This window comes from Proteus vulgaris (genome assembly GCF_016239305.1).
Classification (GTDB): Bacteria; Pseudomonadota; Gammaproteobacteria; order Enterobacterales; family Enterobacteriaceae; genus Proteus; species Proteus vulgaris_C.
The window spans coordinates 57,672-115,342 of the sequence record NZ_JAEHOQ010000013.1 but is presented as its reverse complement, the minus strand read 5'-3'; the positions used below and the strand labels follow the sequence as shown (position 1 = coordinate 115,342).

Genomic DNA, 57,671 nt, shown 5'->3' with positions numbered 1-57,671 from the left:
ACACGTTGAAGATGCAATAAACGGCTTTCAACAATTTGCTGATGCAATAAAAAATAATCAAATTGATGATGAACAATTTATAAGTGAACACAGTAAAATATGGTGGCAACAATTTTTTGCTATTGATTTGCTTAAAACAATTAAAAGTAATCAACACACCCCTGTATTAATTATTCAAACACTCAATGACACAAATGTAAACGTGGATACCTTCCATCAACTAAGCCAAGATATTAACCAACCTAATGTGAAGTTTATTAAATACGATAAATTAGATCATGGATTTTATAATGAACAAGGTGAACGTTTAACAAGCGAAATAATCAGAGATATACAGCAATGGTATACGCTATTTGTGAAATAGCTTAATAACTGATTTAAAGCAGGATTTTTATATCACTATTTCTGTATAATGATAACTATTCTCTCTTCTATAATTAGGATAAGAATGGAAAGTACAACTGCACTTTTACGGCTTGATAAAATAGGCTATCGAATTGACAACAAAACTATCCTCGATAACATAAATTTTGAACTTCAATCTTCTGAATTTAAACTTATTACAGGCCCGTCGGGATGTGGTAAGAGTACCTTGCTTAAGCTTATTTCCTCTCTACTATCACCCACGAGTGGTAACATTTTCTTTGAAAATAAAAATTATTTGACCCTCTCACCAGAAGCGTATCGTCAGCAAGTTTCTTACTGTACACAAACTCCGATGTTATTTGGTGAAACTGTTTACGATAACCTTAAGTTTCCTTATTTTTTACGAAAACTCACTGTAGATGATAAGAAACTGGCACATGATTTAGATTATTTTTGCTTGCCCGTATCTATTATGAAAAAAGGGATCAACGAACTTTCTGGGGGCGAAAAACAACGTGTTTCATTGATAAGAAATCTGCAATTTATGCCTAAAATCTTATTACTTGATGAAATAACAAGTGCATTAGATGAAGATAATAAAACAAAAGTGAATGATATTATTCACCACTACGTTAAAGATCAAAATCTCGCTGTGTTATGGGTCACTCACGATCAAAATGAAATAAAACATGCTGATGATGTGATTTTATTACCTTCTCACAATGATGCCTGATCTTTTAATTCTTTATCAGTCACCCTTTTGTTATGAGCGAACATAATATTATGAACGAACATACGATTAGCAATGAGTCTCTTATTTTCTCGCTTTTACTCGTTCTCGTGGCTATTTTTATTAGCCGTAAAGAAAAATTATCATTAGAAAAAGATATTATTTGGAGTACCGCAAGAGCCATTATCCAACTCTTAATCGTTGGCTATGTATTGACCTATATATTCCACGTTGACCATTTTATTCTCACCTTTTTAATGGTGCTGTTTATCTGTTATAACGCAGCACACAACGCAAAAAAACGCAGTAAATATGTTAAAGATATTTTTCTTATTTCTTTTACTGCTATTACCACAGGGGCATTATTAACCCTGACTATTTTATTACTCACCAGTTCGATTGCTTTTACTCCTATCCAAATTATCCCTATTACCGGAATGATTGCAGGTAATGCAATGATAGCAACTGGCCTTTGTTATAATAATTTAGGGCAACGTTTTCAAAATCAGCAACAGCAACTACAAGAGATGTTAAGTCTTGGAGCTACCCCTAAATTAGCCTCGATGAGTATTATCAGAGACAGTATTAAATCTTCATTAATCCCTACGGTTGATGCCGCAAAAACGGTCGGCATTGTGAGTTTGCCAGGTATGATGTCAGGACTTATTTTTGCAGGTGTGGATCCATTACAAGCCGTGAAATATCAAATTATGGTGACGTTTATGTTGATGGCAACAGCCAGTATTTCGACCATAATTGCATGTTACTTAACCTATAAGAAATTCTTTAATCAACGTCATCAGTTAATTAATTTTGATACCTATTAGAGTGCATAGCACCTTAGTTCAAATCTGTTTTTTGTGACGTAATATTAGACAGATAATTCAATATATTCCAACCTGAAAGAACGACTAATGATGCCAATGGAACCTAATGACCACGGTCAACTTTTAAGGTTGCATTGGCATTTTTGTAATCAACAGGTGATAGCGTTTTATGAAGAGAGAAAATTATTTATATCACCGTTTTCTTGTTGTTCTTGAAGTATTGATACTTCTAATAAGTGAGAAGTTCCTAGAGCTTTATTTTTTCGGATGTATTATTATTCGAAAACTGATAGAAAGGAACTATCATCATTTTTTACTATACAAAACACAAACTTACCAATAATTAACTACATTAAACTCTATATAAAAGATTTAAATTAAATTGGGTTATAACACGAGAAATACAGATGCAAAACAAAACCCCCTTCCCCATTGAGAACGAAATCAAGGTACACCTTGTAAACGCATTTACCCGAAATAATTCTGGGGGTAATCCGGCAGGCGTAGTGCTTAATCCCCCCAATCTAAGTGATACGCAAAAAATAGAAATTGCACGCCTAGTCGGCTTTTCTGAAACAGCGTTTGTCTATGCAGGTAAAGAGACTAATTTTAAGGTTGATTTTTTTACTCCAGAAGGTGAAGTTGATTTTTGTGGACACGCGACATTAGCTGTTTTCTTTACAATGGCTTCACTCAATATCATTGGCTCTGGTCATTACACACAAAAAACGAAGGCCGGTATTTTAAGTGTCACAGTAAACCCACAAAGTATTGTTATGGAACAAACACTCCCTGTTATGCGACAAGGCCCTGATATTGATGATGTTGCCACAGCACTTGGTGTGCACAGTGATGTTATTAGAAAAACAGGTTTACCTATTACGATTATTTCAACAGGTTTACACGATATCATTGTACCTGTGCAATCAGGATCACTAGATACTTTACAACCCAACTTTGACACAATTGCAAACCTAAGTCGTGAATTTGATACCATCGGTTTTCACGTATTTGAATTAAGTAGCAATGCAACTATTACAGCCCACTGCCGAAATTTTGCACCGTTATATGGCATAAATGAAGAATCCGCAACAGGTAGTTCTAGTGGCGCATTAGGTTGCTATTTTGTCAATTACGTTTTTCCTAATGAAACTCATTTTCTACTAGAGCAAGGTCGTGCAATGGGATGCTCATCGTTGCTTGAGGTGACTATTGATTCACACGCACAAGAAATTAGTCGTGTTAGTGTTGGTGGACAGGCAGCTATATTCGGGGAAAAAATAATCAAACTTTAAATAGTAAAAAAGCCCCAAAAAGGGCTTTTAATGATCGATATCCGGAACGTTATTTGAGTTTAATTAACCTCGTCCTTTCGGGCGATTAAGAATATGATCTTCCCAATCTTCAACTTCCGTTTCTGGCACCGCAATATACCTTACAGATATATTACCTTGGTGCATTTTTGCTTTATTACCTGCAATAAGTGGATGCCAATTTTGTAATGTTTTGCCTTCAGCAAGAAGACGATACGCACATGTCATTGGTAACCACTCAAATGTCGGTAAATTATACCGTGTAAGCTTGATACAATCTGGTTCATAACGGAAACGATCTTCATAATTACTGCATTGGCAGGTTTTAATATTAAGTTGATTACAAGCGACATTGGTAAAATATATTTCGTCGGTATCATCATCCATTAACTTGTGTAAACAACATTGTCCACACCCGTCACAAAGTGACTCCCACTCATCATCACTCATTTCATCTAATGTTTTAGTCTGCCAAAAAGCCTGTGTCATCTCTACGTTATTACCTTATTGCTCATCTGATACGAATTAAATAACCCGCGTTGTCAGCTGATGTTCGTTAACACTTAATACCAACATATCACCCGATTCTAGAGGGCCGACACCTTCAGGTGTTCCCGTTAAAATCACATCACCAGGACGTAGGGTAAAAAAGCGAGACATATAGCTGATAAGGGGTAAAACAGGGGTAAGCATATCACGACTGTTACCCTGCTGACGAATCTCGTCATTAACACGTAACATTAAATCAGCATTTTGTGGATCACCAAAAGAATTAACTGGAATAAAGCCTGATAGTGGTGCAGAGCCATCAAACGCTTTACTTTTTTCCCATGGTTGTCCTGCTTTTTTCAATTTACCTTGTAAATCACGTAACGTGAGATCAAGACCAATACCGAAACCCGCAATTGCGCGATCAACTCGATCTTCATTGGCTTGCTTCAGTGGTTGGCCGATAAGTACGGCTAATTCGATTTCGTGATGAACGGCTCCCATATCTTTAGGAATTGCAATAGGTTGACGAAGATCACACATTGCGGTTTCTGGCTTGATAAAAATCACTGGCTCTTCTGAACGAACTGAACCCATCTCTTTAATATGATTTGCATAGTTACTGCCAACACAAATTACTTTATTGACAGGGAAATCAAGTAGCGCACCTTCCCAATCGCGATGTTGATACATAATGTGTTCCTTTTAGGTAAATTGCTGTGTTTTATTTCACTGCAAATATAACTAACCCGCGTTAGGCAGTGAGTTTATTTTATTAGCAACGCCATCAGCCATTGTGACAATGCTAAGGGCAAAGAAGTAAGAACTATTCCAATGCATAATTGTACGGAAGTTTTGTGTCACTAAATAACTTCTGTGCAAATCATCATCAGGAATTATTAACCATACCTGCATATCGTCACTTAATTGGCTATTAGCAGGTAATTGAACGCCTAATGCTTTCCATTGAGCAACCGTTTTTTGTTGCTCGGCCTTAATGCCTTCAAGTTGCTGGTTAAAATCTACAGATAAAGTAACCTGTTCCCCCCAAGGAAGTCCACTTTTCCAGCCTTCAGTCGCTAAATAATTAGCAGCCGAAGCAAATGCATCTTCACGCGTATTCCAGATATCGATTTTTCCGTCACCATTGCCATCTGCGGCATAAGTAAGGAAAGAAGTTGGCATAAACTGAGTTTGTCCCATTGCTCCGGCCCAAGAGCCTCTCAAACGCTGTCCTTGCGGTAAGTGCCCTTCCTCGATAATTTCAAGCGCGGCCATAAGTTGGCGTGTAAACAGCTCTTCTCGACGACCTTCAAATGCTAATGTAGCCAGCGCAGAAACAACATCTTCTCTGCCTTGCACTTTACCAAAACCACTTTCAAGCCCCCATAACGCAACAATATAGTTTGCAGGCACTCCATATTTCTTGCTGATTAGCTCTAAGGTTTCTTGATTTTCTTGATAGTGATTAGCACCTTGGTTTAGACGACCATTGGTGACAATGCGAGGTAGATAAACATCGAGTGTAATTTTCTTTTCCGGTTGATTTCGATCAGATTTAATCACTCGTTCAATAAAATGTGCCTCTGAAAAAGCAAAATCTATTGTTTCTTGTTTATATCCCAATTGAGCCGCTTTCAATTTTAATGCTTCAACATAAGCAGGAAATTGTGCGACTGTGCGAGCATCTTTAGGAAAGGCCTGTTCTAATGATGCAACATCCACTTGTTTCCATCGGGCTACATTTTGTGTTTCAAGCGTTGTTGGCTCTGAAACTTTAATTTGCCTTTCTGCCAATTTTTGTTGGCTATTTGTACACGCTGATAACATTAAACCAGAAACAATCACAGCGATGAACGAATATTTGAACATTTATGCTCCTTTTATCTCGATGATTTATTCAGTTTTTTCTGATTTTTTTAATTCATCTAAATAGGCATTTAACATACTTTCGACAGGTGGTGGAACTTGTAAATAAAAACCTTGATCAACTAACGCTTTTTTGACTTTTTCAATGTCAGCATGCGCTAAACGCTGTCTATCCGCGAGATTAAGCAACATTGCAAACTGAGGCTCACCAAAACTTTGCAATAATTCGTCCGGAATTCGAGAAAAATCATCCTTTTTTTCGATGTATAAATAAGTTTGATCACGTTTGGTACTACGGTAAATTGCACAAATCATTTTCATTAAACTCTAATTATTAAAATAAGCGACTTGCCTGAATATTTTAGTAAATATAACATGCTTATATACTTTCGTAATATCGTCTCTGGTTTTTTGTGCCAGATTATAAAAAATTTACTGAGTCAGATAGATGTCAAACACGCCCATTGAGTTAAAAGGCAGTAATTTTACCCTTTCGGTACTTCATTTAAATGATGGAACACCGAAAGTTATTCGTCAGGCAATTTCAGAAAAAATTGCACAAGCGCCTCAATTTCTGAAAAATGCGCCTGTGGTTATCAATGTCTCTGCATTAGCAGGTGACAATATTGATTTTAAAAAACTGAGGCGAATTGTAGAAGATGCTGGCTTACGTGTTGTGGGAATTAGTGGTAGTTCAGACGCTCAACAGAAAGAAGCGATAATTGCCGCACAGTTACCTATCTTAAATGAGGGTAAAATAGCTAAGCCAACAACTCAGGCAAATAACGATAAAACGAATGAAGCACTGTCAGTTGTGCGTCAAAAAACAAAAATCATCCATACCCCTGTACGTTCAGGGCAGCGCATTTATGCTCAAAATAGCGATTTAGTGGTTATTAGCAATGTGAGTGCTGGCGCTGAATTAATTGCTGATGGTAATGTTCACGTTTACGGTATATTGCGTGGACGTGTACTGGCCGGAGCATCGGGTGATCAAGAGAGTCATATTTTTTGTACACATCTGTCTGCTGAACTTGTTTCCATTGCTGGCCAATATTGGCTAAGCGACCAAATTCCTACAGACTTTGTTGGTAAATCAGTACAACTGAGTTTGCAAGAGAATGAATTAACAATCGAGAACTTAATTTAGAGCATCGACAAGGAATCACTCCATGGCACGCATTATTGTTGTTACGTCAGGTAAAGGTGGGGTTGGTAAAACAACTTCCAGCGCGGCCATTTCTACCGGCCTCGCTCAAAAAGGTCATAAGACGGTTGTTATCGACTTTGATATTGGGTTACGTAATTTAGACCTTATCATGGGTTGTGAACGTAGAGTTGTTTATGATTTTGTTAACGTTATTCAGGGTGATGCCTCTTTAAATCAAGCTTTGATTAAAGATAAGCGTACAGAAAACCTATTTATTCTCCCTGCTTCACAAACAAGAGATAAAGACGCGCTCACCCGTGATGGTGTAGAACAAGTATTAGATGAACTCGATGAAATGGGTTTTGATTTTATTATTTGTGATTCTCCTGCAGGTATTGAAAGTGGCGCATTAATGGCTCTTTATTTTGCAGATGAAGCAGTTATCACAACAAACCCAGAAGTTTCATCTGTACGTGACTCCGACCGTATTTTAGGCATTCTCGCCTCTAAATCACGTCGTGCTGAGCGCGGTGAAGATCCAATTAAAGAACATCTGCTATTAACACGTTATAATCCAGGCCGAGTAAGCCGTGGCGATATGTTAAGTATGGAAGATGTTCTTGAAATTCTATGCATTCCACTTTTGGGTGTTATTCCCGAAGATCAATCTGTTTTACGTTCATCTAACCAAGGTGAACCAGTTATTTTAGATAGCGAGTCTGATGCGGGTAAAGCCTATTCAGATACAGTAAATCGTTTGTTAGGTGAAGAACATCCATTCCGTTTTATTGAAGAAGAGAAAAAAGGCTTTCTGAAACGCCTTTTTGGGGGGTAAAAGATGGCTTTACTAGATTTTTTCCTGTCGCGTAAGAAGTCGACAGCTAATATTGCCAAGGAGCGTTTGCAAATTATCGTCGCCGAACGTCGCCGTGGTGATAGCGAGCCAGCTTATTTACCTGATATGAAAAGAGATTTATTAGGTGTTATCTGTAAATATGTGCAGATAGATCCAGAGATGCTTTCTGTTCAATTTGAACAGAAAGGTGATGATATCTCTGTATTAGAGCTAAATGTGACCTTACCTGAAAGCGAAGAACCAACAAAGTAAATCATATTTTACGCTTTATATAATCCATTATTCACAGAGCCAACCATGAACTATAATTAATTTGATTGGCTCTGTGTTTAATTATATACAATTTGAGTTCACCTGAATGCGCAAATAGCGCTATATCTCGTTGCTATTTTAATCATTGGTGATAAGTCACAGGAGCCTTTTTATTCCACAATAACGTTAACTTTTACTGATCCTATATTTAATGCATTTTATTACTATCACCTATTTTTATAGGCGTTTATTTGCGTACAAAAAATAAGAGTCTCTAAAGAGACTCCCATTATTCTTTGCTGTTTACTTTGACTATTTCATCTACTTATTGCGCTACACATATCTGTTTCATGCTAGATATCAATTAATAGAAAATAAACACTCAATAAAATTTAAGGATATAGCGCCAAAATTTCAGACACTTTTTCTTCAAGTAATGCTTTACGCCAACGTGAAATAAGTTCCGGTTGCCCTTCTTTTATTTTCCAGTGAATACTCAATAACTGGTTAATTTGTCTTCTTGATGCCAATAGTTCAGGGTTATATCGTTCTCCCTCACTAATTTCTTGAATAACCGCCTTAATGGCTTTAAATGCTTTTTTGTAGTTTGGTTGTTCAATAATATTGCTAATAGGTTCAGGACAATCTTCATCTTTAATTTCTTTCGCTTTAGCAACAAAATCTAATAAGCGACGACCATGGCAACGGATCTCTTGTCCAGATAGCGACAATGCATCTAATTCTGCTAATGAGGAAGGAAGATAACGAGCAACAGACCATAGATGCTCTTCTCTCACAACAAAGTTTAATGCCATATCGCGAGCTTTAGCTTGATTTAAGCGCCATTGAGCAAGCATCTGTAAGCAGGCTAACTGTTGGCCTTTTAATTGACATGCATTGCTAATATCACGGTAGGCAAGCTCAGGTACTACAGCTTCTTGGCGACGCTCTGCTATCATTTCACATTCATCAGTTATTGCGTCCATATAGCCGACGTCTTGTGCTTCTGCAATGAGTTTTTTAGCAAGAGGAAGTAAATAGAAAACATCACCACTGGCATATTGACACTGCTTTTCCGTTAAAGGACGAGCCAACCAATCAGTGCGAGATTCGCTTTTATCTAATGCGATATCTTCGTATTTCTCAACTAATGTTGCAAAGCCACAAGAAATCGGATAGCCCAAAAATGCAGCAACCACTTGAGTATCAATCATCGGAGTGGGAACACAACCAAACTGATGAGTAAATACTTCGAGATCTTCGCTCCCTGCATGGAGATATTTCATTATGTTTGGATCAGTTAATAATTCAACGAAGGGAGCCCAATTTGTTATTGCTAGAGGATCAATAAGAGAGATCTGTTTACCATCATACATCTGGATCAAACCAAGATGTGGGTAGTAGGTACGTATGCGGACAAACTCTGTATCTAATGCGATTTGAGAAGCTTGTGATGCAGCTTTACAAGCGGTTTCTAATGCAGTGTCTGTCGTAATCAATTGATAATTCAAAACAGGTTTCTCTTGTTTTTATGTCTAAAGACTTTTTATGTAATGACAAAAACGCCGGTATAAACCGGCGAAATTGAAAAAGGTTATTGAATGTTGTATCAAGATTCAGTTGAGGTTTTCAACTGTTTTTCTTCATTTCTTAACTCTCTGCGTAAAATTTTACCAACATTGGATTTTGGTAATTCATCACGAAACTCAATAATTTTAGGTACTTTATAACCTGTTAAGTAACGACGACAGTGTGTTTTTACCTCATCTTCTGTCAATGTAGGGTCTTTTTTCACGATAAAAATCTTAACTGTCTCACCTGAGTTTTTACTCAGTACACCAATTGCTGCTGATTCCAATACTTTAGGGTGAGCCGTAACCACTTCTTCAACTTCATTAGGGTAAACGTTAAACCCTGAGACTAAGATCATATCTTTTTTACGGTCAATAATGCGAATAAAACCTTCGTCGTCCATTGTCGCGATATCACCCGTTGCAACCCAGCCATCGTGTAAAACCTCGTCAGTGGCATCAGGACGATTCCAATATCCTTTCATGACCTGAGGCCCACGAACCCACATTTCACCGCCTACAGTGCGGTCAACTTCGTTACCTTCATCATCCATAAACTTAACGTCAGTTGAAGGTACGGGTAATCCAATACTACCACTGTATTTTTTCAGATTATAAGGATTACCAGTGACCAATGGAGAACATTCCGTCAGACCATAACCCTCTAAAAGATGTTTACCTGTTAACTCTTCCCACTCTTTGGCGACACTGCTTTGTACTGGCATACCACCACCAACAGAAAGATTTAGTTTGGAGAAATCGAGTTGACGAAATTCAGGATTTTGCAACCAAGCGTTAAATAACGTATTTACACCTGTAATCGCCGTGACAGGGTAACGTCCTAACTCTTTAATTGTCCCTTTAACGTCTCGTGGATTGGTGATCAGTAAGTTTTTACCACCAACCTCAATAAACAACAGACAGTTAACCGTTAAAGCAAAGACGTGATACAGCGGTAATGCCGTTACCACCAGTTCTTTACCTACATGTAATGCAGGTACATAAGCGGCTTTGGCCTGTTCAAGATTTGCCAACATATTGCGATGCGTTAACATGGCGCCTTTAGCAATGCCGGTTGTTCCACCTGTATATTGTAAGAATGCTAAATCACCGCCTGTAATTTCAGGTTTGATATATTGCATTCGATAACCAAAATGCATTGCTCTGCGAAATGAAATGGCATCAGGCAAATTATATTTAGGCACTAATCGTTTGATGTACTTAACAACAAAATCAACGAGTGTTGCTTTAGGACGGGATAGCTGATCGCCCATTCGGGTTAAAATAACGTGCTTAATGCTGGTATTAAACACAATTTTTTCGAGTGTATGCGCAAAGTTAGAGACAATAACAATAGCACTTGCACCACTGTCATTTAACTGATGTTCAAGTTCTCTTGGTGTGTAAAGTGGATTTACGTTTACGACAACCATACCTGCACGAAGAATACCGAAAAGCGCGATAGGATATTGCAATAAATTAGGCATCATTAAGGCAACACGATCACCTTTTTTTAGTCCTAAGCCGTTTTGCAGGTATGCTGCAAAAGCACGGCTACGCTCTTCAAGTTTGCGATAAGTCATGACCTCGCCCATATTGATAAAGGCGGGTTGATCTGCGTAATTTGCGACAGCGTTTTCAAGCATCTCAGCAAGGGATGCGAAACGGTCCGGGTCAATTTCAGCCGGGACATCTGCCGGATAACGTTTAAGCCAGACTTTTTCCAAAGTAGTACTCCTGATTAATCGCACTTCTTGGGTTAATATTATGTTTCATTTTTAACAAAGTATTAACTCATCCTACCAGCACAAACAATTTTCTGTTGTGAAGATGCGAAGTGTGTCACTAAATATTTTATTTTTTAGATTAACAAAAAAGAAGGCGGTCAAAACCGCCCTCTCTTTTATTTTTATTCAACTTTAATAACGCTATTAGATAGTTACCTAATATATTATAGATATCAATTATACACCGTTTCACCCAAATGGAGATGAAATATTATATCGTCATGCAATCATAAACCCAGTTTTTATTCTAAAACGGGTACGACCTGACCAGTTCCATATGGATATCCACCATAACCACCATATCCATGATGATAACCCCAATATGGGCCATCACCATAATAACCCCATGTCATAACAGGCGCTGGCATAATCACTTGCTGTGTCAGTGTCCAACGTTTCATTCCTGTTACATCCATGCGTAAAAATGGATAGCTCGCTTCTCCGACTTTTCCTGTTTCAACGCCTTTAATCGTTCCAACTACCGTTACATATTGGTTTTTATAATCTGTAGGATCTAAGAAATGCATGACATTTGCATAGAGGCGTCCAATAGATGGTTGTTGTAATTCAGGTGCAGCATCATATTGAGAAAGTGGCATAACGGCAATTTCTAGCTGTGTGGATGATTGAAGATTTTTAACATCAACTACACGTCCGCCAAAACGACCTTCTTGACCTACATAAAGTTCAGGCGCTACAAAAATACCATTTAAATCAGTGACAGGCGTTGCTGATGTTCCTTTTATTGATTCAGGTATTGAGACGCATCCCGCTAGCAACAAAGCACCAGACAAAAATAGCGCTTTGCTTACCAAACGGTAGTTTAATTGTCTTTTCATAAACCACCTCGTTGCAAGTCATTATTAACGTCACTCTATAATACTATTATAGCTTTACTCTCTAATTTCTAATAGATACTCATAGTCTATTCACGACCGGGTAATTTTTTCCACGTAACTTCATTACGCAAATAAACAGGTTCAGCCTCTTCCACTTTTGTGGCTTTTCCTTCATGCCAAGCGACAACTGCAAGTGGTAGCATATCTTGTGCCGCTGGCAATGTAATGTCAGTTTCAACTGCAGTAAAAGGCAATGTCTCTTTTAATTCAGGATAGGTTTGCCAACCCGTACCCGCCATTGCCCAAGTACCCGTGGTTGATTGTAAGGCTTCAACAAAGTGTTCGGGTTTCATCACTGCTTCTGTTCCTTCACCTAACCAAATCCCGTCGTCATTACGTTGATATTGAGCACAATAAATTTCGCCCATACGTGCATCTATTGCGACTAAAACCTGTTTGATCCCCGTTGTTCTAAATACACCTTCTGCCATGGTGGCAAGTGATGAAATACCAATCATAGGTAATTCAGCACCCAATGCGATACCTTGTGCAACACCGACGCCAATACGAACTCCGGTAAAACTGCCTGGGCCTCGCCCAAAAGCGAGGGCATCTAATGATTGCAATGTTAAATTTGCTTCTTCTAAGGCGCTTTTGACCATAGGTAAAATCTTTTGTGTATGTTCACGAGGTGAGATTTCAAAACGTGAAGCAACAACGCCTTCATTCCAAACTGCAACTGAACAGGATTCTGTTGCAGTATCAATTGCTAAAATTCGCAGTGACACGCCATAACTCCGGCAAATTCGATAATTAAAAGAGGAAGAATAATATCATAATAGTGTTCAACAGAATAAACACACATTCTATGCGATCGCTATTATGAACCCGATATTTCTTGTATTTCATCATGCTGTGCGCGTTGGCTCAAAAATTCCATCGTTTTTTCGAGTGAGCGTGTGCGTGGTGATGGAGGCAAACTGCTTAAAAAAACCTCACCATATGCACGAGAAACTAATCTATCATCACACACTATAATTGCGCCATAATCGTGTACATCGCGAATTAATCGTCCAACACCTTGTTTTAAACTAATTACAGCATCTGGTATTTGCACATCCCGAAATGCATCACCACCTCGTAATTCACAATCTTCAATACGTGCTCTTAATAGAGGATCGTCTGGCGCTGTAAAAGGTAATTTATCAATAATCACACAAGAAAGTGTATCCCCACGAACATCCACACCTTCCCAAAAACTTTGCGTTGCGACCAAAAGCGCATTTCCTGATGAAACAAATTTTTGCAGTAATTGTGTTTTACTCATTTCCCCTTGCATCAATACAGGTAATGGCAAACTGGCTTTAAACTCTTCAGCTAGTCCACGCATCATTGCATGTGAAGTACAAAGGAAAAAACAACGGCCTTGATTCTTTAAAATAACAGGCGTTAGCATGGCCGCTAAACGCTTCGCCGTATAAGGCTGATTTAAAGGTGGCAAATAACGCGGTACACACAATAATGTTTGATGTTGATAATCAAAGGGGCTGTTTAAAATCAATGTTGTTGCGTTTTCTAAACCTAGCCTATCTGTGTAATAAGACATTTGTTCATTTACAGAAAGCGTTGCCGAAGTGAATACCCAACTACTTTTATGTGATTTAATTAATTCACGAAATTTATCTGCAACAGAAAGTGGCGTAATAGCCAATAAGAAATGGCGACCGTAACTTTCAAACCAGTAACTATAACCAGGAATTGTGGTATCAATCAGACGTTTTAAGCGATTGCGATAAACAGTAGCTCGTTCAAAAGCACTATCAAGTAATTGGCTTCGCCCTAATGAGAGTTTCATAACGTCATAACTTAGTTCTAACGCATCATCCAGTAACGTAAGAAAACGTTTAGTTTCACCACCTTGTAGTAGCTCACGCAAATTCCCTCGATAGCCTGTTTCACCTAATACTAAGCGAAAATCCATTACCATTTGAGTTAATCGGTCGGCACTTTTTTGTAATTGAACTTGATCACGCACTTCAGTACGGTAAGCAACGGTCATATCTCTAGCGAGATCAAAAAGCTGTCTACTGGTAAGTTGTTGACCAAAATAGTGGCTGGCAATATCTGGAATTTGATGGGCTTCATCAAAGATCATAATTTCAGCTTCCGGAATTAATTCACCAAAACCAGTATCTTTAACGACAGTATCCGCCATAAATAAATGGTGATTAACGACGACAATATCTGCATCCATTGCTTTTTTACGTGCACTTAAAACATAACACTCTTTATAGCGAGGGCAATCACTTCCTAAACAATTATCGTTAGTGCTCGTGACTAAAGGCCAAACTCGGCTATCTTCAGCAACACTATGACAACGGCTAACATCGCCATCATCTGTCTGTGTTGACCATTGGCGTACATACATTACGTCTGATAATACTTCGGCTTCTAGATCACCACCACTAAGCATTTGTTGATCCAGTCGCTCTAAACACAAATAATTTGAACGCCCTTTTAATAAAGCAGTGTTGCCATCATAATTAATTGCTTCAATGATTGTCGGTAAATCTCGACTATAGAGTTGATCTTGTAGGGCTTTAGAGCCTGTTGAAATAATGGTCTTTTTACCTGAACGCAAAGCAGGTACAAGGTAAGCATAGGTTTTCCCTGTTCCCGTACCAGCCTCCGCAATAAGTACACCTTGCTTATCAATAATATCTGTTATTGATTTCGCCATTTGTCTTTGAGCTTCACGGGGATGAAATCCAGGAATAGTTCGGGTTAAAATCCCGTTTTCTGCAAAATCGTCTGACACAGGCATACTCTTTTTATAAAATAAGACGTAAATTATGCCAGTGGATAATCAAAAGTACCACCTATGCCGTTAATACAAAGGAGAACTCAATGACAATTAAACGTATCGACCCTGAAGATCGCTGGTCTGAAGCTGTTATTCATAATGACACTATTTATTACACCGCTGTACCAGAGAATTTATCGGGCGATATTATTGAACAAACAGCAGATACATTAGCGGCAATCGATGTTTTATTACAACGTGTAGGTTCTGATAAAACTCAAATTCTTGATGCGACAATCTTTTTAGCTGATAAAGCCGATTTTGAAGGTATGAATAAAGCATGGGATGCTTGGGTTGCTAAAGGTAGTGCGCCTGTTCGTTGCACTGTGCAAGCGCAATTAATGCATCCTGAATATAAAGTTGAGATTAAAATTATCGCGGCAATGTAAATACATTTAATAAGCACCTACTTTTATAGGTGCTTATTTTCTTTGATTTAACATATTTTTTATAATGTTATTTTAACTCAGGGATCCTGTTTTTTTATTGTCTCGGCATGAAAACTGTATATTTTTGCTAATTTTTTATCACTTTATTTAACTAATATCAGAAACACAATTCTGGCTAAAAAAATAGAACAATAATACCTTAAATATAAAATAAAGGGCCAAGTTCAGAAAAGCTCAGCCCTTTGTTGTTTTCTAATTTTATTGTGATATTAATCTTGCTGCTCTTACCTATTTATTACTCATTGCATTAAGTAGGTTTAGGCAAATTTAATCATTACCATACCGACCAGTAATAATATAATCCCACCCCATCCTTTATAATTGAGTCTCTGGTTAAATAAAATCCAACCAGCGGCAATAGTTGCAATAATTCCAAAGGCACCCCACAGTGCATAAGCAACAGAAAGCTCGATCCCTTTGACCGCCATTGCCAGTGCGCTAAAAGCACCTAATACACAAAACAGTGATAATATTCCTAATCCCATTCGGCTAAAGCCGTTAGACATTTTTAAGAATATATTCGCGACAATTTCAAGCACTACGGCCAATATTAGAAACGCACCATGCCACCATTCAAATTGAGCTAACATAATTAAGCCTCCTTAATATTGGCAGGAATTGGCTTATTTGCTCCTTTTACGGCACTAGCAACGTGCTTGGCTTTACCCGCGATACTTTTTACCGAATCTGTTGTTTTCTTAGCAACAGTCGATTTTTTAGTACCAGACTTGATAAGCGTGATCCCTGCAATTAACATCGCTAGACCACCTAATTTTAATGGTGACAGTGATTCACCAAACCACAGAACGCTGAATGTCGTAATAATGACAATTCCAATACCTTCCCACAGTGCATATGCTACACCTAATGCCACTTTTTTAACGGCTATGGCTAAAAAGATATAGGAAGTGGCAATCATTAACCACATCACTATCATACCGGTGTAACCACCGCTTACACTGGCGTACTTCATTGATAAAGTACCGATAACTTCACAAACAATAGCTAATGCTAAAAATATCCAATAAATCATTTTTTCATCTCTCATACACATTTGAAATACGCCGAAACGTTTCTTACGCAGGAAGATAAAGAAGATGTAGATAGTCTTTCTGGCGACAGTAAAAGTCGAACGTTAAGGCAACGTCATTTCCTGATTGCGTCAGGAATTAAGATGAGAGATTTCTATAATGCGCCACACCAGTAGTGTTCGCTGGATAAAATAGCAGAAAGGAATAACTTATAGGTAGAACGTTTAACTTTGACGCTTTTGGCGCTAGTCATGATTATTTATTCTTTCATCGCACAGACCATCCGCACGATATACTCCGAACCCTCATATAAGATGGTTAAATGTTACATGATATTTCTATCATGCCGAATTATTTAAAGCAATGCCTTTTAGCAATTTATTTTTGTTAATTGATTGGTTTTGTTTAAGTTTTAGTTTCCAACTAAAATTAGATTGCATAGTTAATCAGTGGTTTTACGATCCTTCAGTAGTTTTATTCATCTAAATTGCTGTAATTATGCTTAAAGGTATTTAACTGAGACAAAAACACCCAGTATAACTGGGTGTTTTCTCGTTAGAATGGACAATCGAAATCAATTATTCAATTTCATTCCATGAACGACCATCACGAGTGATCATTGCAACAGATGCAACAGGCCCCCATGTGCCCGCTTGGTAAGGCTTAGGCAGTTCATTATCGCATTCCCATGCATTGATAATTGAATCAACCCATTTCCATGCTTCTTCGACTTCATCTCGACGTACGAACAATGCTTGAATACCACGCATTGCTTCTAACAATAAACGTTCGTAAGCATCTGCTAAATGTGTTTGATTAAATGTTTCAGAGAAACTCAAGTCCAGTTTTGTAGTTTGTAAACGATGTTTATGATCAAGACCCGGTGCCTTATTCAACACTTCAATATCAATACCTTCATCCGGCTGTAAACGAATAGTCAGTTTGTTTTGTGGTAGCTCTTGATAAGTCTCACTAAAAATATTTAGTGCTGGTTTTTTAAAATAAACTACCACTTCTGAACATTTACTTGGTAGACGCTTACCTGTTCTTAGATAAAACGGAACCCCTGCCCAGCGCCAGTTATCAATATCAGCGCGGATAGCCACAAAAGTTTCTGTATGACTGGTTTTATTTGCACCTTCTTCATCAAGATAACCTGGCACTTTCTTACCCTGTACAAAACCACCCGTATATTGCCCACGAACTGTTTTTTCGCGAATATTAGTATTATCAATACGACGTAATGAACGTAAGACTTTCACTTTTTCTTGACGAATACTATCAGCAGTTAAATCAGCTGGCGGTGACATTGCAATCATCGTTAGGATTTGCAACAAGTGGTTTTGTACCATATCACGCATTTGACCCGCTTGATCGAAATATCCCCAACGCCCTTCAATACCCACTTCTTCTGCAACAGTAATTTGGACATGATCAATCGTTTTATTGTCCCAATTATTAACAAACAGTGAGTTTGCAAAGCGCAGTGCTAATAGATTTAAAACCGTTTCTTTACCTAAATAGTGGTCGATACGATAAATTTGGCTCTCTTTAAAGTATTTAGCCACACTATCATTAATAGAAACAGAAGACGCTAAGTCTGTGCCCAATGGTTTTTCCATCACAACACGATTTGGCTCTTTATTAAGTTTTGCATGACCTAAACCTTTACACATTGCACTAAAGGTACTTGGTGGCATTGCAAAGTAATAAATAGCCGGTAATTTGTCTTGTTTGAGGTGCTTTGATAGCTCAATGAAATGGTCTGTTTCATTGACATCAAGATTACAAAAATCTAAGCGATCACTTAAACGCTGCCAAATTTCAGGATTAATTTCTTCTTTTAAAAAGGTTTTTAATGCTTCGTGGGCAACATTTTTATATGCCTCAGCATCCCAATCAGCACGACCTACACCAATAATGCGAGAGTCAGGGTGAATATATCCTGCTTTTTCCAATTGATATAATGATGGAATAAGCTTACGGCGTGCTAGATCCCCTTTCGTACCGAAGATAACCAGATCACAGGCCTGAGCAGTCGATATCGCTGCCATAGTACGTCTCCTCATGATGAGATTTTGTAATTTTGTTACAGAATTTTGTATTAATGTACTCTTTTGGGTGTATTCAGTAAATACGCTCGCACATTTTAACCTCTAACTTACCACACATATTGTAACTCTTCATTTTATGTCTAGTGTTTTATCCTTTCTTGTAACTTTACAACAGTTTTGTTTCTTGTTTTCAGCTTTGAAAGTTAGACACGCGTCATACTTTAACGAAAAAAGCCCTGTTTACCGATGGTTTACACTGCAAGCCTTGTTCTTTGCGTAGTATATTTTCATAAAACCGTTATAGATTTCTCCTTTTATTGAAATTGGCAAAGCCAAGGATCTGTATATTTAATGAATATATTGGAAAGAGTTCAGTCTAATCTGGACATCTTGAGTAAATCAGAAAAAAAAGTTGCAGAAGCTGTTTTAACTGCGCCACAAACTGTTATCCATTCTAGTATTGCCTTAATGGCTAAAACGGCTGATGTCAGTGAACCCACGGTTAATCGTTTTTGCCGTCGCATGGCGACCAAGGGATTTCCTGATTTTAAATTACAATTAGCACAAAGCATTGCCAACGGCACTCCTTATGTAAATCGTAATATTGATGATTCTGATACAGTCTCTTCTTATACCAATAAAATCTTTGAATCCGCCATGGCGGGGCTTGAGAACGTTAAAAATAATATTGATATCGCCGCAATCAATCGTGCAGTTGATATCTTGACGCAAGCTAAAAAAATCTCTTTTTTTGGCTTAGGTGCATCAGCAGCCGTTGCTCACGATGCCATGAACAAATTTTCTCGTTTTAATATTCCTGTTACTTACTTTGATGACGTTGTTATGCAACGTATGAGTTGTATTAATAGCACTGATGGTGATGTTGTCGTGGTTATCTCCCATACAGGGCGGACTAAAAATCTCGTTGAAATTGCTAAAATTGCGCGTGAAAACGATGCTGCAGTGATTGCTATTACGACACCTGGTTCACTTTTAGCCTCTGAGTCCACCCTCCCTATTTTACTTGATGTGCCTGAAGATACTGATATCTACATGCCAATGATCTCCCGCCTTGCACAACTCACTATTATTGATGTTCTCGCAACAGGATTTATTTTGCGCCGAGGACCAAAATTCAGAGATAATTTGAAGCGCGTCAAAGAAGCTTTACGTGATTCACGGTTTGATAAGTAACCGTTTTTAATTATTCTGTTAGTATTGTCACACTTCCTATTGTGCCCTGACTAGATAACTTTTTGAAAACTGGTAGCATATCTGCTAGCTAACTCTCACATATAATGAAAACAGTAGTGTATGTTGCAATTAGCTTGATGCGTTTCACTTAACATATTGGATAAAATATTGTCTGATTTCTGTTTTATCCAATAGCCAACACCTTTCGTTCAAGGTCAACGGAGTAATACATGTCCAGACGGCTCAGAAGAACAAAAATTGTTACCACCTTAGGCCCAGCAACAGATCGTGATAATAACTTAGAAAAAATTATTATTGCTGGTGCGAATGTTGTTCGATTAAATTTCTCTCATGGTTCTGCGGAAGATCATCTTGCTCGTGCTAATCGTACGCGTGAAATTGCAGCGAGACTTGGTCGCCATGTTGCTATTCTTGGGGATTTACAAGGCCCTAAAATCCGTGTTTCTACATTTAAAGACGGAAAAGTTTTCCTGAATGTCGGTGATAAATTCTTGCTTGATGCCACCCTTGAAAAAGGTGAAGGCAATCAAAATCAAGTCGGCATTGACTATAAAGGCCTACCTACCGATGTAGTTCCTGGTGATATTTTACTGCTCGATGATGGTCGCGTTCAGTTGAAAGTCCTCAAAGTTGATGGACTAAAAGTCTTTACTGAAGTCACCGTGGGTGGCCCTTTATCTAATAATAAAGGCATTAACAAACTTGGTGGCGGTCTTTCTGCTGATGCATTAACAGAGAAAGATAAGCAAGATATTATTACGGCAGCTAAAATTGGTGTCGATTACCTTGCTGTTTCATTCCCAAGAACAGGCGAAGATCTTAACCTCGCTCGGCGTTTAGCCCGTGATGCAGGTTGTGAATGCCAAATTGTATCTAAAGTAGAGCGTGCTGAAGCGGTCGCTAATGATGAAATTATTGATGAAATCATTATGGCATCCGATGTCGTAATGGTGGCTCGTGGCGACTTAGGTGTTGAAATTGGCGATCCTGAACTTGTTGGTGTACAGAAAAAACTAATTCGTCGTGCTCGTCAGCTTAATCGTGTTGTTATCACTGCTACTCAAATGATGGAGTCAATGATAACAAACCCAATGCCAACTCGAGCTGAGGTTATGGACGTTGCTAATGCCGTGTTAGATGGCACTGACGCGGTTATGCTTTCGGCAGAAACTGCAGCAGGACAATATCCAGCAGAAACAGTCGCTTCAATGGCACAAGTCTGTTTAGGGGCTGAAAAAATGCCTGCTGCTAATGTGTCTAAGCACCGCTTAGATATGGTGTTTGATACCGTGGAAGAAGCTATTGCGATGTCCACTATGTATGCCGCTAACCATATGAAAGGCGTTAATGCAATTATTGCGATGACAGAATCAGGTCGTACTGCACGCATGATGTCCCGTATCAGTACAGGTTTACCAATTTTCTCAATGTCTCGCCATGAGAAAACACTAAACCAAACGGCACTTTATCGTGGTGTTACACCTGTTTATTGTAGTACTCATACTGATGGCATTGCTGCTGCTAACGAAGCAATTGCTCGTTTACGTGACAAAGGTTTCTTAGTTTCTGGTGATTTAGTGTTAGTTACTCAAGGTGACCTAATGGGTACTATCGGTAGCACTAATACATGCCGTATTTTGACGGTTGAATAATACCAAGTTGTAAATCTTAATAGTAAAACGGGCACTTTAATTGAGCGCCCGTTTTTTTATATTTGCTTATTAACTAACTAGTCCAATATATTTTCACGCGAATAAGGCTCAATTTCGCCCTCTTTACGTGTTTTTAATAATTTTAAGATCCAAGTGTATTGCTCTGGCGTTGGTGTGACTAACGCTTCTAGTTCTTCATTCATTCTACGTGCAATATAAGCATCATCTTTATCTTCAATATCATCCATAGGCTCACGAATAATAATATGAAGCTGATGTGTTTTATGGCAATAAACTGGGAACAAAGGCACGATAGCTGCTCGGCATACTTTCATTAAACGCCCAATTGCGGGTAATGTTGCTTTATATGTACCAAAAAAATCCACAAATTGACTATGCTCTGCGCCATGATCTTGGTCAGGTAAGTAATATCCCCAAAAGCCCTGTCGAACAGAAGAAATAAATGGCTTAATACCAGCTTCGCGCGAATGTAACCGTCCATCAAAATGGTGGCGTGCTTTATTCCATAAATAATCAGCCACGGGATCTTTTTGATGGTGAAACATAGCCGCCATTTGCTGGCCTTTGGCGGCTAATAACATTGCAGGGATATCAACAGCCCAACCATGAGGCACCATAAAAATAACATTACGGCCTTGCTCTTTAAAACGCTCGATGATCTCTAAGCCCTGCCAGCTTGTTCGTTTTAATATGTGCTCAGGCCCCCTTAAACAAAGCTCTGCTAACATCACAAAGGATTGGGGCGCCGTTTCAAACATACTATCAAGAACTGTTTCACGTTGTGTTTTATCCCATTTTGGGAAACAGTATCTCAAATTGATATCTGCACGACGTCTTGCACTTTTCGCTTTACGCCCAACAAAACGACCAATAGAAGCAAGAAATGGATCACGCCATTTAACTGGCATATAAGCCAATGCACTTAAAACACCAGCGCCTAGCCAAGTTCCCCAATGACGAGGATGTAAATATGCGCGGTGAAAAGTAGGCACATAACCCGCTTTGCTATCTGTATCTTTTTCTTTATTCATCAGATAACTCTCTGAACTGACACCCCTAATAGGCGTAAAAAACGTTAAAACAAAAGCGGATGATATCAATCATCCGCTTTTATGTCTTTAAAATCGTATTAATTGTCAATCGGCTAGCACTAATTGAGGCTTAATCTCTTTGACTTTAGCTAAGTATTCTTGCTTGTTTTTACCTGTTAAACCGTCAGCACGAGGTAATGTTGCCGTTAATGGATTAACTGCTTGTTGGTTGATCCACAGCTCATAGTGTAAATGAGGTCCTGTAGAACGTCCTGTATTACCCGATAACGCAATTCTATCGCCACGTTTAACTCGTTGCCCTGGCTTTACCAATAATTGACGTAAATGCATATAACGCGTGGTGTATTGGCTACCATGGCGAATAGCGATAAAGTTACCTGCGGCACCGCTATATTTTGCTACAATCACTTCGCCATCCCCTGTTGCTAATACTGGTGTACCCACTGGCATAGCAAAATCGACACCTTTATGAGCAGCCAAACGTCCTGTAACAGGGTTAATACGACGAGGATTAAATTGAGATGACACTCTAAACTGCTTCACCGTTGGGAAACGCATAAATCCGCGTTCTAATCCACCCGCTTGGCTATCGTAGAAACGGCCATCTTCAGCAAGAAACGCATAATAATCTTTACCCGCACTACGTAAACGGACACCAATTAGCTCACTTTGCTCGGTACGCCCATCAAGCACTTCACGAGAAAATAGTGCCGCAAATTGGTCACCACTTTGTAACTTTTTAAAGTCTACTTGCCACTGTAATGCTTTAGTAACAGCGCGTGCTTCGGCATTAGTTAAACCTGCATTTGTTGCACTTACAGAAAAACTACCTCGAATAACACCTGTCGTTACGCTGTTTTTCCATTCACCTTTTTGGAACTCTTTTGTTTCTTTAAAACCCGTTTCTGTACGGGTATAAACGCGAGTTTCACGACGAGAGACACCCCAGCTTAATTCTTGAAGTAACCCATTATCATCAAGTTCCCAGCTAATAGGTTGCCCAATTTTCAGGTTTCTGAGATCTTTATTTTGATTAGAGATAGTCGCAATATCAGCAGAATCAATACCAAACTGAGTCAGTATTGAACTTAATGAATCGCCACTAGACACAATATAAGTGTGAGGAACTTGTGCGACTGCTGTACTTGTGTCAGTGCCGTCATCTGCACCAACTAAGCCTTCATCTGTAAGTTGATCACTACTATCAGTGATGATGTCATCGGTATTTTCGCCTTGATTAGCGAGAGGCATTTGAATACTGACAGGAACTTCTCGGCTTTGCTCATTTTGAAGAACTACTGGCCGCCAAATCGCGACGGCCAATGTTGCTGCAGTTAACGAACCAAGCATGATTTTATGTGGGAGTGGTAAACTTAAATATACCTGTGCAATGGATTTCTTCTGCTGCACGTTCTTAATTCCTTATTGTGTTTCATTCAGGCAGCTCGCATATTGGTTAGCTAGTTGGGTAAGGAATTTCACATAGCTCTCTTGAGTTAGAGCAATCCCACTTCCTAGGGGGTCTAATACACCCATTTTAACCCCAGTGCCTTTCGCCACTGTTTCTATTACTGTCGGCCTAAATTGTGGCTCAGCAAAAATACAGGTTGCTTTTTGCTCAACCAACTGTGTTCGTATTTGATGTAATTTCTGCGCACCTGGCTGTATTTCAGGGTTGATAGTAAAATGACCTAATGGCTTTAAATTATAATGTTTTTCGAAGTAGCCATAAGCATCATGAAAGACAAAATAACCCTTATTTCTAACAGGCGACAGAATATTAACAAGATTCTTATCAGTTTGCTTGAGTTGTTCGCTGAATTTACCTAGGTTTACGTCCAGAAGTTCTTTTTTATCTGGATAAAGTGCAATTAACCTTTCATGGATCTGTTTTGCAGACGACAACGCAATCTCTGGTGATAACCAGATGTGCATATTATAATCACCGTGAGAATGATGTTCGTGATTTTCCTCATATTTATGCACATTGTCATCATCATCTTTCAATAAAAGCGACTTTATTTCGTCAGTTTCCGCTAAAGCCAACTTATGATTGTCTGTAAGTCTGTTTAATGGTCTATCTAAAAACACTTCCATATCAGGCCCAACCCATACCATCAGGTCAGCAGAAGTAATTTTTTTCAAATCAGATGGTTTTAATGCGTAATCATGTGGAGATGCACCATCCGGTAATAAAACTTCCGTTGGTGTCACCCCGTCAGCGATAGCTGCGGCAATAAATCCGATTGGCCGAATAGAAACCACCACATCAGCCTGAACAGAAGCGCAGAATGAACTGATCATCGCTGTCGCTAAAAATGATTTCAATAAAAAACGATGCGCAAATTTGTTGTTTTTATGTAACATAGGAAGAATTCTCGTGAATCATCATTGGAAATGTTATATTATAACGTTTCAATGATTCTGCAAGTGCTAATTTTATGTCTGACTTGATTTGTTTAAAATCGGTTTCTGTTTCTTTTGGTGAAAGAGAAATTTTAAAAGATATCTCTTTTGATTTAAAAGCAGGCCGTATTCTTACTTTACTTGGCCCTAATGGTGCGGGTAAATCCACGGTTATCCGTTTAGTTCTTGGGTTATTAAATCCAACATCAGGAAAAGTAGAACGCCATAATACGTTACGTATTGGCTATGTTCCTCAAAAACTTTATCTTGACCCTACAATGCCATTAACAGTTAAGCGCTTTATGACGCTAAAACCAGGTGTACAAGATAAAGATATTCTCCCTGCCCTTGAGCGCGTTAATGCGGCTAAATTAATCAATCAGCCAATGCAAAAACTGTCAGGTGGTGAATCTCAGCGCGTGTTATTAGCAAGAGCCTTACTTAATCAACCTCAACTTTTAGTCTTAGATGAGCCAACTCAAGGTGTTGATGTTAATGGTCAACTTGCTCTTTATGATTTAATTAATCAACTTCGTAATGAATTAGGTTGTGCCATTTTGATGGTTTCTCATGATCTTCATTTAGTCATGGCAAAAACAGATGAAGTGCTCTGTTTAAATGGTCATATTTGCTGTTCAGGCACACCAGATGTTGTTTCTTCCCACCCAGAATTTATCGCTATGTTTGGTAGTCGTGGTGCTGAACAACTTGGTATTTATCGTCATCATCACCAGCATAGTAAGGAGTGTCGTCATGATTGAGTTGCTGTTACCGGGTTGGATTGCCGGTATGCTCTTAGCAATGGCGGCGGGCCCATTGGGCTCTTTTGTCGTTTGGCGTCGTATGTCTTATTTTGGTGATACCTTAGCTCATGCCTCATTACTCGGGGTTGCTTTTGGTTTGTTATTTAATATCGAGCCTTTTTATGCTGTTATTGTAGTCACTCTTCTTTTAGCTATTCTATTAGTATGGTTAGAATTAAAACCACAACTTTCTGTTGATACCCTTTTAGGGATCATGGCACACAGTGCGCTTTCTTTAGGGCTTGTAGTTGTTAGTTTAATGTCCAATGTGCGTGTAGATTTAATGGCGTATCTGTTTGGTGATTTGCTTTCGGTTAACTACCAAGATGTTATCAGTATTTTTATTGGCGTTGTGATTGTTTTATTTGTGATTATTCGTTCATGGCGTCCACTGCTTTCTATGACCATTAACCAAGATATAGCCTTTGTTGATGGTGTAAATATTCAGCGAGAACGCTTAAAGCTAATGATGATCACCGCCCTAACTATTGGTTTAGCCATGAAGTTTGTTGGCGCATTAATTATCACCTCTCTACTCATTATTCCTGCAGCAACGGCGCGCCGTTTTGCTCGCTCACCAGAGCAGATGGCCATGATTGCTATTGCCGTTGGTATGTTAGCAATTACAGGTGGTTTAACTTTCTCTGCTTTTTATGACACTCCCGCAGGCCCTTCTGTTGTTTTAGCAGCGAGCTGTTTATTTATCTTGAGTTTGTTCGCCCCCGCTAAGCAATAATCAAATAAGCCAAATTTGATACAAAAAAACCCTTGATGTAATTACTCCATCAAGGGTTATTCTTATTTATGATAAATGACAGAACGTTAATTTATTCTTCTACGATACGATTAAAATGACGATAGGCATGATTCGTGGCAACACGGCCTCGTGGCGTGCGCTGAATAAAACCTTGCTGGATTAAATAAGGCTCTAACACATCTTCGATGGTTTCTCGCTCTTCACCAATAGCGGCGGCAAGGTTATCTAATCCCACAGGGCCACCCATAAATTTATCAATGATGGCAAAAAGTAATTTACGATCTAAATAGTCAAAACCCGCAGCATCTACATTTAACATATCAAGCGCTTTAGAAGCGGTATCCTCATCGATGGCACCATTACCTTTAACCTGAGCAAAGTCTCGTACTCGGCGCAACAATCGATTAGTAATACGTGGTGTACCTCGTGAACGCATTGCAATTTGACGAGCACCTTCATTTGTCATCTCTAATCCCATAAAATTGGCGCTACGAGAGACAATGTGTTGGAGGTCATCAACATTATAAAACTCCAAACGTTGCACAATACCAAAACGGTCGCGCAAAGGTGATGTTAAAGAGCCCGCTCTTGTGGTTGCTCCCACTAAGGTAAATGGCGGTAGATCAATTTTAATCGAACGTGCGGCAGGCCCTTCGCCAATCATAATATCAAGCTGGTAATCTTCCATTGCAGGATAAAGGATTTCTTCAACAATGGGAGAGAGTCGATGAATTTCATCAATAAACAGTACGTCATGAGGCTCAAGGTTAGTTAGCATAGCGGCTAAATCTCCCGCCTTTTCAAGCACTGGGCCCGATGTCGTACGCAAATTAACTCCCATTTCATTAGCAATGATATTTGCCAATGTGGTTTTACCTAATCCGGGAGGGCCAAAAATAAGCAAATGGTCGAGTGCATCATGACGTAATTTAGCCGCCTGAATAAAAATCTCCATCTGTTCACGAACTTGTGGTTGCCCAACATATTCGGCAAGAGATTTAGGGCGAATAGCCCTATCTATTATTTCTTCTTCAGGTTGTTGAATTTCTGCTGAAATCAGGCGATCTGCTTCAATCACAATGTGTTACTCCTAAATAGCCGCGCGCAATGCTTCTTTGATAAGCGTTTCACTATCTGAACCCAGTTTTGCTACTTTACTGATCATTTTTGCTGCTTCTTGTGGTTTATAGCCCAATGCGATTAATGCAGCAGAGGCTTCGGCTTCAATATCAGCCGCTTTTGGTGTTTTAGGCGAAGTACTTTCTGGTAACTCAATATCGCTATTTTCGAATAAATCACCATTAAGCCCCTTGAAGCGGTCTTTCATTTCAACCACTAAACGTTCTGCTGTTTTCTTACCCACGCCCGGTAATTTTACTAATGAAGAGATAGATTCATTTTCAATAGCTGTCACAAATTGACGGGCCGACATACCAGATAAAATGGCTAATGCCAGTTTCGGGCCGACACCATTGACTTTAATTAATTCACGAAAAAGTGCACGCTCTTGTTTTTGGTTAAAACCATAAAGTAATTGAGCATCTTCACGTACGATAAATTGCGTATAGATAATGGCTTCTTGTCCAATATCAGGCAGTTCATAAAAACAGGTCATTGGCATATTTATTTCATAACCTACACCATTACCTGCCTCAATCAGCACCACTGGTGGCTGTTTTTCAAGAATAATTCCTCTGATACGACCTATCACCCTAACGCCTCCGCAAATATATTTACGCCAAGTTTATAACATAAAAAAAGCTGGACGTATATCCAGCCTGTGAAAAACCAAAAACATTTACCAAGATAACAACTTATCTTAATCGACCTCGCGTTAAAACTAATCGAGGATCCCCCACACGTAATAAATTTTGGTTAAAGTGGCAATGTGTGATAGCAATTGCTAAAGCATCGGCGGCATCTGATTGTGGCGCAGCGGATAGCTTTAATATTGAACGTACCATATGTTGCACTTGGCTTTTTTCGGCAGCACCTGTACCCACAACCGTTTGTTTAACTTGACGAGCCGCATATTCAAAAACAGGTAAATCATTATTTACTGCAGCCAGTATCGCCACACCTCGCGCTTGCCCTAGTTTTAATGCAGAGTCAGCATTTTTAGCCATAAATACTTGTTCAACGGCAAACACATCTGGCGAAAATTGCGTAATAATTTCGCTAACACCAGCATAAATACGTTTAAGTCGATTAGGAAGGTCGGAAACTTGTGTACGAATACAACCGCTTCCCAAATAGATAAGTTGTCGTCCTTGTTGTCGAATTACACCATAACCTGTAACCCGTGATCCAGGATCTATACCTAAAATGATAGCCATATCAATTCCTGTTGCCGATATGGTCGATGGCGAGAGAAAAGAGCAAGAAAATTTGCTCTGCTCTTCTCTTCGCACTTTTTAATAACAGTAATCAACACTGTTATTTTCGATAATCGTTAGAACGATTACAGGATATCTTCCAGTTGTTTTGCAACTTCATCAGAGATATCACCATTGTGATACACTTCTTGCACATCATCACTGTCTTCTAACATATCAATAAGACGCATTAATTTCGGTGCTGTTTCGATATCCAATTCTGCTTTTGTTGAGGGGATCATGGAAACTTCGGCAGCTTCAGCGACAAAACCTGCAGCATCCATTGCATCTTTTACTTCACCAAACGATTCTGGCGTGGTGTAAACATCAATAGCGCCATCATCATAAGTTTCAACGTCATCCGCACCCGCTTCTAACGCAGCTTCCATAACAGCATCTTCATCAACACCCGGTGCGTAAGAAATTACACCTTTTTTGGTGAAAAGATAAGAAACTGAACCATCCGTTCCTAAGTTACCACCTGTTTTGGTAAATGCATGGCGAACATCGGAAACAGTACGGTTACGATTATCACTTAAGCATTCAACCATCACAGCAGTACCCGCAGGGCCATAACCTTCATAGATGATAGTTTCCATATTATCATTTTCATCATTACCCACACCGCGTGCAATCGCACGGTTTAAGGTGTCACGAGTCATGTTATTTGATAATGCTTTATCAACTGCCGCACGTAAACGTGGGTTAGTTGCAGGATCACCACCACCTAAACGTGCTGCTGTAACTAATTCACGGATGATTTTAGTGAAAATTTTACCGCGTTTCGCATCTTGCGCTGCTTTACGGTGTTTTGTATTGGCCCATTTACTATGACCTGCCATGAAAATATCTCCAAACGTGGTCTAATCATTAAATAACAAATTCTTCAATCGCTTGCTGATTACTGGCGGATTTTGTTAATTTTGCCGCCAGTGGTGCGTCGAGCCATTGATATTGAGAATGCTCAGTTAGCACAAGTTCTCGCTCTGCGGGCAGTGCTAACGTAAACCAATGTTCCTGACAATGTGTCACTTCGGGTGCATAACGATGCCGAAAATGTGCAAAAATCTCAAAAAGGACTGAGCGATGGCAATCCACCAGCTCAAGATTTTCTTTTATGATATCAATTCCAACTTCTTCTTGCACTTCACGTAACGCAGTTTGAAAAGGCGTTTCGTCCTCTTCTAAGCTACCTGTCACCGATTGCCAAAAATCAGGATCATCTCGACGCTTAAGCATAAGCACCCGTTTGGTCTCTTTTGCATAAATAACAACTAAAACGGATATCGGGCGCTTATATTTCATTATTTACTCTTTATCTTCGCTAACTTCTTTTTGAGTTACTGCAATTGCTAGCTCTTTTAAAGAATCAGCATTAGCAAAACTTGGTGCATTAGTCATTAAGCACGCTGCAGCTGTTGTTTTAGGGAATGCAATAACATCACGGATATTATCAGTTCCGGTTAACAGCATCACTAAGCGGTCTAAACCAAAAGCTAAACCTGCATGTGGTGGCGTACCAAATTTAAGTGCATCTAATAAGAAACCAAATTTTTCTTGTTGCTCATCTGGTGAAATACCTAAAATGCTAAATACCGCTTGTTGCATTTCATTACGGTGGATACGAACAGAGCCACCACCGACTTCATAACCGTTGATAACCATATCATACGCATTTGCTACCGCACCCACTGGATGTGCTGTCAGCTCAACAGGTGATAAGTCTTTTGGTGAAGTAAATGGATGGTGCATTGCACTTAGGCTACCTGTTTCTTCATCTTCTTCAAACATTGGGAAGTCGATAACCCATAATGGTTTCCATGCATTTAAGTCTGTCAGCTCAAGATCACGACCGACTTTCAAACGCAGAGCACCCATTGCATCACTCATAGTGCCTTTACGACCCGCACCAAAGAAGATTAAATCACCATCTGTTGCGCCTGTTGTTTCTAAAATAGCGTTAACAACATCGTTAGTCAGGAATTTAGCAATTGGGCTTTGTACACCTTCAATGCCTTTAGCACTTTCGTTGACTTTCATCCACGCAAGGCCTTTAGCCCCGTAAATACCAACAAATTGTGTATACTCATCAATATTTTTACGGGTTAATGATGCGCCACCTGGCACACGCAGTGCGATAACACGGCATTTTTCATCATTGGCGGCTTGTGCAAATACGCTGAACTCAACATCTTTGACTAAATCAGCAATGTCTTTGAGTTCCATTGGGTTACGTAAATCTGGTTTGTCTGAACCATAACGACGCATTGCTTCAGCAAAGGTCATGACGGGGAACGCGCCTAAATCGACATTAAGAATATCTAACCATAATGCGTGGATCATACGCTCCATCACTTCGCGCACTTGATCTGCGCTCATGAAAGAGGTTTCAACATCGATTTGTGTAAATTCAGGCTGACGGTCAGCACGTAAGTCTTCATCACGGAAGCATTTTACGATTTGATAGTAACGATCAAAGCCAGACATCATTAACAGCTGTTTAAAAAGCTGTGGTGATTGTGGTAATGCGTAGAACTTACCTTTGTGTACACGACTTGGTACTAAATAGTCACGCGCACCTTCTGGTGTCGCTTTTGTCAGCATTGGAGTTTCGACATCAAGGAAACCTTCACCATCCATAAAACGGCGAACAAAGCTTGTGATTTTAGCACGGGTTTTTAAGCGCTCAGACATTTCAGGGCGACGCAGGTCTAAATAACGATAAGTTAAACGACGCTCTTCAGTATTTGTTTGATTGCTATCTAACGGTAATGGCTCTGAACGGTTAAAAATAGACAGAGATTCTGCCGCTAACTCAATTTCACCTGTTGCCATATTCTTGTTAACTTGGCTATCAGGACGAGCGCGTACTGTTCCTGTGACTTGAATACAAAATTCATTACGCAGTTCTGATGCCTGAGAAAATGCCTCTTTCTGCTCTGGGTCAAAGAAGACTTGAACAATACCTTCGCGATCTCGCATATCAATAAAGATAAGTCCACCTAAGTCACGGCGACGGTTAACCCAACCACAAAGAGTCACTTTTTGGCCCACATGGGCACTATTCAACTGCCCACAATAATTAGTACGCATACAATATCCTTTTACTCAGCTTGTTGTGCTTTCTGCTGCGGAAATTTTGGCAATAGTCTTTTTCGAGTAGTGTCAAAAAAAAGGCAGACATTATAACGAAAATTCTTCCTGGAGATAAGAGTATAGACCTAGTTTATATGATACATCTTTTCAAGGATTTGCTAATCCCCAAACAATTAATTAATAATAATTATTTATAGCGACAGAAGTCGCTTTGAGGTTTATCATTAAATTCGCCGTTTTTTGGCTTTGGCAATGGAGAAAAGATGGTTAGCTCGCTTTATATCGTACTGGGCGCACTATTATTGATTAAATTGTCCCTCAATGTCGTAAAACTCAGAACACAATATCGGGTTGCTTATGGTGATGGTGGCTTTTATGAATTACAAACAGCCATCCGTGTTCACGGCAATGCGGTAGAATATATTCCTATTTCCATGATCTTATTGCTGGTCATGGAAATGAATGGTGCTTTTGTTTGGATGGTACACATCTGTGGCTCAATTTTAATCGCAGGTCGCTTTTTACACTCTTATGGATTAAAACACCGTGAACTTCGTTGGCGTCGTTCAGGCATGGCTGCCACTTACTTATCAATGGTATTGATGATCATTGCTAATATTTATTTCCTTCCTTGGATACAAATCTTTTCCTTTTATTATTAAGTCCTCGTGGGAATAACATGATCATCCATGATCAAAACCGACTTCCTTGCTGTTGTGTCTAATAACGGCAAGGTATCAAAAAGGTTTATTTATTTTTTCCAATTTCTTTCTAAATAATGCAACTTTGTGAGCACCGTCGCTTCTGGTAGAATGCTTGCTTCTTTTATTCCTTAAACCTATTTTAGTTATGTCGAATTCAAAATCATCACAACAAGACAGCTTATTTGCGACACCTATTGCAAACCTTGGTGACTGGCGCTTTGATGAAAAAGTCGCTGAAGTGTTTCCTGATATGATAAAACGCTCAGTACCCGGTTACTCAAATATCATCTCTATGATTGGTATGCTTGCAGGTCGCTTTGTTACACCCAATAGCCAAGTCTATGATTTAGGCTGTTCTTTAGGTGCGGCTACCCTTTCTATGCGTCGCAATATTAGCGTGACTGGTTGCAAAATTATTGGTGTTGATAATTCACCGGCTATGGTAGAACGCTGTCAACGCCATATTGATGCCTATAAAGCAGATACTCCCGTCAATATTATTGAAGGTGATATTCTTGATATTGAGATCAACAATGCCTCAATGGTCGTACTTAACTTCACCTTACAATTCTTAGCACCGAGCGATCGCCAAATATTATTAAACCGCATTTACCAAGGCCTTAATCCCGGTGGAGTGTTAGTACTTTCTGAAAAATTCAGTTTTGAAGATAAAGAAATTGATGAATTGCTGTTTAATATGCACCATGATTTCAAACGCGCTAACGGTTACAGTGAATTAGAAATTAGCCAAAAACGTAGCATGTTAGAAAATGTTATGCTGACAGACTCTGTTGAAACGCATAAAGCTCGCTTACATAATGCGGGCTTCCCTCATGCAGAAGTGTGGTTCCAATGTTTTAATTTCGGCTCTCTCTTAGCGATTAAAGGCAATAACTAATGATTAATTTTGGTTCGTTCTATCAACTTATTGCGCAAGATGAGCGCTTATTTCATTGGTTAGATACATTGCCTGCTCAATTATCAGAATGGCGTTCAAATGCGTTACACGGTCACTTTTCCTCATGGGAAAGAATGCTCGAGGGTTTGCCAGAAATAACCCCTACTGAACTTGATTTAAAAAATGGTGTAATTGCCAATAAAATTCCCTCATTAAGTGCAGGCGAACAACTGGGTTTAAATAATATTCTGAAATCCTTAATGCCGTGGCGAAAAGGTCCTTTCTCCCTTTATGGGGTCGATATTGATACAGAATGGCGCTCAGATTGGAAATGGGATCGTGTTTTACCTCACCTTTCTCCCCTTGAAGGCCGTTTAGTATTGGATGTAGGTTGTGGCAGTGGCTATCACATGTGGCGAATGCTAGGTGAAGGTGCTGAATTTGTTGTGGGGATCGATCCTACTCAACTTTTTTTGTGCCAATTTGAAGCAGTCAGAAAATTATTAGGGAATGATCAACGTGTACATTTAATTCCTGTTGGTATTGAACAAATGCCAGAATTAAAAGCCTTTGATACCGTATTCTCAATGGGTGTGCTTTATCATCGTCGTTCACCGCTTGATCATTTATGGCAATTAAAAAATCAATTGGTTTCGGGCGGTGAATTAGTATTAGAAAGCCTCGTTGTTGATGGTGATGAATTTCAATGTCTGATCCCTGGTGAACGTTATGCACAAATGCGTAATGTGTACTTTATTCCATCGGCAAAAATGCTAAAAGTTTGGCTAGAAAAATGCGGCTTTAAAGATGTACGCATTGTCGATGAAAACACAACTTCTCTGGATGAACAACGTAAAACAGATTGGATGATAACGGATTCATTAGACGCATTCTTAGATGTTGATGATAAAACAAAGACAGTTGAAGGTTATCCGGCACCTAAACGTGCGATATTAGTTGCAACTAAACCTTAATTTTTATTTATTGTAAGCGTGCTACAGATGATCATCATAAAAAGGGTATCTTATAGAGATATCCTTTTTTCTATATTAATTGTATTTTTAAAATTACTTTTTCTAACTTAAATATTGTTTATAACTATAAAATTGGCTCTATAAAAGATCATCATGGCAAAATATAAAGAAATTAAACAAGCTAAACAAAAAAGGATCGCACAACAAAAGCAGCAATCTCTTGTTCTTAATAAGCAACGAAAAGAGAATGAAAAACGAGAGATGTTCTTTTCTAAGCCAAATTTTTCAGAAGAAGAATCACCCGTTATAATCACACCATTACAGCGTAAAATCAGTAAGTTATTCTCTTGGTTTGATTATTTTACTCAATTCTTCTATATCGCTTTCATTATTACCGTTTGGTGTTATCCCGCGTTATTTAGTGTTCAAACCATTTATAATTTAACCGTTATTTTTATCTTCGAATTTATTCTTGTTCATTCAGGCCTATTTATGGCTGTATTAGCACGCACTAAGCTTGTTTTTGTTCTTATCCCTGTTTATAGCTTATTTGCCTTTATAATTAATAGTTTTGTCATGGGTGATGAAAATATTGTACTTTGGCTCTACGCTGTTATCGTCGCTAACCGTCTTATTGGTAGCTATCAAACGAAAAGTAGAGAAGCTAGGAATAAAAACATCCTTAATTCCGCATATATGACGCTTAATTTTCTCTTTTGTATCTTCTTAATTGCAATAATTCAATTTGTTGTTCCTTATGGTGGTTTAACACCTGAATATTTAGATAAAGTAAATTATTTAAATTTAATTACTTCACATAGTGAATATTTTAATGCACCTCATGTCGGTATGGCGCTAGGTACACTTTTATATACCATTCCTTTTATTTTCCTAACGATTACAATGTTTTCACCTCTTTATAAAAAAATTAAGTTTAAATTTATTTATAACAGAGAAAAAACAACCCGAGGATCACGACATTAATCGCCTATTGATCAGGAAATGTTTATCGCTATAATAGGCGGGTTACATACGTATCCTATTTTATTTTTTAAGAAGGCACTTCCCTACGATGAATTAAATTCTGCCAGAAAATTTTTCAATTACCTTTTGGGGTATTCATTTTCTGTTACTGGCAGACAATAATTTATTTCGTCGCATCTAGAAAAAGATCTCGGCTGTCTGCCACCTATTTCGCTTAGGAGGTATTACTATGACAATAGCCTGTCACTTCTCACAACTTACTATCGAATTTAATCAAGAACGTCTTTTTCCACCATTAACTCGCTCATTAGCTTGTCAGCAAAATGCATTAATTGGCCATAACGGTAAAGGAAAATCCATACTACTACGATTATTAGCACAAAAAATAATGCCTTCATCCGGGCAAGTTAATTGGAATATGCCTTTTGTCCACATTGATCAATTAACGCGACTACAAGGTAATACACTTGCCCAAGCGTTAGATGTCGATGAAATTTACCAAGCTTTTCAACGTATTGATAATGGCACTGCAACATTAGAAGATATCGAATTAGTTGATGGAAAATGGCAACTTCCTGTTACTTGGCAGAATTTATTAGATTCAGCACAACTCCCTGTCGCATTAGATACTCCTATTGAGCATCTAAGTGGTGGAGAACAAACACGTTTAGCACTTTGTCGCGCTTTTTTATGCGAAGAGAGTTTTCTTCTGTTAGATGAACCTGATAATCACCTTGATTATCAAGGACAGCAATGGCTAATAAAACAATTGGCTCAACATAAGTCAGGATCGCTTATCGTAAGCCATAATCGGAATTTACTCACTTATGCAGACACTACTTTAGAGTTAAGTGAGAAAGGTTTATCTGAATATGGTGGAAGTTATGCTTTATATGAGACGCAAAAAAGTGCAGAAATAGCATCGTTAGAAGCCGCCAGCGATCGATTAAATAGCCAAATTAAAAATGAAAAACGCCAACAACAAGCCACCTTGCAAAAAGCAACGCAACGTAAACGCCAAGGTGAATCAATCAGACAAAGTGGCTCTCAATGCCTACTTTTACTAGATATGCAAAAAAACAGAGCAGAACAACGCCAATCTGCTGTAGCAAAACGGCATCAGCGTGTAATAGAAGATATGCAATATCAAAAACAAGGTGTTGATGAAGAAAAAGTACATGTTCATCAGCAGAAAATGGTATTGAATTACCAAAGTGATGGTCATCGTTTAAATGTATTTGTTGATAATCTTCAGCTTCCATATGGTTATCAACGCCCCATTTCATTTTCAGCTTACGGTAATGAGCATTGGCATATTAAAGGTAAAAATGGGTGCGGAAAATCGACATTATTAAAATGTTTGATCCAACAATTTAGCCCTCGTTCTGGTGAGTTTCGGCTCAACAAAGATTATTGTTATCTTGATCAACATCTTGCTTTACTTGATAAAACATTACCAGTTGCACAAGCATTACACCAATATCAACCCGCTATTTCTATCGAACAATGGCGCACACGGCTGGGTATGTTAAGAATTAGAGGCGATAAATCATTGCTCCCGCTTGAAAAGCTAAGTGGTGGCGAGCAATTAAAAGCAACGCTATTGGCTTTAACACATAGTCCAATCCCCCCAGCAGTATTATTGCTTGATGAACCAGATAATCACCTTGATATTGGATCTAAACAGTTATTGGAAAATCTACTCATTGAATATCAAGGTACATTGTTACTGGTTTCCCATGATGAAGCCTTTGTTGAACGTTGTGGTATAACACATACCTTAGTATTAGATGATATTGCATAAAAAAACTGCGCTATAAAAGGCGCAGTTTTAAAATCTGTCACTAAAGCTAATTAAAATTAAGAGGCTAATGGCGTATAAATACTCATAATATCTTTCATCGCTTCAACGGTATCTTCATCCACACAATAATGGGTAAACTCATCAACTTCACTGTCTGAGCTCATTGTTACACCTGCTTTACGATAAATCATTGTTGAGGGTGCGACTTTGCCTGCGGAGCTATGTATTTCTTTTAAACCTGCATCTAAGAATTTTTGGATATTACTTAATCTTACGCCTGCTCCCGCCATAATTACGGGGCCTTTTGTTTTTTCATTTAATATTCGTAATAAAGGTAAACCTAATTCCGCATTCGCCTGTTGACCTGATGTTAGAATACGAGAAACACCTAACTGTGTCAGTTGTTCTAACCCTAATAACGGATTAATACACATATCAAAAGCACGATGGAAAGTAATAGCTAATGGGCCTGCAAGCTCCATTAGGATTTGCATTTTAGGTAAATCAATATGTCCTTCTTCATTTAATAGGCCAACAACTGCACCTGGAAATCCCATATCACGAATAAGACTAATGTCATTTTTCATTGCTGAAAAATCAGCTTGAGTGTAACAAAAATCTCCCCCACGAGGGCGAATAATAGGATGAACGGGAATATGAACCAGATCCCTGACTTGTCTTAGCATCCCAAAACTTGGCGTAATACCACCTTCTGATGGACTGGTACATAGCTCAATTCTATCTGCACCTGCTCGCTCTGCCACCAGCGCACACTCTGCGCCAAAACAACAAATCTCCAACGTAGCCATATCATCCCTCTTTATCCTTAAGACAGAAAGTAATCAGAAAATAAATATCATTTCTTAGCGATTACTAACAATAGTTGTCGAATATCATTATTCATTCAATTTCACTATCAGAGTTTTGTGCTGACACAAGCAAACTATTTTCTGAAAGTGTCGTTCAACACTCACTTTCTACGATTTCAAGTAACGAATAAGGATGATACTTCACTGTCACTTTACCATTAGAAATAGCCACAGTAGGATTTGGTAATCGTTCTTTTTCGCCTTTTGGCTCACTGATTTTTAAGCTAATGTTCTCAGGTAAAGGGGAAAGCAAAAATGACATAACGTTATTGACTAAACCAGTAGGCTCAACAGGGATCACTTGCTCAATATGTTCCCAACCTTGGTACTCATATATTTTATGTGTTGGGAATGGTAATTCAACAATAGAAACGGCTTGATTTAAAACCATTAATGGGGTGTCTAATTGAAAAAGATAAATTGGGCGTCCGTTAATAATATTATCAGAAATACACTTTCCACATTGACTAAGGCCTTTTCGCCATTGTTCAGCCAATGTTAAATCGTGACAACGTAACGAAATATGATCAGTAAGATAAAGTGTGAAATTTAAACCTAACTGATTGGCAAGCTGTGTCATTTTTTCTTCAAATTGTGGAAGCTCGTGAGTTAAATCATTTAATTGAGGAATTGAAGAAAATAACGCCATTTTGAGTAACCTTAATGAAAAAACAGAGAAAAAACCTTAAAGATAAGGTTCAGATGGTAGCATGTTCTAGCTGGAATATGTTATAAATTCAAGGTTAATCCTAATTCTTTATAATAAACCTGTCAGACTTTTGTCGTCAGGTTTTATTTTCTCAATAATTTAAGGTAACCCGGTGAATATTCAGGCTTTTCTTTCAGAAAAAATCAGTGTGGCAATGTGTGCTGCTGGCGCACCCGCTGATAGCGAACCACTTGTCCGCCAGTCAGCCAAAGCGCAATTTGGTGACTATCAGGCAAATGGTGTCATGGGAGCAGCAAAAAAAATGGGGATCCCACCCCGACAACTCGCAGAGAAAATTCTGGAACAGCTTGATATTACAGGTATTGCAGATAAAGTTGAAATCGCGGGTCCCGGTTTTATCAATATCTTCTTATCGCCACAATGGGTTGCAAAGCAAGCAGAAGACGCATTAGTCGATGAACATCTGAATGTAACATCAGTTACACCTCAAACTATTGTTATTGACTATTCTTCTCCAAATGTTGCAAAACAAATGCATGTCGGCCACTTACGCTCTACGATTATTGGAGATGCAAGTGCGCGTACATTATCTTTTTTAGGTCATAATGTTATTCGTGCCAATCACCTTGGTGATTGGGGTACGCAATTTGGTATGTTAATTGCGTATTTAGAGAAAAAACAAAACGAAAATGCCGCAGATATGGCGTTATCTGATCTCGAAGAGTTTTATCGTGAAGCAAAAAAATGCTATGACGAAGATGAAGTCTTTGCAGAGCGCGCGCGTAATTACGTTGTAAAATTACAAGGCGGTGATGAGTATTGTCGTACAATGTGGCGCAAACTTGTTGATATCACCATGCAACAAAACCAAGTGACTTATCAGCGTCTTAACGTCACATTAACCGAAGATGACATTATGGGTGAAAGTCTGTATAACCCAATGTTACCCGGTATTGTTGCTGACCTAAAAGCAAAAGGCCTTGCTGTAGAAAGTGAAGGTGCAACGGTTGTTTTCCTTGATGAATATAAAAATAAGGAAGGCGAACCTATGGGTGTTATCGTTCAGAAAAAAGACGGTGGCTACCTTTATACGACAACCGATATTGCTTGTGCTAAATATCGCCACGAAAATCTACATGCTGATCGCGTTCTCTATTATATCGATTCTCGTCAACATCAGCATTTAATGCAAGCATGGACTATTGTCCGTAAAGCAGGTTATATCCCAGATTCAATGTCTCTTGAACACCATATGTTCGGCATGATGTTAGGTAAAGACGGTCGTCCATTTAAAACACGTTCTGGTGGTACTATTCGTTTAACTGATTTACTCGATGAGGCACAAGAAAGAGCACGTACATTAATTGCTGAAAAAAATCCAGATATGGATAAAGATGAATTAAATAATGTTGCTCGCGTTGTCGGTATTGGCGCAGTGAAATACGCTGACTTATCTAAAAACCGCACAACAGATTACATCTTCGATTGGGATCTGATGTTAAGTTTTGAGGGTAATACTGCACCTTATATGCAATATGCTTATACTCGCGTTGCTTCAATTTTTAAACGTGCAGATATTGATGAAAACTCATTAACTCAGCCTATCACATTAGCGCAGTCTCATGAAAAACAACTTGCATTACGTTTAGTGCAATTTGATGAGACCATCATGCAAGTTGCTCGTGAAGGAACACCTCATGTAATGTGTGCTTATCTCTACGATCTGGCACAAAACTTCTCTGGTTTTTATGAAAACTGCCCTATCTTATCTGCTGAAGATGAAAACACTCGCCAAAGCCGTCTAAAACTGGCTCGTTTGACTGCGAGAACCTTAAAGCAAGGTTTAGATACGTTAGGGATTGAAACGGTCGATAGAATGTAATTAGCTAAAGTATGCAAATTACAGAGACAAAAAACCGATGGCATTTAACCATCGGTTTTTTATATATTAATTCTTAATTCAATATAGCTAAAAACCACTTCAAACAATTACTCAATCTAACTTCCAATGCTACTTCGTCATTAATCTTCATTAGCAGTTATAACATCCTGACACAATAGACCTCTGATATCTTTTGCCTCAATCCAACCATCAACACTATCTATTGGTTTGCTTGGGCTATAAAGGCGATCGTTAACGTCTTTAGCCGTGAATGACAGTTGCTCATTTGTCTTGTCAAATACACCCACACAGTTAACTGGCGTTAATTTTGAGGTATTGATTTTCCCATCAGCAGTACAGCCAGCAAGAAATAACGTAGCTAATGATACAGAAATGATAATTGCTTTTTTCATAGTAGCTCCTTGACACTCTTTTATTTTTATTTTTACTAAAAAACCATCTAATTGATTATTTAGTAGTCTTTAAACTAGAAATATCTAATAGTTTATAACTGCCTTGAGTATAGCGAACAAATAGAGAAATATTTGAGTTATTGAGCTATTAATGAAAAAAACAAGAACATTGCGAAGGATTTGAAAAGAGAGGGAAAAACAGAAAACAATAGCGGACAAATGAAAGCAATAATTAGTGTACCATACCGAATTACCAGTAATCTAATTATCTATTAATAATAGATTTAGCATTAATTTCATTATTCACACGACTTATTGTTTACTGCTTATCCCCAGCAATCGTATTACCTATTTGAAGCGCAGACAAAATAGATATGATCACTTTCAGTAGTACTGAACGATAACAAGCAAATAACTTTACAGTCACGGTTAATCTACCTGAATAAAGAAATAATAATATGTTTTAAATCAAAAAAATTAAATGTTTTAAAATATACTGCAATATTTTGAAATATTTGCAATATCTCATCATTAAGTAAGAAATATTTAACAGATGTGTCATTTTTTAAACCTAGACAACACCAGAGAGTTTATCTAAAAAAAGATAATTCGTCAAACCATAAGTACTTAGAATATAGCGTCTATTTTTTTACTTTATGTAGAATGGTCGTGTAAGTAAACAAATTGTCTAAAGATATTCCGGATGATTAATGATTAGCATAATTTATATATTTAGCTTAAAAAACACATTTTAATGCCGAAAAACTGTATAAACCATTCAGAAATTGGAAAAAAAATTTAATAAAAAAATAATACAGAAAAAAATTTTCTTTGTGTTTTTATCCTTTTTTTCTTTTTGGACGGCATTGAGCCAATCGAATTAAATGCCCAAAGTGTGATCAATGTTGCATTATAAATAGTCTAAAAATAGAGAAAGGATCTAAATGAGAGGAATAGTACTGATAAAAATATTGTTAATTTAAACCTCCCCCGCTTTTATATAAAAAGCGGAGGAGCATATTTCATCAACTATAAAGCACGTAAAGAAAAGTGACGAGGCCTAAAACCTAATACATACAAGGCAACAAAATAACTGCCAGCCCCAACCACAACGACGAGTAATAGACGTAAAATACGCATAAGCATACTTCCGATATCCCAGCTTGGCATGATCCATAACATTCCAACTAAAACTGCCCCCATTACCACCAACGCAATTGTTAGTTTTAACAAAAAAACTGGCCAACCCGCCAAAGGTTGATAAATATCTTTTTTACGAATTTGCCAAAATAACATAGAGGCATTAAAACAAGCTGCAATACCAATCGAAAGCGCAAGGCCAACGTGCTTTAGGCTACCAACAAATGCGAGATTCATTAATTGTGTCAGTATTAATGTTGCGATAGCAATTTTTACAGGCGTTTTAATATCCTGACGAGAATAGAAACCCGGTGCTAAGATTTTTATGATAATAAGTCCCATCAGCCCAACACAATAAGCGATTAACGCTTGCTGTGTCATTAATGCATCATGAGCATTAAAATTACCATACTGGAATAAAGATGCCGTTAATGGCCCTGATAATACAGCTAAACCAATCGTACAAGGTAATGCTAATAAAAAGCACAGTCTTAATCCCCAATCCATCAGTTTTCTATATTCTTCAGTATTACCACTAGCAAAACTTTTCGATAACGAAGGTAATAAAATAGTGCCTAATGCAACTCCTAACACACCCGTCGGTAACTCCATAAGACGATCAGCATAATACATCCAAGAGACCGAGCCAGACACTAAGAAAGAAGCAAAAATTGTATTGATAATTAAAGATATTTGACTAACTGAAACACCTAAAATAGCAGGACCCATTAATTTTAAAACACGCCAAACTCCACTATTTTTAAAAGAAACTCGAGGTAGTACAAGCATACCGATTTTTTTCAAATGCGGTAATTGATAACCAAGTTGTAAGATCCCACCAGCAACAACCGCCCATGCCAATGCCATAATTGGCGGATTACAATAAGGTGCGACGACCAAAGCAAAAAATATCATACTGACATTGAGTAATGTCGGTGCAAAAGCAGGCACTGAAAAACGGTTCCATGTATTTAAAATAGAGCCTGTTAATGAAGCCAAAGAAATAAGAAAAATATAAGGAAACGTTATCCGTAATAAATCAGTCGTAAGTTGAAACTTATCTGGCGAGCTACTAAAACCGGGTGCTGTAACATAAATGACCCATGGTGCAGCAATAATACCAATCACGGTAACAACGGCAAGGATCAGTGTTAGCATACCTGAAATATAAGCAATAAAAGTACGTGTTGCTTCATCACCTTGCTGACTTTTATATTCAGCTAATATTGGCACAAAGGCTTGAGAAAATGCCCCTTCTGCAAAAATACGACGAAGTAAATTCGGTAATTTAAACGCAACAAAAAAAGCATCGGTTGCCATACCTGCGCCAAAAATACGCGCAATAATTGCATCACGAATGAATCCTAAGATCCGTGAAAACATAGTCATGGAACTCACTGCGGCCAGTGATTTAAGTAAATTCATAAAGTCATTCTAATTTTTGTTGAATGGAATAAAAAGAAAGGGACTATACTCCGTCTCTAACATCGAAAAATCAATCATCAATTGGCTAAAAATAAGCAGTTTCAGCTTACTTTTAGCTCATCCCAATAAAAGAAAAACACGTATTATTTATGCCTTAGCCAATATTTTTCTCAACATCAATTCCAACATAGTTTGGCTCTCACTTTGATTAAATTCAGGATCGATAATATTTCGCCCCATAGAACCATCTGCAATAACAAATAACCAAGTAGCCATTTTTTCTGGCTCTAATAGCGGATCAATTTGCCCTTTTTTAATACCGTTTTCTAACATGGTAATCAAACGTTGTTTATTATTTCTTTCATTTTCAATGAAAATTTCGTGAATACTCGCATTACGTGAAGCTTCAGCAAAAATTTCGATACTAATACGTGCGTACTCCGGATGATTATAAAGCGCTATAATTTCTTTCATTAAATCAATAACTGCTTGAATACTCTCTTCTTGCACTTCATAACGACAAAAAATTTCATCAAAAAGCTGTGCATCTTCTGATGCAATAGCTTCAATAATCGCATTTTTATTGGGAAAATAATGGAATACATTTCCGGGGCTCATACCTGCTTCATGACAAATTTCTGCTGTTGATGTGGAGTGAAAGCCTTTTATAGCAAAGCAACGTATTGCAGCATCAATAATGTGCTTCATTTTCGCTTTTTGTTTTTCAGTCGCTGTCTTGTTCATAACCTAAAAATCTCTGGACAAAATAAATTAGACTGACTAGTCTATAATAAACTAGACCAAACAGTCTAAAAAATAACCCTATTATTGCAGAGTAACGATATCATGCAATTACTTAATGAACACTATCAGCTTCGTGTTGCAGAACCTTCAGATATTCCTGAAATTATTCAATTATTTGTACAAGCCTTTCGTTTTAAATTGAATGCTTTTAATATTGATAGTGCTAACCCTAAACAACGTCAACAATTAGAAGCCATTTGGAATACGCTGGCATGTAAAAAAAATAGCCAACAATTTGTTATCACCGAGAACAACAAGATAATCGCGACATTTTGTTTAGTCACAAAAGAAGCTCAATCTATGTCAAATTCTTTTGCTAAAACACCTTTCTCTAATTATTGGCGCTATGGCATTACTCATTACATTAAGCAAAAGATTTTCTTTTCATTATTTGATTACACGCCAAAAGAAAATGAAGTTTATTTAGCTCACATTGCTGTTTTATCCACTTATCAAGGTCGTGGTATTGCTTATGCAATACTTCAATGGATAACGCAATACAGTAAAGATATTCTGAAAAAAATATATTTATCACTTTATGTGGATATTCATCATAAAGGCGCTCTTTATTTATATCAAAAAGATGGGTTTTATATTGAAAGAAAAGAATCATCACACTTAACACAATCTATTTTTCATATTCAACATTGGTATTATATGTTGAAAAAAATCGACTAACGACAAATCAAATATCACTATTAGCGTCAATATATTGGCTAAAAGCACTGAAAAAAACAAAATATCACTATAATTATAAACAGTGCTTTATCCTTAATAATAAGGGCTATTTATCGTTTGAAGTAAGTTCGTGTTGTTAATGCGGTTAATACATGATCACGCCATTCTTGGTTTATTTGCAGATAATTTTTTGCATAACCTTCACGCTCAAAACCATGCTTCACCAACAAATTACCACTGCGTAAATTATGAGGCATATAATTCGCCATAATACGATGCATTCCTTGTTGACGTTGCATATAAGTCAACGTTTCAGTTAATGCCTCAGACATATAACCTTTACCTTGCCATTTCTCGCCTACGGAATAACCTAAAAAACAGGCATTAAAGGCGCCGCGCATAACATTACTGTAATTAGCCACACCAATAATTTCATCTTCAGTTGGTGTTAACAACAAAAAATGAAATGCACTTTCTTGTCGATGTAATTCGTTCATATATTGCAAACGATGTTCCCAACCGGAAGGCAAATAATGTGTTTTATCCCTTAATGGCTCCCATGGAATTAAAAAACGACGATTTAATGTATAATAATTAGCCAACCTTTCCGCATCTCGTTCATAAGCTAAACGAATTATCATTCTTGTCGTTTCGAAACGAATTTTAGGAACTCCACCACGATAACCAAACATTGCGATCCCATTATCCTTTGATATAAATAAGTCTAATTCTGAAGTAACTCTTCTTATTCTGCCACTAACCTTAATAAAAAAATATCATCTTTAATTTACTAGGAATTATGCACATTTAGAGACAGAATAGTCGAAGAAATAAATTATTTCATTCCCCTCTTATTTTATTTAAATTATTTGCTTATTGATGGTGAGTAATGGCACTGGTAACACAAGCCCGTACCTTGGGTAAATACTTCCTCCTAATTGACAATATGTTAGTTGTCTTGGGTTTTTTCGTCGTTTTTCCTCTAATTTCTATTCGTTTCGTCGAACAATTGGGTTGGGCTGGTGTTATTGTCGGTTTCGCATTAGGGCTTAGACAATTAGTCCAGCAAGGCCTAGGTATTTTTGGCGGCGCCATTGCGGACCGCTTTGGTGCAAAACCAATGATAATAACTGGAATGTTATTACGTGCTTTAGGTTTTGCTTTAATGGCAATGGCAGACCAACCGTGGATACTTTGGTTATCTTGCATTTTATCTGCATTAGGGGGAACGTTATTTGATCCTCCTCGCACAGCACTAGTTATTAAATTAACCCGCCCTTATGAACGTGGACGTTTTTATTCTCTATTATTAATGCAAGATAGTGCAGGAGCCGTTATTGGGGCGCTGATTGGTAGTTGGTTATTATTGTATGATTTTCATTTAGTATGCTGGGTTGGCGCTGGTGTTTTTGTTATTGCTGCTTTATTTAATGCTTGGTTACTACCTGCTTACCGTATATCTACTACCAGAACACCGATTAAAGAAGGGCTAAATCGCGTAGTGCTGGATAAACGCTTTGTCAGTTATGTCTTAACGTTAACAGGCTATTTTGTATTGTCTGTTCAAGTCATGTTGATGTTCCCTATAATTGTTAACGATATTGCTGGTACTCCCACTGCAGTAAAATGGATGTATGCCATTGAAGCATTGCTCTCTTTAACCTTGCTCTATCCTATTGCGCGCTGGAGTGAAAAACGTTTCAAATTGGAACAACGTTTAATGGCAGGATTATTCTTGATGAGCATCAGTATGTTTCCTGTTGGAATGATCCATTCACTACAAGGTATTTTCTTAATTATTGGTTTATTTTATCTTGGCACGATCACCGCAGAGCCTGCGCGTGAAACGTTAAGTGCCTCACTGGCTGATCCTCGCGCACGTGGTAGCTATATGGGATTTAGTCGCTTAGGTTTGGCCTTTGGTGGCGCAATCGGATATACCGGTGGTGGGTGGATGTACGATCTAGGTAACCAATTTGATATGCCTGAATTACCTTGGTTCTTATTAGGTACGGTAGGATTAGTAACACTTTACGCACTACACCGCCAATTTAATCGTAAAAAAATAGAAACAGCCATGCTTACTCCTTAGATATCAGGTAAACTTTTAGTTATCAATGATCAAGGAGTGTTTATGAAAGCTATTTTTCTAACAACCATATTATTACTAACAAGCTTTGTGGTGGGTTGTGATCAGCTCAAGCAATTTGATGTAAGTGAAAATCTTATTAATGACTATATTAGCCAAAAAACTAATCTTCAAAAACATATTGGTGAAGATGATGTTGTATCCGCTGATATCAAATTAAGTAATCTTTCAATCCAAATTGGTCGTACAGAGCCGGGTAAAATCAGCCTTTCAGGTGCTGCCGATCTAAAAATTAATTCATTTTTTGGTAAAACAAGTGCCAAAGTTGATCTTACATTATCAGGTCAACCTTCTTATCAAGCCGATCAAGGGGCGATATACATAAAGTCCATGACTATTGATAGCTATAAAGTATCACCAGAAAAAATGGATGCTGTCGTTATCGCATTAAAACCTTATTTAGATGCTACGATTGCAACGTATTTTGATAATCACCCTGTTTATGTCCTTGATCCTGCGAAAAATAGCGCTGAAGCTGCGGCGTTTAAAATGGCAAAAGGTATTGAAGTGAAACCCGGTAAATTCGTGATCCAACTCTAATAGTTACGTGAGTTGATTAAAAATATTTATCGACATTAATGAGAAAGGCAAACCTAATGGTTTGCCTTTTTTATGAATAGTAAAATACCTTTACAAAGAAAATAAGATATTACTCTGCTTCAGTATCTTCACCCTCTTCATCATCAGAAAGCTCTTCACGTAATGCCGATAACGCACCACGTGCAATGGCAGCTAATGTACGATAAAAACCACTCGTTGCATGAGCTTCTACTTTACCAAGAAATGCCCCAGCCCAAGGTAATAAATATTCATCAAATAGTTGTATTTGAGCTAATACTTCATCTTCTGCTGAATTATCTTCCAGCCATGAAGCAGCCAGCAATAAAGCACCAAAACTGTCTGTTGCATTATCAGTAACAGGCATACCTCTTGTGGCTAAAAATTGACGAATATCGCCTTCTTTGATCTGTTCATAATCATGGGCATAAATAGATACAGCCGGCGCTTCGCCACCAAAAAGAGATTGATAATCTGCTTCAACAATAGCTAAATCTTTGACGCTATTTTTTAATGTATTAAATAGTTCGTCTTGCTCCAATGGCCATAACTGGCTCAATTTTCCCTCACCAATCATTTTAATAATTGGCGCTAAAATAGGATCATTTGGGTCACGTTGAAATAATGTGCCTAAAAGTCGGCAAACTATTGAGAATTCATTCATTGTATTTTTATCCTAAAAAGTTTCGCTTTATTGTGCGTTTAACGACAAGAAAATCAACTTTTTTCTTTTTTATGATTATAAGTATTAATTTAATCAAAGGGAGCTTTTAAAACAGAAAAAGCGCGCTCTTAATAATTAAGCTTTTGCTTAATATAAGAAACGCGCCTAATCCCATGCTACTTATCTTTTAAAACAGTTTTATTATAACAACTTTAAAACTCTTTTATGACAACAGCATTTTTGTTGCATTAGTTAACTTGCGATATCAAGAAAATTATCTCTTACACCATTGACACGAAACCACCCAGCAATACTTATTCGCTCTTTATTAGTAGGGAGCACTTCATGAGGAAATTGTTCTGAAAGGAAAACAACTAAACGTCCTCCTTTGGGCGCGATTGTTGCAATTTCGTTATTCTTTAAATCGTAAATAACTAATTCGCCACCATCTTCGTTTGTCCAATCTTCATTAAGATATAACACAGTGGTTAAACGTCGAGTCACATTTTCTTTAAAAGCATCAAGATGCTTTTTATAAAATGCTCCTTTTTCATAACACGCAAAATGCGCTTCGTATTCAAAAAGTCCTAAATAAAATTCTCGATTAACAGCACGTTGAATAGATTCCATTTGCATTAAATAATGTTGTACTGGTTCACCCATTTCTGGCTCTAGCCAACTTATTTTATCACTACGTATTGTTATTTCTGCTTGACGATTTTCATGACGACCAATACGAGCTTGTTGTGCATTGTCACCAAAACAAGTGCGTAGTTGTTGAACAGCTTCTGGTGTAAGGAAATCATCCCACACACACCATCCTTTCTCTGCTATTTGCTCAAGAAGTTCTGCTATATTCATTAGGTATATTGTCTGATAAACATGGGAAACTACTTTATATCACCAAGTTGACTAAAATGACAACTTAATAAATTTATCTTTTCGATAACATCAATTAATCAGAGATTAATTCTATAAAGACCACAAAAATAGACTGTGTATTCTTCTAGCCTTAAGAGTAAAAGCGGTTCCTGTTTAGATGAATAGATTTATATTGATAATATTTATTTGTTCTTTTAATAAGATTAACCTTTATATTGATTAGCATTAAATATTATTTTTAATAATGTAATCTAAGCTTTAATAAGGTTATTATTAATAGATATATTTTTATAGTTTGAGTTTTATAAATTTAAATAAAACACTAAAAAATCATATTGTTTAAAAGTAGAGATAAAATAGGCGATAAATATAAAACTTATCGCCTATTTCCTAAAGTTAAAATATAAGAGGAAAAAACTTAATAACCACTATCCATATCAACCACTCCAAAAGGAGCCTCTCCTTTTTCAATTCGTTGAATATTTTCAACTATGGTATCCATTGCAATATTTGGAATGGTAAACGCAGCAATATGTGGTGTAATAGAAACACGAGGGTGAGTCCAGAATGGATGCATACCCGCCAAAGGTTCTTGAGCAAAAACATCAAGAGTTGCATCAGCAATGTATCCTTGATCTATCGCTTCTAATAAATCTTGATCAACTAAATGCGCGCCACGAGCGAGGTTAATTAAATAAGAAGAAGGCTTAAGTTGTTCAAAAAGAGAAAAATTCAAAATGCCATGAGTTTCTGGTGTGTAAGGTAATAAGTTAATCAACAAATTACACTCTTTAAGGAAATCATTAAGTTGCTCTTTACCATAAAAACTTTCAACATTTTTAATTTGCTTTTCACTGCGACTCCAGCAACGGACTTTAAAACCCAGTTCAGCGAGTTTAGTTGCGACACTCCCACCTAAAGCACCAGCACCTAAAACACCAATCACAAAATCATCATAAGAGTGTGAAGGAAGCTGTTTCCATAAACGTTGGGATTGTTGGCGTTTATAATCATCCATACGACGAAAATAATACATCACTTTCGCAATTGCATATTCTTGCATTTGAAGTCCCATTCCGGTGTCTTCCAAACGCATAACAGGAACACCTGTTGGCAGTGTACCTGGCTTTTGTTGTTCTTGTTTTAAGATAGCATCAACGCCTGCCCCTAATGCAAAAATACCTTTAAGTTGGTTACGACTTGCAAGCATTTCATAAGGAGGAAGCCAAACCATAGCATAATCAGCGGGTTGATTATCACCGGGTTCCCAAATGCGTATATTAGCATTCGGCAAACGTGCCTTTATACCATTGGTCCATGTCTCTGCGTCAAAAAAAGGATGATAATAAATAATATTCATTGTGCCTTCCTCCAGCATTTTTATCATAGGGTGCGAGGGTTACGTTCTGATTTCAAGTCTCTTTGAATAAGTTGTTAATAAAAATGTTGAGAATGTTAACCAGTTAACGAAAATCTCAATTCTTTTTTCAATACGCTAACCTATTGCGTGAATTGATTTACTGCATAATTTGTCTAGCATTTATGCATATTGTTTTTTATTTGACTGCTTGATACAAAAGTTAAAAGAAAAATGCATTTAGCTGTTGACGCTTATGCTCCTTTTCCCTATAGTAGCGCCCCGTTGAGAGATGTTAAGTACATATCCAACAACAATACGGTGAGATGTCCGAGAGGCTGAAGGAGCACGCCTGGAAAGTGTGTATACGGCAACGTATCGAGGGTTCGAATCCCTCTCTCACCGCCATATTCTAAGATAGAGCCTAGTTTTTTAACTAGGCTCTATCTTTTTGCGGAAGAAATATCGATTTTTCAACCTGTTTATTTTTTCTCTCTTTCCATCTATAGCTCATTTAAACTCATTTTTCGATACTATTTCTTTAGTATACAACACATCACTTACTTTATTCTTTATTTTGGCTTAATCGTTTTATTTAATAATATTTAATCAGTTAACAATCTCTAATAATTAATTTTTAATGTTCGAAAGTAGCTTATCTAGTTGCTATTTAACTCTATCGTATTTTTATGACAGAAAACGACTTTTATTATCTCTCTATAAACGACATTTATTCTAAAATAAAACGCTTTTTATAATTTTAAAATAAATTTAAACTTTATTTTCAAGCGAGCAACAGAATAAATACAATAAGATACATTGTATTATCTCTTTACGTTAACTTATTAGTTTAATTGATTTAATTTTCACTAAGCTTTAAGATATACATTAATAATTTGATGTATCACATTATTATCAGCGAATAAAAGCGATATCCTCTCTTTTTCTTATCGCCGTTATTCGGCATCTGACTTCTTATTTTGGTTTAAGCCTAAATGAAAACTCATAAAGTTAACCGGGTTCGCCCCTTTAGTGCATTTATTGATGCATGTGTAAAAGAGCCTTACTCTTTTGCACGTTTATTAAAAGATATTATTGCAGGGATCACCGTCGGAATTATTGCGATACCATTAGCCATGGCACTGGCAATTGGTAGCGGTGTTCCTCCGCAATACGGTCTTTATACCGCAGCTATTGCCGGTATAGTTATTGCTGTTTCTGGTGGCTCTCGCTACAGTGTTTCAGGCCCAACAGCCGCTTTCGTTGTGATACTTTATCCTGTATCTCAGCAGTTCGGTTTAAGTGGTTTATTGATTGCCACATTAATGTCGGGCGTTATTTTAGTTGTTATGGGATTAGCTCGCTTTGGTAAACTCATCGAGTATATTCCTGTTTCTGTAACACTTGGGTTTACCTCAGGGATTGCTATCACCATCGCGACCATGCAAATAAAAGACTTTTTTGGTCTTGAGATGTCGCATGTACCCGAAACTTATATCGATAAAATTATTGCCTTAGGTTCTGCATTACCTACCATTCACCTTGGTGATACGCTTATCGGCTTAACAACACTGTTTGTTTTAATCTACTGGCCAAAATTAAATTTACGCTTACCAGGGCATTTACCCGCTTTAATCGCGGGTACTGCAGTGATGGGTATTATGAATATGTTTGGCCATGAAGTTGCAACGATTGGCTCACAATTTAGTTATCTACTTCCAGATGGATCGACTGGGCAAGGTATTCCACCAATACTACCTCAGTTTGTTTTACCTTGGAATTTACCAAGCACTGGAGCCTCTCTTGAATTAAATTGGAGTACGGTTTCTGCTTTGTTACCAGCGGCTTTTTCAATGGCAATGTTAGGTGCAATCGAATCGTTACTGTGTGCCGTTGTGCTTGATGGCATGACAGGTAAAAAGCACCACTCTAATGGTGAATTACTAGGACAAGGTGTCGGTAACATTGTCGCACCTTTCTTTGGCGGTATAACAGCGACGGCGGCTATTGCGCGTTCAGCAGCTAACGTCCGTGCAGGTGCAACATCGCCAGTTTCAGCTATTGTTCACTCATTATTGGTATTACTAACTTTACTGGTATTAGCGCCATTTCTTTCATATTTACCTTTAGCCGCAATGTCAGCACTGCTGTTAATTGTTGCATGGAATATGAGTGAAGCGCGTAAAGTGATTGATCTTATTCGTCACGCCCCTAAAGACGATATTATTGTCTTAGTGTTATGTTTATCACTCACCGTTCTCTTTGATATGGTCATTGCCATTACTATCGGTATCGTATTGGCTTCACTGTTATTTATGCGTCGTATTGCCAATATGACCAAAATAACTGAATCCCCTTATACCGATGATGATAAACAGTTATTAGTTGTGCGTGTTAATGGCCCGCTATTCTTTGCGGCTGCTGAGCGTATTTTTAATGAATTACGTGAGCGTAGCAAAGGTTATAAAACCGTTATTATGCAATGGGATGCTGTGCCAGTCTTAGATGCAGGGGGCTTACACGCCTTCCAACATTTTGTGACTGATGTAAAACATGACACTCATATTATTGTGTGTGATATTCCTTTCCAACCTTTAAAAACGTTGGCAAGAGCAAGAGTTACCCCCATTGAAGGAGAACTTAATTTTTATCCTTCATTACAAAAAGCACTGGATGACTTGGAATTAATTCAATAGATATTTAGATTTTTCAGATAAAAAAATTAACGCCTTTAATTAATATTAGATAAAGATTAAAGGCGTTTTTAATTATGAATAATTATAACATTTAATTTGAGACGTTATTAATTTCAACGTTTATTCTTAATATAAGAAATAATTTACTTAATAAGGGATAAACATGTTACCAATCCCACTTCCTTGCACGCCTTTTTTTAATAAATCTTGATAAAGTGCATTCATCCCAAGCCAATGATTTTCACACCATTCTGGGGCAAGTAAGGTCGGTTTTCTCGCGCTGGCACAAACGCGGTGATAAATGATTTCAGGAGGAGTATGGCGGATCATCTCACCCGCAGTATAAACATATTGTTCTTGCGTCAATGCATTAATACGCCCCGCTTTCCATGCCTTAGCTATCGTGCTGCCTTCAACAATATGTAAAGGGTGTAATTTAAGCCCGTCAGTACCCGTTTCAATCACACGATCTAATGTTTGCATATTAAGCAAATGATCTTCTCTTGGTAATCCGACAATAAGGTGCGTACACACTTTTAAACCACGACGACGAGCCTCTCGTGTTGTTGCTTGATAACATTGAAAATCATGCCCACGATTAATGTGCCTTAATGTTTTATCATGGGCGGTTTGTAAACCAAGCTCTAACCACACTTCATAACCTTGCTCACAATAACCTTGCAATAAATCTAACACACTAATCGGTACACAATCTGGTCGAGTTCCTACACATAGTCCTACTATATCAGCTTGTAATAACGCGGTTTCATATAAAGTACGTAAGTATTCTACTTCGGCATAAGTGCTAGTATAGGCTTGAAAATAAGCGAGGTATCGATGCGCTCGGTTAATATTTTTAGCTTGTAATGCAATTTGTTCTTCAATGGAATGATATTGGGTTTGTTCATCAGCAAAAGAGGAGACATTACAGAAAGTACAGCCACCTCGCCCTAATGTACCATCTCGATTAGGACAATTGAAACCGCCATGAAGGGTGATTTTATGGATCTTTTCGTGATAACGGCGCTGAAGATCAGCGCCGAACATATTCACTACTGTATGCAGTTGCATGACAATTTTATTTGCTGGTATCTAACTCAGGGAAGCTTTTTACTAAGTCATCAATCGCTTTAATTTGTGCTAAGAATGGCTCTAATTTTGCTAATGGTAAGGCTGATGGGCCATCGCAACGTGCATTATCTGGATCTGGGTGAGCTTCAAGAAATAATCCTGCAAGTCCAACCGCCATACCTGCACGTGCTAATTCAGCAACTTGCGCACGACGTCCACCTGATGCGGCACCAAATGGGTCACGACATTGTAATGAATGCGTTACGTCAAAAATAACAGGAGCACCTTGAGAAGCTTGCATCATGACATGAAAACCTAACATATCTACAACCAAGTTATCATAGCCAAAGTTACTACCACGATCACATAAAATAACTTGGTCGTTACCGCCTTCTTTAAACTTATCGACGATATTTCCCATTTGACCAGGGCTAACAAACTGAGGTTTTTTTACGTTAATCACTGCACCTGTTTTTGCCATTGCTTCAACAAGATCGGTTTGACGCGCTAAGAATGCAGGTAACTGAATAACATCAACGACTTCTGATACAGGCTGAGCTTGCGCTGCTTCATGAACATCCGTAATAATTTTAACACCAAAAGTCTCTTTTAACTCTTGGAAAATCTTCATTCCTTCTTCTAAACCAGGACCTCGATAAGAGTGAATAGAAGAACGGTTTGCTTTATCAAAAGAAGCTTTGAATACATAAGGAATATTCAATTTTTGAGTCACAGTGACGTAGTGCTCACAAATACGCATGGCTAAATCGCGCGATTCTAATACATTCATGCCACCAAAAAGCACAAATGGTAGGTCGTTTGCTACCTTGATATCACCAATATTCACCACTTTATGTTGCATATTTATCCCTATACTGTTTGTAATGTACTGTGTTAATCAAGTACGTTGCGTAAACTTTTAATGTAGAACAACTGGATTTTGCTCTATCGAATGAATTTGAATTTTAATCATCTCTGAAATAGGATCTTCGGGACACTGCTCAACAAAATAGTTTAAGTCAGAAATTGCCACATGATGACACTCTAACTGAGCAAAAATCAGTCCACGATCACGTATCTCATAAGGATCTTCAGGATCAAACATTAATACCGTTTCACTGGCTTTTAATGCTTGTTCCATATTCTTTTCTTCCATTAAAGACACTTTCAAGGTATCTAAAAGCTTGCGAATAATGGAGCTGTATTCTGATTCTTCTAAATCGGCCTCTAATAACACCGAATTATTTCCTACATTCCCTTTTAACCAAACTTCTAGGGTATGTTGTGATAGATATTCGCCATTTATTGGGTTTAAAAATATCGTTTTTTCATTGGGAACATCTATTCTGATGATAAGTTGTGTAGGAAAAATAACGGGAGCTAACGGCAGATTTAACGCTTGTGCGATATAAATAAGAATCGAACCTAGTGAAACAGGAGAACCCACATGTGTCGCTAATACTTTATCTAACCATAATGTATCGGAAAGACAATATTTGCCACTTGCACCACTAAAGTGCCACTGCTTATAAAACAGTTTTAGTAATGCTTCTATTTGCTCTTTGATGTTTCCTTGCTTAGGAATTTCAGCTTCTGCTTGCTCAACAAGTCGTGCTAATTGATAGCCAACAGAAGTGGTCGGAAAATCAGGTCGAATAGCCTGAGAGATAAGGATCATGCCCTTAACTAAAGGGGCTTTATTAAATTCGTAATCAGCTATGGTTTCTATCATAATTCCAACGACCTACTGTCACTCGCTCATTACCGCCATAATCACGGAAAGTTTCCACACAGCAGTAACCCTTATCAGTAAAAATTTTGCGAACACCTTCACCTTGCTGCCAACCGTGCTCCAGTAATACCCAACCTTTATCAGTTAAAAATTGGCGGGCAGTTTCAATGATAATCTCGATATCAGCAAAACCGTTATTACCAGCAACTAACGCGGTTAAAGGTTCAAAACGAACATCCCCCTGATGAATATGCTCATCATTTTCATCTATGTAAGGAGGATTACTAATTATCATACCAAATTGATACCCAGAGAGTGAACTAAACCAGCAACTTTCCATAAACTCTGTGTTGTTTAATGCTAAGCGGGTCGCATTCACTTGTGCTAATGCCACTGCTTGGGCTTGTAAATCCACACCAATAATATGGCAATCAGGACGCTCTGACGCCATAGCAAGTGCAATAGCACCCGTTCCTGTTCCTAAGTCAAGAATAGTTGTTGGCTCTGTTGGCAGTTTTTCTAACGCTTGTTCAACAAGACATTCAGTATCAGGACGGGGAATTAATGTTGCAGGCGAGACTTTTAAAGGCAGTGACCAAAACTCTCTTTCGCCCACTAAATAAGCAATAGGCTCACCTTTAATACGTCGAGTCAATAATTGCGATAATTGTGTTAACTCATTTTGTGAAAGCAACGTTTCATTGAAGGCAATTAAATACGTTCGAGCACGTTGTGTTACGTGCCCAAGTAGAATTTCAGCATCACGTTTAGGGCTGTCACTTTCAATTAATTGCAAGGCTGCTTGACGCAGCCATTGTTCATAATTCATTAATTTAACTCAGAAAGTGCAGAAAGCTGATCCGCTTGATATTCAGTGACAATAGGTTGAATTAGAGGTTCTAATTTTCCTTCCATCACTTCATCTAAACGATAAAATGTGAGGTTGATACGGTGATCTGTAACTCGCCCTTGTGGAAAGTTATACGTTCTAATACGGTCAGAACGATCGCCAGAGCCTAATAAGTTACGACGTTCAGAAGCTTCGGCTTCTTGACGTTTTTGCATTTCAGCGGCACGAATACGCGCACCTAATACAGACATCGCTTTGGCTTTATTTTTGTGCTGTGAACGCTCATCCTGACATTCCACCACAATGCCAGTTGGAATATGCGTGATACGAATTGCAGAATCGGTGGTGTTAACGTGCTGACCACCTGCACCTGACGAACGGAATGTATCAATACGTAAATCGCTTGGGCTAATTTCAGGCAATTCAGCTTCTGGTACTTCAGCTAATACTGCGACCGTACAAGCCGAGGTATGAATACGACCTTGAGATTCTGTTTCTGGTACACGTTGAACGCGGTGACCACCTGATTCAAATTTTAATACCCCGTAAGCGCCATCACCCACTACTTTTGCAATGACTTCTTTATAGCCACCATGCTCACCTTCGTTAGCATTCATGACTTCAATACGCCAGCGACGTGATTC

Annotated in this window: 57 protein-coding genes, 1 tRNA gene and 1 pseudogene (2 of these 59 cut by a window edge); 23 read left to right on the top strand and 36 right to left on the bottom strand. The window is 38.0% G+C overall.

The genetic code is table 11. The features are described from left to right. The 3 genes from JEP40_RS11255 to fetB form a co-directional block, all read left to right on the top strand. A protein-coding gene (locus JEP40_RS11255; protein WP_198623628.1) for an acyl-CoA thioester hydrolase/BAAT C-terminal domain-containing protein crosses the window boundary here: on the top strand, window positions 1-364 show its end. The gene continues 557 nt to the left of window position 1, outside the view; only the last 364 of its 921 coding nucleotides appear in the window; its start codon lies off the left edge, out of view; it ends in the stop codon at window positions 362-364. 84 nt (window positions 365-448) lie between these two features. Beyond that, a complete protein-coding gene (fetA, locus tag JEP40_RS11250) occupies window positions 449-1,099 on the top strand; it encodes an iron efflux ABC transporter ATP-binding subunit FetA (RefSeq protein ID WP_198623627.1) in 651 nt (216 codons plus the stop codon). 50 nt (window positions 1,100-1,149) lie between these two features. Then, a complete protein-coding gene (gene fetB / locus JEP40_RS11245; RefSeq protein ID WP_198623626.1) occupies window positions 1,150-1,923 on the top strand; it encodes an iron efflux ABC transporter permease subunit FetB in 774 nt (257 codons plus the stop codon). Between the two features lie 16 nt (window positions 1,924-1,939). On the opposite strand, the pseudogene JEP40_RS19095 reads toward fetB, so the two are convergent. Beyond that, window positions 1,940-2,089 (bottom strand): annotated as a pseudogene (locus tag JEP40_RS19095) (endonuclease); the annotation flags it as partial. Between the two features lie 241 nt (window positions 2,090-2,330). Here JEP40_RS19095 and JEP40_RS11240 point away from each other — a divergent pair. Further along, window positions 2,331-3,218 carry a PhzF family phenazine biosynthesis protein gene (locus tag JEP40_RS11240; protein ID WP_198623625.1) on the top strand — a complete coding sequence of 296 codons (888 nt, stop codon included), beginning with the start codon at window positions 2,331-2,333 and terminating at the stop codon, window positions 3,216-3,218. Between the two features lie 63 nt (window positions 3,219-3,281). On the opposite strand, the gene JEP40_RS11235 is transcribed toward JEP40_RS11240, so the two are convergent. Genes JEP40_RS11235 through JEP40_RS11220 form a run of 4 tightly spaced genes read right to left on the bottom strand, consistent with a single transcriptional unit; the run spans window position 3,282 to window position 5,909 of the window. Further along, window positions 3,282-3,725: a YcgN family cysteine cluster protein gene (locus JEP40_RS11235; protein WP_198623624.1), complete on the bottom strand. Its 444-nt coding sequence runs from the start codon at window positions 3,723-3,725 to the stop codon at window positions 3,282-3,284. A 36-nt stretch (window positions 3,726-3,761) separates the two neighbouring features. Continuing rightward, entirely contained in the window at window positions 3,762-4,418 is a 657-nt protein-coding gene (locus JEP40_RS11230) for a fumarylacetoacetate hydrolase family protein (protein ID WP_109408108.1), read from the bottom strand. A 51-nt stretch (window positions 4,419-4,469) separates the two neighbouring features. Continuing rightward, window positions 4,470-5,597, bottom strand: coding sequence for a lytic murein transglycosylase (locus tag JEP40_RS11225; RefSeq protein ID WP_198623623.1), 1,128 nt, complete (start codon window positions 5,595-5,597; stop codon window positions 4,470-4,472). 24 nt (window positions 5,598-5,621) lie between these two features. Then, window positions 5,622-5,909 carry a YcgL domain-containing protein gene (locus JEP40_RS11220; RefSeq protein WP_198623622.1) on the bottom strand — a complete coding sequence of 96 codons (288 nt, stop codon included), beginning with the start codon at window positions 5,907-5,909 and terminating at the stop codon, window positions 5,622-5,624. 133 nt (window positions 5,910-6,042) lie between these two features. On the opposite strand from JEP40_RS11220, the gene minC reads away from it, so the two are divergent. Genes minC through minE form a run of 3 tightly spaced genes read left to right on the top strand, consistent with a single transcriptional unit; the run spans window position 6,043 to window position 7,852 of the window. Next, complete coding sequence (gene minC, locus JEP40_RS11215; RefSeq protein ID WP_198623621.1) at window positions 6,043-6,744, top strand: septum site-determining protein MinC; 702 nt, start codon at window positions 6,043-6,045, stop codon at window positions 6,742-6,744. Between the two features lie 22 nt (window positions 6,745-6,766). Further along, entirely contained in the window at window positions 6,767-7,579 is an 813-nt protein-coding gene (gene minD / locus JEP40_RS11210) for a septum site-determining protein MinD (protein ID WP_036936680.1), read from the top strand. A 3-nt stretch (window positions 7,580-7,582) separates the two neighbouring features. Continuing rightward, window positions 7,583-7,852, top strand: a complete 270-nt coding sequence (gene minE / locus JEP40_RS11205; RefSeq protein ID WP_023582089.1) for a cell division topological specificity factor MinE — start codon at window positions 7,583-7,585, stop codon at window positions 7,850-7,852. Window positions 7,853-8,244: 392 nt separating this feature from the next. Here minE and rnd read toward each other — a convergent pair whose 3' ends face one another. The 5 genes from rnd to JEP40_RS11180 form a co-directional block, all read right to left on the bottom strand. Continuing rightward, window positions 8,245-9,363, bottom strand: coding sequence for a ribonuclease D (gene rnd / locus JEP40_RS11200; RefSeq protein ID WP_198623620.1), 1,119 nt, complete (start codon window positions 9,361-9,363; stop codon window positions 8,245-8,247). Window positions 9,364-9,461: 98 nt separating this feature from the next. Next, entirely contained in the window at window positions 9,462-11,150 is a 1,689-nt protein-coding gene (gene fadD / locus JEP40_RS11195; protein WP_198623619.1) for a long-chain-fatty-acid--CoA ligase FadD, read from the bottom strand. Between the two features lie 302 nt (window positions 11,151-11,452). Beyond that, window positions 11,453-12,049: a Slp family lipoprotein gene (locus JEP40_RS11190; protein WP_198623618.1), complete on the bottom strand. Its 597-nt coding sequence runs from the start codon at window positions 12,047-12,049 to the stop codon at window positions 11,453-11,455. 86 nt (window positions 12,050-12,135) lie between these two features. Then, the gene (tsaB, locus tag JEP40_RS11185) at window positions 12,136-12,837 is read right to left on the bottom strand and encodes a tRNA (adenosine(37)-N6)-threonylcarbamoyltransferase complex dimerization subunit type 1 TsaB (protein ID WP_198623617.1); all 702 of its coding nucleotides are present in this window, start codon (window positions 12,835-12,837) and stop codon (window positions 12,136-12,138) included. Window positions 12,838-12,929: 92 nt separating this feature from the next. Further along, complete coding sequence (locus JEP40_RS11180) at window positions 12,930-14,873, bottom strand: ATP-dependent DNA helicase (RefSeq protein ID WP_198623616.1); 1,944 nt, start codon at window positions 14,871-14,873, stop codon at window positions 12,930-12,932. Window positions 14,874-14,956: 83 nt separating this feature from the next. Here JEP40_RS11180 and JEP40_RS11175 point away from each other — a divergent pair, with 83 nt between their 5' ends. Then, the gene (locus JEP40_RS11175; protein WP_072068200.1) at window positions 14,957-15,301 is read left to right on the top strand and encodes a RidA family protein; all 345 of its coding nucleotides are present in this window, start codon (window positions 14,957-14,959) and stop codon (window positions 15,299-15,301) included. Between the two features lie 317 nt (window positions 15,302-15,618). On the opposite strand, the gene mdtI is transcribed toward JEP40_RS11175, so the two are convergent. The 3 genes from mdtI to zwf all read right to left on the bottom strand — a co-directional run bounded on the left by mdtI (window position 15,619) and on the right by zwf (window position 18,446). Next, window positions 15,619-15,951: a multidrug/spermidine efflux SMR transporter subunit MdtI gene (mdtI, locus tag JEP40_RS11170; protein ID WP_023582084.1), complete on the bottom strand. Its 333-nt coding sequence runs from the start codon at window positions 15,949-15,951 to the stop codon at window positions 15,619-15,621. Window positions 15,952-15,953: 2 nt separating this feature from the next. Then, entirely contained in the window at window positions 15,954-16,394 is a 441-nt protein-coding gene (gene mdtJ, locus JEP40_RS11165; RefSeq protein ID WP_072064011.1) for a multidrug/spermidine efflux SMR transporter subunit MdtJ, read from the bottom strand. Window positions 16,395-16,970: 576 nt separating this feature from the next. Further along, window positions 16,971-18,446: a glucose-6-phosphate dehydrogenase gene (gene zwf, locus JEP40_RS11160; protein ID WP_072068202.1), complete on the bottom strand. Its 1,476-nt coding sequence runs from the start codon at window positions 18,444-18,446 to the stop codon at window positions 16,971-16,973. Window positions 18,447-18,797: 351 nt separating this feature from the next. On the opposite strand from zwf, the gene JEP40_RS11155 reads away from it, so the two are divergent. Together JEP40_RS11155 and pyk are read left to right on the top strand one after the other, a co-directional pair. Then, window positions 18,798-19,640 (top strand): MurR/RpiR family transcriptional regulator, encoded by an 843-nt coding sequence (locus tag JEP40_RS11155; protein WP_198623615.1) that lies wholly within the window; start codon window positions 18,798-18,800, stop codon window positions 19,638-19,640. Between the two features lie 230 nt (window positions 19,641-19,870). Next, the gene (gene pyk / locus JEP40_RS11150) at window positions 19,871-21,313 is read left to right on the top strand and encodes a pyruvate kinase (protein WP_198623614.1); all 1,443 of its coding nucleotides are present in this window, start codon (window positions 19,871-19,873) and stop codon (window positions 21,311-21,313) included. Window positions 21,314-21,390: 77 nt separating this feature from the next. Here pyk and lpxM read toward each other — a convergent pair whose 3' ends face one another. From lpxM to znuA, 3 genes are all read right to left on the bottom strand, one after another. Then, complete coding sequence (gene lpxM, locus JEP40_RS11145) at window positions 21,391-22,365, bottom strand: lauroyl-Kdo(2)-lipid IV(A) myristoyltransferase (protein ID WP_198623613.1); 975 nt, start codon at window positions 22,363-22,365, stop codon at window positions 21,391-21,393. A gap of 105 nt (window positions 22,366-22,470) precedes the next feature. Then, window positions 22,471-23,796: a murein DD-endopeptidase MepM gene (gene mepM / locus JEP40_RS11140; protein ID WP_198623612.1), complete on the bottom strand. Its 1,326-nt coding sequence runs from the start codon at window positions 23,794-23,796 to the stop codon at window positions 22,471-22,473. 12 nt (window positions 23,797-23,808) lie between these two features. After that, a complete protein-coding gene (gene znuA / locus JEP40_RS11135) occupies window positions 23,809-24,753 on the bottom strand; it encodes a zinc ABC transporter substrate-binding protein ZnuA (protein WP_198623611.1) in 945 nt (314 codons plus the stop codon). A gap of 74 nt (window positions 24,754-24,827) precedes the next feature. On the opposite strand from znuA, the gene znuC reads away from it, so the two are divergent. Next, on the top strand, window positions 24,828-25,553 hold the full coding sequence (gene znuC / locus JEP40_RS11130; RefSeq protein WP_109408092.1) for a zinc ABC transporter ATP-binding protein ZnuC: 726 nt from the start codon (window positions 24,828-24,830) through the stop codon (window positions 25,551-25,553). Then, on the top strand, window positions 25,546-26,331 hold the full coding sequence (gene znuB, locus JEP40_RS11125; protein ID WP_198623610.1) for a zinc ABC transporter permease subunit ZnuB: 786 nt from the start codon (window positions 25,546-25,548) through the stop codon (window positions 26,329-26,331). The genes znuC and znuB overlap by 8 nt, the downstream gene beginning before the upstream one ends. 91 nt (window positions 26,332-26,422) lie before the next feature. Here znuB and ruvB read toward each other — a convergent pair whose 3' ends face one another. The 6 genes from ruvB to aspS all read right to left on the bottom strand — a co-directional run bounded on the left by ruvB (window position 26,423) and on the right by aspS (window position 31,820). Beyond that, complete coding sequence (gene ruvB, locus JEP40_RS11120) at window positions 26,423-27,430, bottom strand: Holliday junction branch migration DNA helicase RuvB (RefSeq protein WP_198623609.1); 1,008 nt, start codon at window positions 27,428-27,430, stop codon at window positions 26,423-26,425. Between the two features lie 12 nt (window positions 27,431-27,442). Next, window positions 27,443-28,063, bottom strand: coding sequence for a Holliday junction branch migration protein RuvA (gene ruvA, locus JEP40_RS11115; RefSeq protein ID WP_198623608.1), 621 nt, complete (start codon window positions 28,061-28,063; stop codon window positions 27,443-27,445). A gap of 103 nt (window positions 28,064-28,166) precedes the next feature. Beyond that, the gene (gene ruvC / locus JEP40_RS11110) at window positions 28,167-28,688 is read right to left on the bottom strand and encodes a crossover junction endodeoxyribonuclease RuvC (RefSeq protein ID WP_198623607.1); all 522 of its coding nucleotides are present in this window, start codon (window positions 28,686-28,688) and stop codon (window positions 28,167-28,169) included. Window positions 28,689-28,813: 125 nt separating this feature from the next. Then, the gene (locus tag JEP40_RS11105; RefSeq protein WP_072068212.1) at window positions 28,814-29,569 is read right to left on the bottom strand and encodes a YebC/PmpR family DNA-binding transcriptional regulator; all 756 of its coding nucleotides are present in this window, start codon (window positions 29,567-29,569) and stop codon (window positions 28,814-28,816) included. 28 nt (window positions 29,570-29,597) lie between these two features. Next, complete coding sequence (gene nudB, locus JEP40_RS11100; protein ID WP_198623606.1) at window positions 29,598-30,032, bottom strand: dihydroneopterin triphosphate diphosphatase; 435 nt, start codon at window positions 30,030-30,032, stop codon at window positions 29,598-29,600. Window positions 30,033-30,035: 3 nt separating this feature from the next. Further along, window positions 30,036-31,820, bottom strand: a complete 1,785-nt coding sequence (gene aspS / locus JEP40_RS11095; RefSeq protein ID WP_198623605.1) for an aspartate--tRNA ligase — start codon at window positions 31,818-31,820, stop codon at window positions 30,036-30,038. A 266-nt stretch (window positions 31,821-32,086) separates the two neighbouring features. Here aspS and JEP40_RS11090 point away from each other — a divergent pair, with 266 nt between their 5' ends. From JEP40_RS11090 to JEP40_RS11070, 5 genes are all read left to right on the top strand, one after another. Continuing rightward, a complete protein-coding gene (locus JEP40_RS11090) occupies window positions 32,087-32,485 on the top strand; it encodes an MAPEG family protein (RefSeq protein WP_023582071.1) in 399 nt (132 codons plus the stop codon). 187 nt (window positions 32,486-32,672) lie between these two features. Then, complete coding sequence (gene cmoA / locus JEP40_RS11085) at window positions 32,673-33,425, top strand: carboxy-S-adenosyl-L-methionine synthase CmoA (RefSeq protein ID WP_198623604.1); 753 nt, start codon at window positions 32,673-32,675, stop codon at window positions 33,423-33,425. After that, a complete protein-coding gene (gene cmoB / locus JEP40_RS11080; protein WP_198623603.1) occupies window positions 33,425-34,399 on the top strand; it encodes a tRNA 5-methoxyuridine(34)/uridine 5-oxyacetic acid(34) synthase CmoB in 975 nt (324 codons plus the stop codon). Before cmoA ends, cmoB begins: the two co-directional genes overlap by 1 nt. A 153-nt stretch (window positions 34,400-34,552) precedes the next feature. Continuing rightward, complete coding sequence (locus JEP40_RS11075) at window positions 34,553-35,383, top strand: hypothetical protein (RefSeq protein WP_198623602.1); 831 nt, start codon at window positions 34,553-34,555, stop codon at window positions 35,381-35,383. A gap of 229 nt (window positions 35,384-35,612) precedes the next feature. Further along, entirely contained in the window at window positions 35,613-37,187 is a 1,575-nt protein-coding gene (locus tag JEP40_RS11070; RefSeq protein ID WP_198623601.1) for an ATP-binding cassette domain-containing protein, read from the top strand. A gap of 56 nt (window positions 37,188-37,243) precedes the next feature. Here JEP40_RS11070 and cutC read toward each other — a convergent pair whose 3' ends face one another. Then, a complete protein-coding gene (gene cutC / locus JEP40_RS11065) occupies window positions 37,244-37,996 on the bottom strand; it encodes a copper homeostasis protein CutC (RefSeq protein ID WP_198623600.1) in 753 nt (250 codons plus the stop codon). Window positions 37,997-38,150: 154 nt separating this feature from the next. Next, window positions 38,151-38,705: a VOC family protein gene (locus tag JEP40_RS11060; RefSeq protein WP_198623599.1), complete on the bottom strand. Its 555-nt coding sequence runs from the start codon at window positions 38,703-38,705 to the stop codon at window positions 38,151-38,153. Window positions 38,706-38,877: 172 nt separating this feature from the next. Here JEP40_RS11060 and argS point away from each other — a divergent pair, with 172 nt between their 5' ends. Next, window positions 38,878-40,608 (top strand): arginine--tRNA ligase, encoded by a 1,731-nt coding sequence (argS, locus tag JEP40_RS11055; protein ID WP_198623598.1) that lies wholly within the window; start codon window positions 38,878-38,880, stop codon window positions 40,606-40,608. A 140-nt stretch (window positions 40,609-40,748) separates the two neighbouring features. On the opposite strand, the gene JEP40_RS11050 is transcribed toward argS, so the two are convergent. From JEP40_RS11050 to JEP40_RS11040, 3 genes are all read right to left on the bottom strand, one after another. Beyond that, entirely contained in the window at window positions 40,749-41,021 is a 273-nt protein-coding gene (locus JEP40_RS11050) for a hypothetical protein (RefSeq protein ID WP_198623597.1), read from the bottom strand. Window positions 41,022-42,050: 1,029 nt separating this feature from the next. Continuing rightward, on the bottom strand, window positions 42,051-43,586 hold the full coding sequence (gene murJ / locus JEP40_RS11045) for a murein biosynthesis integral membrane protein MurJ (protein WP_198623596.1): 1,536 nt from the start codon (window positions 43,584-43,586) through the stop codon (window positions 42,051-42,053). A 147-nt stretch (window positions 43,587-43,733) separates the two neighbouring features. Next, window positions 43,734-44,330: a TetR/AcrR family transcriptional regulator gene (locus JEP40_RS11040; protein WP_198623595.1), complete on the bottom strand. Its 597-nt coding sequence runs from the start codon at window positions 44,328-44,330 to the stop codon at window positions 43,734-43,736. A gap of 102 nt (window positions 44,331-44,432) precedes the next feature. On the opposite strand from JEP40_RS11040, the gene JEP40_RS11035 reads away from it, so the two are divergent. Continuing rightward, complete coding sequence (locus JEP40_RS11035) at window positions 44,433-45,068, top strand: GNAT family N-acetyltransferase (RefSeq protein WP_198623594.1); 636 nt, start codon at window positions 44,433-44,435, stop codon at window positions 45,066-45,068. 110 nt (window positions 45,069-45,178) lie between these two features. On the opposite strand, the gene rimJ is transcribed toward JEP40_RS11035, so the two are convergent. Next, complete coding sequence (rimJ, locus tag JEP40_RS11030) at window positions 45,179-45,760, bottom strand: ribosomal protein S5-alanine N-acetyltransferase (protein WP_198623593.1); 582 nt, start codon at window positions 45,758-45,760, stop codon at window positions 45,179-45,181. 197 nt (window positions 45,761-45,957) lie between these two features. Between rimJ and mdtH the strand changes: the two genes are divergently transcribed. Then, window positions 45,958-47,160: a multidrug efflux MFS transporter MdtH gene (gene mdtH, locus JEP40_RS11025; protein WP_198623592.1), complete on the top strand. Its 1,203-nt coding sequence runs from the start codon at window positions 45,958-45,960 to the stop codon at window positions 47,158-47,160. Window positions 47,161-47,202: 42 nt separating this feature from the next. Next, on the top strand, window positions 47,203-47,757 hold the full coding sequence (locus JEP40_RS11020) for a lipoprotein (protein WP_198623591.1): 555 nt from the start codon (window positions 47,203-47,205) through the stop codon (window positions 47,755-47,757). A gap of 109 nt (window positions 47,758-47,866) precedes the next feature. On the opposite strand, the gene JEP40_RS11015 is transcribed toward JEP40_RS11020, so the two are convergent. The 3 genes from JEP40_RS11015 to ghrA all read right to left on the bottom strand — a co-directional run bounded on the left by JEP40_RS11015 (window position 47,867) and on the right by ghrA (window position 50,681). Then, window positions 47,867-48,439 (bottom strand): TorD/DmsD family molecular chaperone, encoded by a 573-nt coding sequence (locus JEP40_RS11015; RefSeq protein WP_198623590.1) that lies wholly within the window; start codon window positions 48,437-48,439, stop codon window positions 47,867-47,869. Between the two features lie 252 nt (window positions 48,440-48,691). Next, window positions 48,692-49,300 carry a 2OG-Fe(II) oxygenase gene (locus JEP40_RS11010; protein WP_198623589.1) on the bottom strand — a complete coding sequence of 203 codons (609 nt, stop codon included), beginning with the start codon at window positions 49,298-49,300 and terminating at the stop codon, window positions 48,692-48,694. Window positions 49,301-49,739: 439 nt separating this feature from the next. Beyond that, window positions 49,740-50,681 (bottom strand): glyoxylate/hydroxypyruvate reductase GhrA, encoded by a 942-nt coding sequence (gene ghrA, locus JEP40_RS11005; protein ID WP_198623588.1) that lies wholly within the window; start codon window positions 50,679-50,681, stop codon window positions 49,740-49,742. A 317-nt stretch (window positions 50,682-50,998) separates the two neighbouring features. On the opposite strand from ghrA, the gene JEP40_RS11000 reads away from it, so the two are divergent. Next, window positions 50,999-51,086 (top strand) — tRNA-Ser (locus JEP40_RS11000). Window positions 51,087-51,673: 587 nt separating this feature from the next. Then, the gene (dauA, locus tag JEP40_RS10995) at window positions 51,674-53,374 is read left to right on the top strand and encodes a C4-dicarboxylic acid transporter DauA (protein WP_198623587.1); all 1,701 of its coding nucleotides are present in this window, start codon (window positions 51,674-51,676) and stop codon (window positions 53,372-53,374) included. Between the two features lie 147 nt (window positions 53,375-53,521). On the opposite strand, the gene JEP40_RS10990 is transcribed toward dauA, so the two are convergent. The 5 genes in view from JEP40_RS10990 to prfA are tightly spaced (at most 57 nt apart) and all read right to left on the bottom strand, a layout consistent with a single transcriptional unit that may run on beyond the window. Continuing rightward, on the bottom strand, window positions 53,522-54,445 hold the full coding sequence (locus JEP40_RS10990; protein WP_198623586.1) for a TIGR01212 family radical SAM protein: 924 nt from the start codon (window positions 54,443-54,445) through the stop codon (window positions 53,522-53,524). A gap of 7 nt (window positions 54,446-54,452) precedes the next feature. Next, window positions 54,453-55,307: a 3-deoxy-8-phosphooctulonate synthase gene (gene kdsA / locus JEP40_RS10985; RefSeq protein ID WP_098942633.1), complete on the bottom strand. Its 855-nt coding sequence runs from the start codon at window positions 55,305-55,307 to the stop codon at window positions 54,453-54,455. Between the two features lie 57 nt (window positions 55,308-55,364). Beyond that, the gene (sirB1, locus tag JEP40_RS10980) at window positions 55,365-56,174 is read right to left on the bottom strand and encodes an invasion regulator SirB1 (protein ID WP_198623634.1); all 810 of its coding nucleotides are present in this window, start codon (window positions 56,172-56,174) and stop codon (window positions 55,365-55,367) included. Beyond that, the gene (prmC, locus tag JEP40_RS10975) at window positions 56,158-57,006 is read right to left on the bottom strand and encodes a peptide chain release factor N(5)-glutamine methyltransferase (protein WP_198623585.1); all 849 of its coding nucleotides are present in this window, start codon (window positions 57,004-57,006) and stop codon (window positions 56,158-56,160) included. The genes sirB1 and prmC overlap by 17 nt, the downstream gene beginning before the upstream one ends. Next, window positions 57,006-57,671 carry the 3' portion of a peptide chain release factor 1 gene (gene prfA, locus JEP40_RS10970; RefSeq protein ID WP_198623584.1) on the bottom strand. The gene runs 417 nt beyond the window's last position, so the window shows 666 of its 1,083 coding nt (coding positions 418-1,083); the start codon falls outside the window, past its right edge; the stop codon is at window positions 57,006-57,008. The genes prmC and prfA overlap by 1 nt, the downstream gene beginning before the upstream one ends.

Coding starts and splice junctions, on each gene's coding strand:
- JEP40_RS11050 (WP_198623597.1), bottom strand. CDS start 41,021: ATGAAAAAAGCAATTATCATTTCTGTATCATTAGCTACGTTATTTCTT.
- minD (WP_036936680.1), top strand. CDS start 6,767: ATGGCACGCATTATTGTTGTTACGTCAGGTAAAGGTGGGGTTGGTAAA.
- prmC (WP_198623585.1), bottom strand. CDS start 57,006: ATGAATTATGAACAATGGCTGCGTCAAGCAGCCTTGCAATTAATTGAA.
- murJ (WP_198623596.1), bottom strand. CDS start 43,586: ATGAATTTACTTAAATCACTGGCCGCAGTGAGTTCCATGACTATGTTT.
- lpxM (WP_198623613.1), bottom strand. CDS start 22,365: ATGAATAAAGAAAAAGATACAGATAGCAAAGCGGGTTATGTGCCTACT.
- JEP40_RS10990 (WP_198623586.1), bottom strand. CDS start 54,445: ATGCAACTGCATACAGTAGTGAATATGTTCGGCGCTGATCTTCAGCGC.
- JEP40_RS11020 (WP_198623591.1), top strand. CDS start 47,203: ATGAAAGCTATTTTTCTAACAACCATATTATTACTAACAAGCTTTGTG.
- mdtI (WP_023582084.1), bottom strand. CDS start 15,951: ATGTTAGCTCAATTTGAATGGTGGCATGGTGCGTTTCTAATATTGGCC.
- JEP40_RS11090 (WP_023582071.1), top strand. CDS start 32,087: ATGGTTAGCTCGCTTTATATCGTACTGGGCGCACTATTATTGATTAAA.
- znuC (WP_109408092.1), top strand. CDS start 24,828: ATGTCTGACTTGATTTGTTTAAAATCGGTTTCTGTTTCTTTTGGTGAA.
- JEP40_RS11190 (WP_198623618.1), bottom strand. CDS start 12,049: ATGAAAAGACAATTAAACTACCGTTTGGTAAGCAAAGCGCTATTTTTG.
- JEP40_RS11060 (WP_198623599.1), bottom strand. CDS start 38,705: ATGGCGTTATTTTCTTCAATTCCTCAATTAAATGATTTAACTCACGAG.
- mdtJ (WP_072064011.1), bottom strand. CDS start 16,394: ATGATTTATTGGATATTTTTAGCATTAGCTATTGTTTGTGAAGTTATC.
- JEP40_RS11035 (WP_198623594.1), top strand. CDS start 44,433: ATGCAATTACTTAATGAACACTATCAGCTTCGTGTTGCAGAACCTTCA.
- znuB (WP_198623610.1), top strand. CDS start 25,546: ATGATTGAGTTGCTGTTACCGGGTTGGATTGCCGGTATGCTCTTAGCA.
- JEP40_RS11175 (WP_072068200.1), top strand. CDS start 14,957: ATGACAATTAAACGTATCGACCCTGAAGATCGCTGGTCTGAAGCTGTT.
- JEP40_RS11225 (WP_198623623.1), bottom strand. CDS start 5,597: ATGTTCAAATATTCGTTCATCGCTGTGATTGTTTCTGGTTTAATGTTA.
- ruvC (WP_198623607.1), bottom strand. CDS start 28,688: ATGGCTATCATTTTAGGTATAGATCCTGGATCACGGGTTACAGGTTAT.
- ghrA (WP_198623588.1), bottom strand. CDS start 50,681: ATGAATATTATTTATTATCATCCTTTTTTTGACGCAGAGACATGGACC.
- fetA (WP_198623627.1), top strand. CDS start 449: ATGGAAAGTACAACTGCACTTTTACGGCTTGATAAAATAGGCTATCGA.
- aspS (WP_198623605.1), bottom strand. CDS start 31,820: ATGCGTACTAATTATTGTGGGCAGTTGAATAGTGCCCATGTGGGCCAA.
- minC (WP_198623621.1), top strand. CDS start 6,043: ATGTCAAACACGCCCATTGAGTTAAAAGGCAGTAATTTTACCCTTTCG.
- minE (WP_023582089.1), top strand. CDS start 7,583: ATGGCTTTACTAGATTTTTTCCTGTCGCGTAAGAAGTCGACAGCTAAT.
- cutC (WP_198623600.1), bottom strand. CDS start 37,996: ATGGCTACGTTGGAGATTTGTTGTTTTGGCGCAGAGTGTGCGCTGGTG.
- dauA (WP_198623587.1), top strand. CDS start 51,674: ATGAAAACTCATAAAGTTAACCGGGTTCGCCCCTTTAGTGCATTTATT.
- JEP40_RS11180 (WP_198623616.1), bottom strand. CDS start 14,873: ATGCCTGTGTCAGACGATTTTGCAGAAAACGGGATTTTAACCCGAACT.
- JEP40_RS11040 (WP_198623595.1), bottom strand. CDS start 44,330: ATGAACAAGACAGCGACTGAAAAACAAAAAGCGAAAATGAAGCACATT.
- znuA (WP_198623611.1), bottom strand. CDS start 24,753: ATGTTACATAAAAACAACAAATTTGCGCATCGTTTTTTATTGAAATCA.
- kdsA (WP_098942633.1), bottom strand. CDS start 55,307: ATGCAACATAAAGTGGTGAATATTGGTGATATCAAGGTAGCAAACGAC.
- JEP40_RS11155 (WP_198623615.1), top strand. CDS start 18,798: ATGAATATATTGGAAAGAGTTCAGTCTAATCTGGACATCTTGAGTAAA.
- JEP40_RS11010 (WP_198623589.1), bottom strand. CDS start 49,300: ATGAATATAGCAGAACTTCTTGAGCAAATAGCAGAGAAAGGATGGTGT.
- JEP40_RS11015 (WP_198623590.1), bottom strand. CDS start 48,439: ATGAATGAATTCTCAATAGTTTGCCGACTTTTAGGCACATTATTTCAA.
- JEP40_RS11070 (WP_198623601.1), top strand. CDS start 35,613: ATGACAATAGCCTGTCACTTCTCACAACTTACTATCGAATTTAATCAA.
- JEP40_RS11230 (WP_109408108.1), bottom strand. CDS start 4,418: ATGTATCAACATCGCGATTGGGAAGGTGCGCTACTTGATTTCCCTGTC.
- JEP40_RS11220 (WP_198623622.1), bottom strand. CDS start 5,909: ATGATTTGTGCAATTTACCGTAGTACCAAACGTGATCAAACTTATTTA.
- JEP40_RS11075 (WP_198623602.1), top strand. CDS start 34,553: ATGGCAAAATATAAAGAAATTAAACAAGCTAAACAAAAAAGGATCGCA.
- cmoA (WP_198623604.1), top strand. CDS start 32,673: ATGTCGAATTCAAAATCATCACAACAAGACAGCTTATTTGCGACACCT.
- fetB (WP_198623626.1), top strand. CDS start 1,150: ATGAACGAACATACGATTAGCAATGAGTCTCTTATTTTCTCGCTTTTA.
- JEP40_RS11240 (WP_198623625.1), top strand. CDS start 2,331: ATGCAAAACAAAACCCCCTTCCCCATTGAGAACGAAATCAAGGTACAC.
- zwf (WP_072068202.1), bottom strand. CDS start 18,446: ATGGCAGCGATATCGACTGCTCAGGCCTGTGATCTGGTTATCTTCGGT.
- mdtH (WP_198623592.1), top strand. CDS start 45,958: ATGGCACTGGTAACACAAGCCCGTACCTTGGGTAAATACTTCCTCCTA.
- JEP40_RS11235 (WP_198623624.1), bottom strand. CDS start 3,725: ATGACACAGGCTTTTTGGCAGACTAAAACATTAGATGAAATGAGTGAT.
- pyk (WP_198623614.1), top strand. CDS start 19,871: ATGTCCAGACGGCTCAGAAGAACAAAAATTGTTACCACCTTAGGCCCA.
- cmoB (WP_198623603.1), top strand. CDS start 33,425: ATGATTAATTTTGGTTCGTTCTATCAACTTATTGCGCAAGATGAGCGC.
- JEP40_RS11105 (WP_072068212.1), bottom strand. CDS start 29,569: ATGGCAGGTCATAGTAAATGGGCCAATACAAAACACCGTAAAGCAGCG.
- rimJ (WP_198623593.1), bottom strand. CDS start 45,760: ATGTTTGGTTATCGTGGTGGAGTTCCTAAAATTCGTTTCGAAACGACA.
- nudB (WP_198623606.1), bottom strand. CDS start 30,032: ATGAAATATAAGCGCCCGATATCCGTTTTAGTTGTTATTTATGCAAAA.